At 38.4% G+C, this 54201-nt stretch carries 68 protein-coding genes, 1 pseudogene and 1 riboswitch (2 of these 70 cut by a window edge); of the genes and pseudogenes, 44 read left to right on the top strand and 25 right to left on the bottom strand.

Going from position 1 to position 54201, the window contains the following annotated elements; genetic code table 11:
• On the top strand, positions 1-5 hold the final stretch of the coding sequence (gene pgaC, locus AC1VNJ_RS22420; RefSeq protein WP_033579968.1) for a poly-beta-1,6-N-acetyl-D-glucosamine synthase. The gene continues 1252 nt to the left of window position 1, outside the view; 5 of the gene's 1257 nt are visible here — the last part of the coding sequence; the start codon falls outside the window, past its left edge; it ends in the stop codon at positions 3-5.
• Positions 1-424, top strand: partial view of a poly-beta-1,6-N-acetyl-D-glucosamine biosynthesis protein PgaD gene (gene pgaD / locus AC1VNJ_RS22415; RefSeq protein WP_049165997.1) — the 3' portion only. The gene continues 38 nt to the left of window position 1, outside the view; the window shows 424 of its 462 coding nt (coding positions 39-462); its start codon lies off the left edge, out of view; its stop codon occupies positions 422-424. The genes pgaC and pgaD overlap by 43 nt, the downstream gene beginning before the upstream one ends.
• Positions 421-1287, top strand: a complete 867-nt coding sequence (icaB, locus tag AC1VNJ_RS22410; protein WP_328173292.1) for an intercellular adhesin biosynthesis polysaccharide N-deacetylase — start codon at positions 421-423, stop codon at positions 1285-1287. The genes pgaD and icaB overlap by 4 nt, the downstream gene beginning before the upstream one ends.
• Before the next feature lie 380 nt (positions 1288-1667).
• On the top strand, positions 1668-3383 hold the full coding sequence (locus tag AC1VNJ_RS22405; protein WP_482641317.1) for a putative bifunctional diguanylate cyclase/phosphodiesterase: 1716 nt from the start codon (positions 1668-1670) through the stop codon (positions 3381-3383).
• Between the two features lie 257 nt (positions 3384-3640).
• Here the strand turns inward: AC1VNJ_RS22405 and spoIIP are convergent, their stop codons facing one another.
• Entirely contained in the window at positions 3641-4825 is a 1185-nt protein-coding gene (gene spoIIP / locus AC1VNJ_RS22400; protein ID WP_482641316.1) for a stage II sporulation protein P, read from the bottom strand.
• Between the two features lie 189 nt (positions 4826-5014).
• Between spoIIP and AC1VNJ_RS22395 the strand changes: the two genes are divergently transcribed.
• Positions 5015-5161, top strand: coding sequence for a hypothetical protein (locus AC1VNJ_RS22395; protein WP_432231755.1), 147 nt, complete (start codon positions 5015-5017; stop codon positions 5159-5161).
• A gap of 10 nt (positions 5162-5171) precedes the next feature.
• Here the strand turns inward: AC1VNJ_RS22395 and AC1VNJ_RS22390 are convergent, their stop codons facing one another.
• Positions 5172-5351: a hypothetical protein gene (locus AC1VNJ_RS22390; protein WP_482641315.1), complete on the bottom strand. Its 180-nt coding sequence runs from the start codon at positions 5349-5351 to the stop codon at positions 5172-5174.
• Positions 5352-5474: 123 nt separating this feature from the next.
• A complete protein-coding gene (locus AC1VNJ_RS22385; protein ID WP_482641314.1) occupies positions 5475-5861 on the bottom strand; it encodes a VOC family protein in 387 nt (128 codons plus the stop codon).
• A gap of 172 nt (positions 5862-6033) precedes the next feature.
• On the opposite strand from AC1VNJ_RS22385, the gene AC1VNJ_RS22380 reads away from it, so the two are divergent.
• Positions 6034-6561 (top strand): YcxB family protein, encoded by a 528-nt coding sequence (locus AC1VNJ_RS22380; RefSeq protein WP_482641313.1) that lies wholly within the window; start codon positions 6034-6036, stop codon positions 6559-6561.
• A 61-nt stretch (positions 6562-6622) separates the two neighbouring features.
• Here the strand turns inward: AC1VNJ_RS22380 and AC1VNJ_RS22375 are convergent, their stop codons facing one another.
• The 3 genes from AC1VNJ_RS22375 to pruA all read right to left on the bottom strand — a co-directional run bounded on the left by AC1VNJ_RS22375 (position 6623) and on the right by pruA (position 10155).
• Positions 6623-7426 carry a YwqG family protein gene (locus tag AC1VNJ_RS22375; protein ID WP_049165992.1) on the bottom strand — a complete coding sequence of 268 codons (804 nt, stop codon included), beginning with the start codon at positions 7424-7426 and terminating at the stop codon, positions 6623-6625.
• Positions 7427-7599: 173 nt separating this feature from the next.
• Complete coding sequence (locus AC1VNJ_RS22370; RefSeq protein WP_033579975.1) at positions 7600-8514, bottom strand: proline dehydrogenase family protein; 915 nt, start codon at positions 8512-8514, stop codon at positions 7600-7602.
• Positions 8515-8586: 72 nt separating this feature from the next.
• Positions 8587-10155: an L-glutamate gamma-semialdehyde dehydrogenase gene (gene pruA / locus AC1VNJ_RS22365; RefSeq protein ID WP_154989882.1), complete on the bottom strand. Its 1569-nt coding sequence runs from the start codon at positions 10153-10155 to the stop codon at positions 8587-8589.
• A gap of 528 nt (positions 10156-10683) precedes the next feature.
• On the opposite strand from pruA, the gene AC1VNJ_RS22360 reads away from it, so the two are divergent.
• From AC1VNJ_RS22360 to AC1VNJ_RS22350, 3 genes are all read left to right on the top strand, one after another.
• On the top strand, positions 10684-12078 hold the full coding sequence (locus tag AC1VNJ_RS22360; RefSeq protein WP_482641312.1) for an amino acid permease: 1395 nt from the start codon (positions 10684-10686) through the stop codon (positions 12076-12078).
• A gap of 41 nt (positions 12079-12119) precedes the next feature.
• Positions 12120-13508, top strand: coding sequence for an amino acid permease (locus tag AC1VNJ_RS22355; protein ID WP_482641311.1), 1389 nt, complete (start codon positions 12120-12122; stop codon positions 13506-13508).
• Between the two features lie 189 nt (positions 13509-13697).
• On the top strand, positions 13698-13811 hold the full coding sequence (locus AC1VNJ_RS22350) for a YjcZ family sporulation protein (RefSeq protein ID WP_080754474.1): 114 nt from the start codon (positions 13698-13700) through the stop codon (positions 13809-13811).
• 41 nt (positions 13812-13852) lie between these two features.
• On the opposite strand, the gene AC1VNJ_RS22345 is transcribed toward AC1VNJ_RS22350, so the two are convergent.
• Positions 13853-14527, bottom strand: a complete 675-nt coding sequence (locus AC1VNJ_RS22345; protein ID WP_482641310.1) for a hypothetical protein — start codon at positions 14525-14527, stop codon at positions 13853-13855.
• A gap of 482 nt (positions 14528-15009) precedes the next feature.
• Here AC1VNJ_RS22345 and AC1VNJ_RS22340 point away from each other — a divergent pair, with 482 nt between their 5' ends.
• From AC1VNJ_RS22340 to AC1VNJ_RS22325, 4 genes are all read left to right on the top strand, one after another.
• The gene (locus AC1VNJ_RS22340; RefSeq protein ID WP_013058502.1) at positions 15010-15210 is read left to right on the top strand and encodes a cold-shock protein; all 201 of its coding nucleotides are present in this window, start codon (positions 15010-15012) and stop codon (positions 15208-15210) included.
• A gap of 77 nt (positions 15211-15287) precedes the next feature.
• The gene (locus AC1VNJ_RS22335; RefSeq protein WP_162837669.1) at positions 15288-15443 is read left to right on the top strand and encodes a DUF3934 family protein; all 156 of its coding nucleotides are present in this window, start codon (positions 15288-15290) and stop codon (positions 15441-15443) included.
• A 386-nt stretch (positions 15444-15829) separates the two neighbouring features.
• Positions 15830-16480 (top strand): RNA polymerase sporulation sigma factor SigH, encoded by a 651-nt coding sequence (sigH, locus tag AC1VNJ_RS22330; protein ID WP_013058500.1) that lies wholly within the window; start codon positions 15830-15832, stop codon positions 16478-16480.
• Positions 16481-16629: 149 nt separating this feature from the next.
• Positions 16630-17007 carry a hypothetical protein gene (locus tag AC1VNJ_RS22325; RefSeq protein ID WP_482641309.1) on the top strand — a complete coding sequence of 126 codons (378 nt, stop codon included), beginning with the start codon at positions 16630-16632 and terminating at the stop codon, positions 17005-17007.
• A gap of 14 nt (positions 17008-17021) precedes the next feature.
• Here the strand turns inward: AC1VNJ_RS22325 and AC1VNJ_RS22320 are convergent, their stop codons facing one another.
• Entirely contained in the window at positions 17022-17450 is a 429-nt protein-coding gene (locus AC1VNJ_RS22320) for a hypothetical protein (protein ID WP_033579981.1), read from the bottom strand.
• A gap of 253 nt (positions 17451-17703) precedes the next feature.
• Between AC1VNJ_RS22320 and AC1VNJ_RS22315 the strand changes: the two genes are divergently transcribed.
• The 3 genes from AC1VNJ_RS22315 to AC1VNJ_RS22305 all read left to right on the top strand — a co-directional run bounded on the left by AC1VNJ_RS22315 (position 17704) and on the right by AC1VNJ_RS22305 (position 20754).
• A complete protein-coding gene (locus tag AC1VNJ_RS22315) occupies positions 17704-18156 on the top strand; it encodes a MarR family winged helix-turn-helix transcriptional regulator (protein ID WP_013058498.1) in 453 nt (150 codons plus the stop codon).
• Complete coding sequence (locus AC1VNJ_RS22310; protein WP_033579982.1) at positions 18125-19324, top strand: MFS transporter; 1200 nt, start codon at positions 18125-18127, stop codon at positions 19322-19324. Before AC1VNJ_RS22315 ends, AC1VNJ_RS22310 begins: the two co-directional genes overlap by 32 nt.
• Before the next feature lie 179 nt (positions 19325-19503).
• Positions 19504-20754 carry a C40 family peptidase gene (locus AC1VNJ_RS22305; protein ID WP_047750037.1) on the top strand — a complete coding sequence of 417 codons (1251 nt, stop codon included), beginning with the start codon at positions 19504-19506 and terminating at the stop codon, positions 20752-20754.
• Positions 20755-20793: 39 nt separating this feature from the next.
• Here AC1VNJ_RS22305 and AC1VNJ_RS22300 read toward each other — a convergent pair whose 3' ends face one another.
• Positions 20794-21333 carry a DUF2199 domain-containing protein gene (locus AC1VNJ_RS22300; RefSeq protein ID WP_482641308.1) on the bottom strand — a complete coding sequence of 180 codons (540 nt, stop codon included), beginning with the start codon at positions 21331-21333 and terminating at the stop codon, positions 20794-20796.
• A 152-nt stretch (positions 21334-21485) separates the two neighbouring features.
• Here AC1VNJ_RS22300 and AC1VNJ_RS22295 point away from each other — a divergent pair, with 152 nt between their 5' ends.
• From AC1VNJ_RS22295 to AC1VNJ_RS22280, 4 genes are all read left to right on the top strand, one after another.
• A complete protein-coding gene (locus AC1VNJ_RS22295) occupies positions 21486-22151 on the top strand; it encodes a sigma-70 family RNA polymerase sigma factor (RefSeq protein WP_033579985.1) in 666 nt (221 codons plus the stop codon).
• A gap of 29 nt (positions 22152-22180) precedes the next feature.
• Positions 22181-22762: an ATP-dependent Clp endopeptidase proteolytic subunit ClpP gene (gene clpP / locus AC1VNJ_RS22290; protein ID WP_028414941.1), complete on the top strand. Its 582-nt coding sequence runs from the start codon at positions 22181-22183 to the stop codon at positions 22760-22762.
• Positions 22763-22907: 145 nt separating this feature from the next.
• The gene (locus AC1VNJ_RS22285) at positions 22908-23552 is read left to right on the top strand and encodes a Bax inhibitor-1/YccA family protein (protein ID WP_028409806.1); all 645 of its coding nucleotides are present in this window, start codon (positions 22908-22910) and stop codon (positions 23550-23552) included.
• A gap of 139 nt (positions 23553-23691) precedes the next feature.
• The gene (locus tag AC1VNJ_RS22280) at positions 23692-23826 is read left to right on the top strand and encodes a hypothetical protein (RefSeq protein WP_255287211.1); all 135 of its coding nucleotides are present in this window, start codon (positions 23692-23694) and stop codon (positions 23824-23826) included.
• Between the two features lie 84 nt (positions 23827-23910).
• Here the strand turns inward: AC1VNJ_RS22280 and AC1VNJ_RS22275 are convergent, their stop codons facing one another.
• Positions 23911-24153 carry a hypothetical protein gene (locus AC1VNJ_RS22275; protein ID WP_049165986.1) on the bottom strand — a complete coding sequence of 81 codons (243 nt, stop codon included), beginning with the start codon at positions 24151-24153 and terminating at the stop codon, positions 23911-23913.
• A 200-nt stretch (positions 24154-24353) separates the two neighbouring features.
• Here AC1VNJ_RS22275 and AC1VNJ_RS22270 point away from each other — a divergent pair, with 200 nt between their 5' ends.
• A complete protein-coding gene (locus tag AC1VNJ_RS22270) occupies positions 24354-24806 on the top strand; it encodes a hypothetical protein (RefSeq protein ID WP_028414939.1) in 453 nt (150 codons plus the stop codon).
• Positions 24807-24948: 142 nt separating this feature from the next.
• Entirely contained in the window at positions 24949-25632 is a 684-nt protein-coding gene (locus AC1VNJ_RS22265; protein ID WP_311264906.1) for a hypothetical protein, read from the top strand.
• Between the two features lie 104 nt (positions 25633-25736).
• Here AC1VNJ_RS22265 and AC1VNJ_RS22260 read toward each other — a convergent pair whose 3' ends face one another.
• The 3 genes from AC1VNJ_RS22260 to AC1VNJ_RS22250 all read right to left on the bottom strand — a co-directional run bounded on the left by AC1VNJ_RS22260 (position 25737) and on the right by AC1VNJ_RS22250 (position 28439).
• A complete protein-coding gene (locus AC1VNJ_RS22260; protein ID WP_165636182.1) occupies positions 25737-25898 on the bottom strand; it encodes a hypothetical protein in 162 nt (53 codons plus the stop codon).
• Positions 25899-25964: 66 nt separating this feature from the next.
• Complete coding sequence (locus tag AC1VNJ_RS22255) at positions 25965-27281, bottom strand: CitMHS family transporter (RefSeq protein WP_028414937.1); 1317 nt, start codon at positions 27279-27281, stop codon at positions 25965-25967.
• A 297-nt stretch (positions 27282-27578) separates the two neighbouring features.
• Entirely contained in the window at positions 27579-28439 is an 861-nt protein-coding gene (locus AC1VNJ_RS22250) for a LysR family transcriptional regulator (RefSeq protein ID WP_033579989.1), read from the bottom strand.
• 184 nt (positions 28440-28623) lie between these two features.
• Here AC1VNJ_RS22250 and AC1VNJ_RS22245 point away from each other — a divergent pair, with 184 nt between their 5' ends.
• The 3 genes from AC1VNJ_RS22245 to AC1VNJ_RS22235 all read left to right on the top strand — a co-directional run bounded on the left by AC1VNJ_RS22245 (position 28624) and on the right by AC1VNJ_RS22235 (position 31349).
• Positions 28624-29751, top strand: coding sequence for a 2-methylaconitate cis-trans isomerase PrpF family protein (locus tag AC1VNJ_RS22245; protein WP_311265020.1), 1128 nt, complete (start codon positions 28624-28626; stop codon positions 29749-29751).
• Between the two features lie 93 nt (positions 29752-29844).
• Positions 29845-30510, top strand: coding sequence for a cyclase family protein (locus AC1VNJ_RS22240; protein ID WP_049165981.1), 666 nt, complete (start codon positions 29845-29847; stop codon positions 30508-30510).
• Positions 30507-31349, top strand: a complete 843-nt coding sequence (locus AC1VNJ_RS22235) for a GNAT family N-acetyltransferase (protein WP_430052396.1) — start codon at positions 30507-30509, stop codon at positions 31347-31349. Before AC1VNJ_RS22240 ends, AC1VNJ_RS22235 begins: the two co-directional genes overlap by 4 nt.
• Before the next feature lie 27 nt (positions 31350-31376).
• On the opposite strand, the gene AC1VNJ_RS22230 is transcribed toward AC1VNJ_RS22235, so the two are convergent.
• Positions 31377-31961 carry a YjgB family protein gene (locus AC1VNJ_RS22230; protein ID WP_482641307.1) on the bottom strand — a complete coding sequence of 195 codons (585 nt, stop codon included), beginning with the start codon at positions 31959-31961 and terminating at the stop codon, positions 31377-31379.
• A 402-nt stretch (positions 31962-32363) separates the two neighbouring features.
• Between AC1VNJ_RS22230 and AC1VNJ_RS22225 the strand changes: the two genes are divergently transcribed.
• Entirely contained in the window at positions 32364-32732 is a 369-nt protein-coding gene (locus AC1VNJ_RS22225; protein ID WP_328141732.1) for a hypothetical protein, read from the top strand.
• A 90-nt stretch (positions 32733-32822) separates the two neighbouring features.
• On the opposite strand, the gene AC1VNJ_RS22220 is transcribed toward AC1VNJ_RS22225, so the two are convergent.
• Positions 32823-32972 (bottom strand): hypothetical protein, encoded by a 150-nt coding sequence (locus tag AC1VNJ_RS22220; RefSeq protein WP_430052394.1) that lies wholly within the window; start codon positions 32970-32972, stop codon positions 32823-32825.
• A gap of 352 nt (positions 32973-33324) precedes the next feature.
• Positions 33325-33431, top strand: a riboswitch (SAM riboswitch).
• A gap of 75 nt (positions 33432-33506) precedes the next feature.
• Here AC1VNJ_RS22220 and AC1VNJ_RS22215 point away from each other — a divergent pair.
• From AC1VNJ_RS22215 to AC1VNJ_RS22195, 5 genes are all read left to right on the top strand, one after another.
• Positions 33507-34517: a BMP family protein gene (locus AC1VNJ_RS22215; protein ID WP_033579996.1), complete on the top strand. Its 1011-nt coding sequence runs from the start codon at positions 33507-33509 to the stop codon at positions 34515-34517.
• Positions 34518-34599: 82 nt separating this feature from the next.
• Positions 34600-36132 carry an ABC transporter ATP-binding protein gene (locus AC1VNJ_RS22210; protein WP_482641342.1) on the top strand — a complete coding sequence of 511 codons (1533 nt, stop codon included), beginning with the start codon at positions 34600-34602 and terminating at the stop codon, positions 36130-36132.
• A complete protein-coding gene (locus AC1VNJ_RS22205; RefSeq protein ID WP_482641306.1) occupies positions 36107-37174 on the top strand; it encodes an ABC transporter permease in 1068 nt (355 codons plus the stop codon). The genes AC1VNJ_RS22210 and AC1VNJ_RS22205 overlap by 26 nt, the downstream gene beginning before the upstream one ends.
• Entirely contained in the window at positions 37161-38078 is a 918-nt protein-coding gene (locus AC1VNJ_RS22200; RefSeq protein ID WP_047750055.1) for an ABC transporter permease, read from the top strand. The genes AC1VNJ_RS22205 and AC1VNJ_RS22200 overlap by 14 nt, the downstream gene beginning before the upstream one ends.
• 24 nt (positions 38079-38102) lie before the next feature.
• A complete protein-coding gene (locus AC1VNJ_RS22195) occupies positions 38103-38765 on the top strand; it encodes a sulfite oxidase-like oxidoreductase (RefSeq protein WP_028414925.1) in 663 nt (220 codons plus the stop codon).
• Between the two features lie 33 nt (positions 38766-38798).
• Here the strand turns inward: AC1VNJ_RS22195 and AC1VNJ_RS22190 are convergent, their stop codons facing one another.
• On the bottom strand, positions 38799-39311 hold the full coding sequence (locus tag AC1VNJ_RS22190) for a MogA/MoaB family molybdenum cofactor biosynthesis protein (RefSeq protein WP_049165975.1): 513 nt from the start codon (positions 39309-39311) through the stop codon (positions 38799-38801).
• A 12-nt stretch (positions 39312-39323) separates the two neighbouring features.
• The gene (gene moaC, locus AC1VNJ_RS22185) at positions 39324-39812 is read right to left on the bottom strand and encodes a cyclic pyranopterin monophosphate synthase MoaC (RefSeq protein WP_049165974.1); all 489 of its coding nucleotides are present in this window, start codon (positions 39810-39812) and stop codon (positions 39324-39326) included.
• 114 nt (positions 39813-39926) lie between these two features.
• Here moaC and AC1VNJ_RS22180 point away from each other — a divergent pair, with 114 nt between their 5' ends.
• Positions 39927-41192 (top strand): molybdopterin molybdotransferase MoeA, encoded by a 1266-nt coding sequence (locus tag AC1VNJ_RS22180; protein WP_430052387.1) that lies wholly within the window; start codon positions 39927-39929, stop codon positions 41190-41192.
• A 14-nt stretch (positions 41193-41206) separates the two neighbouring features.
• Here AC1VNJ_RS22180 and AC1VNJ_RS22175 read toward each other — a convergent pair whose 3' ends face one another.
• The gene (locus tag AC1VNJ_RS22175; RefSeq protein ID WP_014458777.1) at positions 41207-41338 is read right to left on the bottom strand and encodes a YvrJ family protein; all 132 of its coding nucleotides are present in this window, start codon (positions 41336-41338) and stop codon (positions 41207-41209) included.
• A gap of 430 nt (positions 41339-41768) precedes the next feature.
• Positions 41769-42200, bottom strand: coding sequence for a terpene synthase (locus tag AC1VNJ_RS22170; protein ID WP_482641305.1), 432 nt, complete (start codon positions 42198-42200; stop codon positions 41769-41771).
• 149 nt (positions 42201-42349) lie between these two features.
• On the opposite strand from AC1VNJ_RS22170, the gene AC1VNJ_RS22165 reads away from it, so the two are divergent.
• Complete coding sequence (locus tag AC1VNJ_RS22165) at positions 42350-43132, top strand: GNAT family N-acetyltransferase (RefSeq protein ID WP_033580004.1); 783 nt, start codon at positions 42350-42352, stop codon at positions 43130-43132.
• Positions 43133-43387: 255 nt separating this feature from the next.
• Complete coding sequence (locus tag AC1VNJ_RS22160) at positions 43388-43573, top strand: hypothetical protein (RefSeq protein WP_033580005.1); 186 nt, start codon at positions 43388-43390, stop codon at positions 43571-43573.
• Between the two features lie 124 nt (positions 43574-43697).
• Here the strand turns inward: AC1VNJ_RS22160 and AC1VNJ_RS22155 are convergent.
• A pseudogene (locus AC1VNJ_RS22155) lies at positions 43698-43892 on the bottom strand (winged helix-turn-helix transcriptional regulator); the annotation flags it as partial.
• Positions 43893-44218: 326 nt separating this feature from the next.
• Between AC1VNJ_RS22155 and AC1VNJ_RS22150 the strand changes: the two are divergent.
• A complete protein-coding gene (locus tag AC1VNJ_RS22150) occupies positions 44219-44788 on the top strand; it encodes an MEDS domain-containing protein (RefSeq protein WP_028414918.1) in 570 nt (189 codons plus the stop codon).
• 249 nt (positions 44789-45037) lie between these two features.
• Complete coding sequence (locus tag AC1VNJ_RS22145; protein WP_482641304.1) at positions 45038-45910, top strand: AraC family transcriptional regulator; 873 nt, start codon at positions 45038-45040, stop codon at positions 45908-45910.
• A 227-nt stretch (positions 45911-46137) separates the two neighbouring features.
• Here AC1VNJ_RS22145 and AC1VNJ_RS22140 read toward each other — a convergent pair whose 3' ends face one another.
• Entirely contained in the window at positions 46138-46479 is a 342-nt protein-coding gene (locus tag AC1VNJ_RS22140) for an SPW repeat domain-containing protein (RefSeq protein WP_482641303.1), read from the bottom strand.
• 192 nt (positions 46480-46671) lie between these two features.
• Here AC1VNJ_RS22140 and AC1VNJ_RS22135 point away from each other — a divergent pair, with 192 nt between their 5' ends.
• Positions 46672-46944, top strand: a complete 273-nt coding sequence (locus tag AC1VNJ_RS22135) for a DUF3973 domain-containing protein (protein ID WP_049165968.1) — start codon at positions 46672-46674, stop codon at positions 46942-46944.
• Between the two features lie 43 nt (positions 46945-46987).
• Here the strand turns inward: AC1VNJ_RS22135 and AC1VNJ_RS22130 are convergent, their stop codons facing one another.
• Positions 46988-47629 (bottom strand): DUF1232 domain-containing protein, encoded by a 642-nt coding sequence (locus AC1VNJ_RS22130; protein ID WP_028414916.1) that lies wholly within the window; start codon positions 47627-47629, stop codon positions 46988-46990.
• A 119-nt stretch (positions 47630-47748) separates the two neighbouring features.
• Here AC1VNJ_RS22130 and AC1VNJ_RS22125 point away from each other — a divergent pair, with 119 nt between their 5' ends.
• The 3 genes from AC1VNJ_RS22125 (at position 47749) to AC1VNJ_RS22115 (ending at position 50048) form a co-directional block, all read left to right on the top strand.
• Positions 47749-48330, top strand: a complete 582-nt coding sequence (locus AC1VNJ_RS22125; protein ID WP_482641302.1) for a manganese efflux pump — start codon at positions 47749-47751, stop codon at positions 48328-48330.
• Between the two features lie 324 nt (positions 48331-48654).
• Positions 48655-49149, top strand: coding sequence for a DUF3267 domain-containing protein (locus AC1VNJ_RS22120; RefSeq protein ID WP_311265019.1), 495 nt, complete (start codon positions 48655-48657; stop codon positions 49147-49149).
• Positions 49150-49643: 494 nt separating this feature from the next.
• Entirely contained in the window at positions 49644-50048 is a 405-nt protein-coding gene (locus AC1VNJ_RS22115; RefSeq protein WP_047750070.1) for a DUF2178 domain-containing protein, read from the top strand.
• 74 nt (positions 50049-50122) lie between these two features.
• Here AC1VNJ_RS22115 and AC1VNJ_RS22110 read toward each other — a convergent pair whose 3' ends face one another.
• Positions 50123-50560: a hypothetical protein gene (locus tag AC1VNJ_RS22110; RefSeq protein WP_311264900.1), complete on the bottom strand. Its 438-nt coding sequence runs from the start codon at positions 50558-50560 to the stop codon at positions 50123-50125.
• 109 nt (positions 50561-50669) lie between these two features.
• On the opposite strand from AC1VNJ_RS22110, the gene AC1VNJ_RS22105 reads away from it, so the two are divergent.
• The 4 genes from AC1VNJ_RS22105 to AC1VNJ_RS22090 all read left to right on the top strand — a co-directional run bounded on the left by AC1VNJ_RS22105 (position 50670) and on the right by AC1VNJ_RS22090 (position 52587).
• Entirely contained in the window at positions 50670-50855 is a 186-nt protein-coding gene (locus AC1VNJ_RS22105; RefSeq protein ID WP_028414911.1) for a hypothetical protein, read from the top strand.
• An 81-nt stretch (positions 50856-50936) separates the two neighbouring features.
• Positions 50937-51218 carry a hypothetical protein gene (locus AC1VNJ_RS22100; protein ID WP_025749994.1) on the top strand — a complete coding sequence of 94 codons (282 nt, stop codon included), beginning with the start codon at positions 50937-50939 and terminating at the stop codon, positions 51216-51218.
• 196 nt (positions 51219-51414) lie between these two features.
• Positions 51415-51942 carry a hypothetical protein gene (locus AC1VNJ_RS22095; RefSeq protein ID WP_430052367.1) on the top strand — a complete coding sequence of 176 codons (528 nt, stop codon included), beginning with the start codon at positions 51415-51417 and terminating at the stop codon, positions 51940-51942.
• 126 nt (positions 51943-52068) lie between these two features.
• Complete coding sequence (locus AC1VNJ_RS22090) at positions 52069-52587, top strand: YfiT family bacillithiol transferase (RefSeq protein WP_034267517.1); 519 nt, start codon at positions 52069-52071, stop codon at positions 52585-52587.
• Between the two features lie 194 nt (positions 52588-52781).
• Here AC1VNJ_RS22090 and AC1VNJ_RS22085 read toward each other — a convergent pair whose 3' ends face one another.
• Both AC1VNJ_RS22085 and AC1VNJ_RS22080 read right to left on the bottom strand, forming a co-directional pair.
• Complete coding sequence (locus AC1VNJ_RS22085) at positions 52782-53252, bottom strand: hypothetical protein (protein WP_049165965.1); 471 nt, start codon at positions 53250-53252, stop codon at positions 52782-52784.
• Positions 53253-53256: 4 nt separating this feature from the next.
• Positions 53257-54045, bottom strand: coding sequence for a hypothetical protein (locus AC1VNJ_RS22080; protein WP_049165964.1), 789 nt, complete (start codon positions 54043-54045; stop codon positions 53257-53259).
• Between the last annotated feature and the right edge of the window lie 156 nt (positions 54046-54201).

The raw sequence follows: 54201 nt of genomic DNA, 5'->3' as shown, positions 1-54201 counted from the left end.
CTTGATTCAAGCCAAACAGCCTCTTGCTCGCTTAGTAATAAGCATCATTGTTTCATCTGTTTTTTGGGTGTATTGTGCCGTTGTTCTTTGGTTTTTCCTTTCAGCTGTTATTGGCGTAAATGACCGTTACAGCGGGGTATTAAAAATTGCGTTCAAAACGACGAACGGCGAGATTCGAACGTTTTTAGTAATTGGACTTATCATTTTTTTCTTCTTTTTTGTAGCTCTGTTTTTATGGAGATTCTACAACAAAAAGAGATTTGGAAGCTTGAACCGACGAAAAGAGCCGGCGTATACGAGTATTAAAGATTTAGAGCGTCTTGAGCTCTTATCCAAGGATCAAATTCAAGAGCTTCAGCGTGCACAGTACATCGAGTTTGATGTTAATCCGTTGAAACATACTGAGGAGAGGAAGCACGCATGAAGAAATATGTATTCTTTCTTTTAATTGCGGCAGCGGTAGTTGGCTTTATTTTCTTTAAAGTAGTGAACTGGGAAGACAAGGCGAAAGCAACAATGACCGTGGAGCCAGCGCTTGAGACGAACGGATGCTTAGGCTTAAATTATCATCGCGTGCGTAAGCATAATTGGTTTAATCGAGTTGTCAGCTCAGTTACAAAGTCTGACGAACTGACAGAGTACAGCGTCTACAGCAATGATTTTGAACAACAGTTAAAAAAGCTGAAGGAACTTGACGCTACGTTTGTTACGCCAAAAGATATTGAAACGTATCAGCAAAAAGGCACGTTTCCAAAACGCTGCGTATGGATTTCATTTGACGATATTGACCGTACCGTGTATCAAAACGCTTTTCCAATTTTGAAAAAGGAAAACATTCCGTTTACGCTATATGTAATCGCAGGACAAGTGGGAGCAGAGGACTTTCAAAATTTAAATATGGCTTCATGGAGTCAGCTAAAAGAAATGAAAGACAGCGGCCTTGCGACAATCGGTTCGCATACATATGATATGCACCGTTTAGAAGAAGACAAGCCTTTATTTCTGACGCCTGCTAAATACAGCGCGTTTGCTCGTGATTTACGAAAAAGCAAAGAAACGATTAAGAACCATTTAGGAATAGACCCCGTTTACTTTGCCTATCCATACGGCAATACAAATGATGACGTAGCTAAGATTGTGAAAGATGCTGGTTTTCACCAAGCAGCTATTTTAGCCCCTCATGTTATTACAAAAGACAACGATCCGTATTATCTTAACCGGATTGTTGTGTACAACAAAACCTTTCAATATCTTATTCTTCCGTGGCTGACGCGTACGAGCTCATGAGAAGAAAGTGAAAAAAGCCTCTGTCTAAAGCAGAGGCTTTTTTCTGTTTACCATCAAAAGGTATGTCAATTACGTGAAGAAAGTACACTTTCATTTCTATAAAAATCATTTTAATGTTACCATAGAAAAGTTGTGATAACAGATATGGATAAACGAAACTATCTATCAATCCTTTTACAAACTGCGTGTAAGAAGTTTGTAAAGGTGTAAAGAGGAAAAGCGGCAATTGTACGCTTACTATTTTACGAATGTAAGGCAATCGGACAAACTAATTCGCTGTCCATTGCTAATTAAATTGTATTCATTATTCACGATTCCTCTCTATCATTTCGTCATGGGTTTTGTTTTATCGTTAAAATTTTGATAAAGGTGTATAGGATATGGAAAACAGGCATTTTGAATATAAATTTAAAGAAGCGCTGAAAAAACTAAATGATATTGAACTTGCGTTAAATGAATCATCGATTGTAGCGATTACAGATAGTCGCGGATTCATCAATCACGTGAACGATAAATTCTGTGAAATTTCTAAGTATGAAAGACATGAGCTTCTCGGTCAAGATCATCGTATTATTAATTCGAAACATCACTCAAAACGGTTTTTTAAAGAGTTATGGAGTACAATCATCTCAGGTAAGGTCTGGCACGGAGAAATAAAAAACAAGGCAAAAGACGGTTCGTATTACTGGGTGGATACAACCATTGTTCCATTTTTAGATGAACGAGGAAAACCGTATCAGTACGTATCAATTCGCAATGATATTACAAAGCGAAAAGCATATGAAGAAAAAATTAAGCAAATGGCTTATTATGATCCGTTAACTAATTTACCTAACCGCTACTGGTTAAACAAACAGCTAAAAAAACTGTTTTTAGATGAAGAATCTCCAGAACTGCTGGCTATTTTATTTTTAGATTTAGACCGCTTCAAATCAATAAATGATACGCTTGGCCATCATCACGGCGATGTGCTGCTGAGGCGCGTAGCAGAAAGATTAAAAAAATGTATTCCGTCCTCTGATTTTATCTCGCGGCACGGGGGCGATGAGTTTATTTTAGTGCTTCATACACTAAAAACTGTTGAGGAAATTGAAGAAATGACCGAGCAGATTGTAAAAGAAATGTCGCTTCCTTTTTATATAGACGGAGATAAAGTGCTAACCTCTACAAGCGTTGGCATCAGCCTATTTTCAAAGGAATGTCACCAGCATATTATTCCAAAAGACGCAGATGAACTAATTGACAGGTTAATTAAGCAAGCAGATATTGCGATGTATGTAGCAAAACGAAATGGGCGAAACACATATGAAATGAGTTCTTCTTCATCAAATGAAAAAATCATTAAAACGATCAGCATGGAGAATGAGTTAAAGTATGCGTTAGAAAGAAATGAGTTTCAGCTCGTTTATCAGCCGTTAATCGATTTGAAAACGTCTGATGTCATAGGGGCAGAAGCGCTTATCCGCTGGAATAGCGCAAAATTTGGTACTGTCTATCCAAATGAATTTTTGCCCATTTTAGAAGAAGTTGGTTTGATTGTACCGGTTGGCAAATGGGTATTAGAAGAAGCATGTCAGCAAATGAAAGCATGGACGGAGATAAATTTAAAAGCGAGTAAAATAGGGGTGAACGTGTCACCTATTCAGCTGAAGTCCTCACGATTTGTAACGGACATGGAACAAATTTTGAAGAAAACGGGCCTTGAGCCGCACTTTCTAGAACTTGAAATCACCGAAAGCGTTATTCAAAACAGTCAAGAATCGAAAAAAGTGCTAAACCGCCTGCGGAGTCTAGGGATAAAAGTGGCGATGGATGATTTCGGAACGTGCTACTCTTCTCTCAGCTATCTTAAACACTTGCCAATCAATACGTTAAAAATTGATAAATCATTTATTGACGACTTAGATGAAGTTGGAAAAGTGCTGGTGGAAACGATTATTCAAATGGGGAAAAAACTTAATTTTGCCCTAACCGCAGAAGGAATCGAAAACGAAGAACAGCTGCAGTTTGTGACGGAACAAGGCTGTCATATCGGTCAAGGCTATCTATTTGATAAGCCGCTTTCTCCTGAGGAAATGAGCCGTTTGTTGAAATGAAGGAAAATCCTATGTACGGAAAGAAGCTCTTTAATAGAGCTTTTTTTTATGGTTTTTAATTGTATGTAAGGAGTGAGAAAGTCGTGAAAGAGTACGTTGGAATCTGCACGATATGTCAAAAGAACGTGTACTGTTTAGAAGGATTTTTGAACGGTGTGGTTGTTGAAGGGAAGCTTGTCTGCTTTGCGTGTGAAGAAAAGGAGAAGCGTGACTCTCATAAAAACAAAAACTAGCTACCTGGGGTAGCTAGTTTTTGTTTACTGCGCATTCACTTTTTCAGCTTGCCAATAATACTCGCTGAACACATCAGAAAAAGCTTTGACGGTATTTGTGAGTTCTTCCATATTGTTATCGACCCCGCCTACTTCAATTAAAATGGAGCGGTCGGATAAGTCCTGATTATATAACCCGTTATTGCCGCTTGTTTTCTTTTTGCTTAATACTCCGCGGCTAAGGCCTGGATATTTTTCCTCTAACTTTTCATGAATCGCTTTGGCCATTTTCACGTTTTCATCAAATTTCGGGTTCGCTTCACCTAATACAATCATCATTTTAGCGTATGATTTGCCGTTGATAGCAGCCGTTGTTTTTTCTTGGCGCAGTGAATCTCGATGAATATCAATTAAATAATCGACGTCTTTGTTTTGCTGAAGAGCCGTTTCCACCACGCTGCGAGACATCGCATAGGCTCGTCCTGTACCCCAGCCTTTTTCATTCAGCTTTTGTGTCATATTAGTTGTATCTACTTCCGAACCGATTCCGTCTGCTTTTAATTCCATTCCTAACATTTGACCAACGAGCGTGATGTTGGTTTTGTTATCAACTGCTTTATTTTCGTTCGCTTCACCTGGCATACCAAGTAAAGGGAAATAAGATTCCCAGCTGTGCGTGTGGTAGATGTACACAACTTTTCTGTCTCCCGTGCTTTGCTTAGCCTGTGTTTGAGACTGTTTTTTGCTTTCTTCGTACGTTTTGCTTTCAGCAGGATCCAAATCACGCTCTCCAGAAATGCTTTCGAGAGGAGGAGCCGATTCATGAGGAATCGTGGTATAATCCGTTCCTTCACCGGCTAACAGAATATGAGAATCAAAAATAGAAAAGCCGGGCAGTTCTGATCCAAATAGACTTCTTGTATCCGCCACGCGAATATTCGTTGCAAGCTGCAGGGCGACAGAAGAAAGAGGAGGCGGGGAGAAGTCTTCTTCAAAGGCATGAGAGAAATGATGGTTTTCCGTATGCATGAAGTAGAACAAGCTTTGAGCTTTATAATTTGATAGCGCTTGATAGACAACGTTCGAGCGCAGCGTATGCTGAAGAGTTGAATACGTGACGGTAAAAATAGCGGCAGATGTTAACAGAACAAATAGTATAGCGATAATTAATGATTTATAAGAAAGAATCCAAAAAAGCTTTTTAGGCTTTTCAGTGAACTTTTTTTTCATAGAGTAAACCTCCTCTAATAAAATTTTGAAATCAGCGAATAAGAACTCTAAGAGGAGAATGTTATGTATCTACTATTTACTCTATTAAAAAGAAAAAGAAATATGATAGAAACCATGATATTTAACACAATATAAAAAAGGTTATAGTAGGACATACTATAAAAAACGGTGCGTATTGGAGCTGGTTAGATGAACGATTCATGGGTTTATCATCATTTTATTAATACACTGTTATTTCCTTTAGCAATGTTTGGCGTGGCATTTTGTTTGCTGGGGCTGTTGCTGTACATGCTGTGGAAAGAAAAGCAAAAAGAAGGGCGAAAACAACGAGATTGAGGCATTTAATCTAAAGACGAACAAATGAGGTAAAGGAGCTAGTATGGAGCGCTTTTGACACCGCGGTTGATTTCCGTGCAAGACTTCGCTTTCCGCGGACGGCCGGTGAGCCTCCTCGTCGCTTATGCTCCTGCGGGGGCTCACCTGTTCCGCTTTCCCCGCAGGAGTCTTCGTCTTGCCCTCCAGACAACCGCTAGAAGTATCTACATGCATGAAACCTACGTTCATCACACCAATAAAAAAATCCGAACGAATAATTGTTCGGATCTTCCTTCAACTAAAATACGTTTGTCACAGTCTTTTTGTCCGAATTTCAGCTGGGAAAAGGAAGGTTTTTTCTTTCTAAGAACTCCATACGGTTCCCAAATGGATCATCCACGTAAATTCTTTCAGTACCGGGAATGTTTTTGTCTTCTATAAAAGAAGTACCAAAGCTACTCAGATGATCTTTGAACGCAGGGAGGTTTTTAACATAAAAGCCTGGATGCGCTTTTTTGGCAGGTGAAAAGGTAGGTTCAACACCAATATGCAGCTGATAAGAACCAAATTCAAACCACACGCCGCCGCGTTTTTTAAGACTTTCCGGCTTTTCAATTTCTGTTAAGCCAAGAACGGTTCCAAAAAAGTGTCGTGCTTTGCTTTCTGAATGCGGTGGTGCAGCTAGCTGAATATGATCAATATGCGTTAGTGTAAAAGTCATAAACATTCCCCCTTAACTAGTAGAGTACTAGTTAAGTTTACGTGATGTATCACTGTAAATAAATGATAAAAAGTTGATGTGTTTCATAAGAAAAGCTTATTATTTTATATACATATAACACCAAATGAGGTATATTTTATTTTGTTGTTATTTAGAAGAATTGGAGATTAATATGGAATATCACTATACGTTAACAAAAGATGATTATGTGGCTTTTAATATGCATCATGCTCAACATTCGGAAAGAGTACAAAAAGTGCTGAAAGTTCAGCGATGGATGTCGCTTATTTTTCTTCTTATTCCTTTGCTTGTTTCGTGGGTTGAAGGAGAGTTTTTACTTGGCATGTTCGTAGCATTTGCGCTGCTTGCGGTTCTTTGGTTTTTATTTTATCCGAAGTATTTTTACAGAAGTATTAAAAAGAACATTATAAAGGTAATAAATGAAGGAGATAACAGCAGTCTGACAGGTGAGCATACTATGATGGTTACGGAAGATGGCTTGGTAGAGAAAAGCTTAAAAGGAGAAGTGAAGACTCCTTGGTCAAGCATCACTCAAATTAGAGAAACCGATGAACATATCTTTATTCTTGTTAGTGCAATGAGAGGATACGTTATTCCTACAAGCGCATTTGCAGATGTAAAAGCGCTACAGCAGTTTAAAGAAACGCTGAATGCTGCAAGGGATGGAAAAACAGACTGAGTAGTAAATAATAATAATGTAAAAAAACGCCCTCCTAGATACTTTTCTAAGAGGGTGTTTTTTAACAGCAGTCCCAGTTGTACAAAACATCTTTAAAGTTACGGTTGCGAAGGTCTTCTTCTTTAATGAAGAAATTGGCCACTCCCGCATCACCAAACATAATATCCGCTTCGTCGTCCATGGCGAATTGAAGAAGCAGAACGTTATATGCGCGCAGCGCTTCATCGTAGTCTCGAGGATCGCTTTGAGTGAAAAAAGCGTATCCGCCCATTTTATGATACTCGCCCGTAAGCTCATCCCAGTAGATCTCTTCCATTTCTTCATCATCAAATAAGTCTGATTCCATATCGTTATATCGATAGTCAGTAGGAGACACGGGTTCGCTTTTTATTTCAAACTGTAGGCCTACTTCTTGAGGAATAGGGAACATATCTCGGTCAACGTCTTCTAGATACGTAAAGTCGGTTATTAACTTGTTTTCGTCAGTTGTTATGTCTTCATAAAAAACGACGCGAAAGTCTTTTTGAGACGTGGGTTGGTCAAAATCCAGACCATACACATCACCGGTGTTTTTGTTATCAGCTCCGCAAATGAAAAATTGAAGCATGCCTTGAGAAGGCATATTTTCATAGGGAGGCACGTCAGAAAAATTGATTTGTGCCATCATTAACATAGGCTTGCCCTCGGAGTCGAGAGGATGATTTGCTTCTAGAGGCAGGTAAGGGTTGCCGCCGAACTTGCTGTCATATAATTTGGGACTATTCCTGACCGTATGGATGTGGATATAAGGTTTACATGTTTTTTCGATTTCTTTTCGGTAAGGTTCTAGCTTGAGAGGCAGTGCTAATTTTGATAGAGGATTCATATGTACTCTCCTTTTTGTTTGTAATAAAAAGAACGTTTGTTCGTATTTGTATTTTATCGTAATACATACGAAAAGGGAAGAGAAATCGTATAAAAAACCCCTTTGCAGAAGCATCTGCAAAGGGCACAAAGAAATGATAGCGTTTTCATTACGAACCTTACTAAACGAACTGCTTATTTAGAAAAGAATCCTTTTAAAGCAAATGCGACGTTTTGCGGTCTTTCCGCTAAGCGGCGCATAAAGTAGCCAAACCAGTCGTTGCCAAAGGGAACGTATACGCGCATTGTATAGCCTTCTTTTGCAAGGCTAAGCTGCATATCTGTTCGGAATCCGTACAGCATTTGAAATTCAAACTGCGTGCGCGGGATGTTATTTTTGTGAGCGAACTCTTTTACTTTTGCAATAATATTGTGGTCGTGAGATGCAATAGCCGTGTATGTTCCACTGAGCAAATGCTCTTCGATAATTCGCATATAGTTCTCATCAATTTGGGCTTTGTCTTGAAACGCCACGGTTGGTGATTCTTGATATGCGCCTTTTACCAATCGAAGAGGAATGCCTTTTAGCTCTTTTACATCTTGTTCAGCGCGGAATAGGTAAGCTTGAATAACCGTTCCAACATTATCAAACGTCTCGCGAAGCTCTCGTAAAATATCTAGCGTCATTTGACAGTGAGCATAGTCTTCCATGTCGATTCGAACAAAGTTATCGTATTTTTTCGCCGTTTCAAGAATGCGGCGCATGTTCTCAACGCAAAAGCTGCGGTCAATATCCAAACCAAGCTGCGTCATTTTGACAGATAAGTTGCACGTTACACCGGCTTGGCCCATAGCTTCTAGTGTTCTGATGTTATATTGAGTTGCTTCGATAGCTTCTTCTCTGCTTGAAACAAATTCCCCTAAATGATCAAGCGTACAAACAAGCCCTTTTTCATTCAATTCCCGTACTTTTTTGATCGCATGTTCAATTGTGTCGCCAGCTACCACTTGAGCTGCACCAAAGCGAAGACCCCATTTTTTCGCCGCTTTGTTTAGCGCTTTATTTTGGGAAGCGTGAAGAAACACATTTTTAGATACCTCTGCTAACATAAATATCTCCCCCTATAGAAAAAATCCCTTGTTGTTTTAAGATAGAGCAGCCTAGGGCTGCTCTACTGAGTATTAAAGCGTTGTGCTTGTTGTTTTTGCTTGCAGGTGCAGAATCAAGTAATCAGGACCGCCAGCTTTTGAATCTGTTCCTGACATATTAAATCCGCCAAACGGCTGGTACCCAACGATGGCACCTGTACAACCGCGGTTGAAATAAAGGTTTCCAACGTGGAACTCTTCTTTCGCACGCTCAATGTGTTCAGACGTATTTGAAAGAAGGGCACCTGTTAAACCGTAGTCAGTGTTGTTCGCAATTTCCATCATATGATCGAAGTCGCGCGCTTTGCAGAATGCTACGACTGGGCCGAAGATTTCTTCTTGCATTAAACGTGCTTTTTCATCTACATCTGCAATAATCGTAGGCTGGATGAAGTAGCCTTTTGAATCATCTGCTTCTCCGCCCGTCATTAAACGGCCTTCTTCTTTACCGATTTCAATGTACTTTGTAATTTTGTTGAAAGAAGCTTGATCAATAACAGGTCCCATATACGTGTTTACATCTTCAGGGCTGCCCATTGTTAATGTTTTTGTCAGCGCAACTGCTTTTTCAAGAACGATATCGTATACGTCTTGATGAACAACTGCACGAGAGCCCGCTGAACACTTTTGTCCAGAGAAGCCAAACGCTGAATACACAATAGAAGAAGCAGCTAAATCTAAATCAGCATCTTTATCTACAACAACCGTGTCTTTTCCGCCCATTTCAGCAATAACGCGTTTTAGCCAGATTTGACCAGGCTGTACTTTTGCTGCGCGTTCATAGATGCGGCAGCCTACTTCACGAGAACCTGTAAATGAAACGAATCGTGTTTTTGGATGATCTACTAAATAGTCGCCAATTTCGCTTCCGCTTCCCGGCACGTAGTTCAGTACGCCGTCTGGAAGGCCAGCTTCTTTCATTACTTCTACAAATTTTGCTGCGATAACCGGTGTGTTGTTAGCAGGTTTTAATAGAACCGTATTTCCTGCTACGATTGCTGCTGCTGCTGTTCCAGCCATGATCGCTAGCGGGAAGTTAAACGGTGAAATAATAACGCCGACACCAAGCGGAATGTAGTTAAATTTATTTTCTTCACCTTCGCGGCTCTCAACAGGCGCGCCGTCTTTTAGCTGCACCATTTGGCGAGCGTAATATTCAAGGAAGTCAATTGCTTCTGCTGTATCAGCATCTGCTTCGTTCCACGGCTTTCCTGCTTCTTTTACAAGGTAAGCTGAAAATTCATGTTTGCGGCGGCGAATGATGTCCGCTGCGCGGAAAAGAATGTCAGCGCGAGCTTCCGGCGCTTCTTTTTTCCATGTATTAAATGTAGAAAGTGCTGCTTGCATTGCTTTTTCAGCCAGGTCTTGATCTGCTTTTGACACGCGTCCGATAACTTCTGCTTTATTTGCTGGGTTAATGGACTGAATTTGATCTTCTGTTGTAATGAATTCTCCGCCAATTACAAGAGGATAGTCCTTTCCAAGCTCTGATTGTACAAGTTCTAATGCAGATTCAAACGCATCTTTGTTTTCAGCAACCGTAAAGTCCGTGAAAGGCTCGTGTTTGTATTGTTTGATTTCGTTAATATTCATTGTGTTCATTTTCATTACCCCTTTTTTAGAAAATTTACAACATAATTAATATTCCAACACCCTATACCTGTATTATAATCACCTTATTCTCGTTTTGTACATAGTTTTTTAACAAAAATGTTCAAAAATTTTTAAAATAAACACTTTTGTTTAAAAAGCCAATAAAACGATGTTTTTTATAGTGATTTTGAACAAAAAGAAAAGAAAGGGATATGAGTAAGTAGATGAAAAGATATTTTGAAGTGAAGAATTACGATAAAAGAAAGAGTTTATCGATAGTAAGGTAAAATACTTTTTCGATCAAAAAACAATAGACAAAGTTGTTCAAAATAAATTATCATATAATTCGAAAAGTAATTTTGTCGAATGAAGCTGACTTTTGCGTTAAGTGAAAGTTTCATTTGCATGCACAGATAGAAGGAGGGTAGGAAAACGGCAGTTATTTGTCCACGATATTGTAAGGGCTTACATATTTAACGCGCGATGCGAAGAACGTGTAATTCTTTAAATGACGGTTTCTATGAGGAGGATTTTAATATGAGTCATCAACCGCCTGAGTTAAAAAAAGAATTAAAAATTCGACACATAACCATGATTTCTTTAGGAGGAATCATTGGTGCCGGTTTGTTCATTGGAAGCGGATCGCTTATTAACGCAGCAGGTCCTGGTTCCATCTTTTCGTACGCGTTTGCCGGTTTGCTGGTGATCTTAGTTATGCGAATGCTGGGGGAAATGTCTACGGCTAATCCTTCAAGCGGTTCGTTCGCGACCTATGCCAGAGAAGCGCTTGGACCGTGGGCTGGCTACACAATCGGCTGGCTGTACTGGTTTTTCTGGGTAATTGTTATTGCTGTTGAAGCGATTGCTGGTTCAACGATTATTCAATACTGGTTTCCATCTCTACCGTCTTGGGGTGTGAGTCTGCTCCTGACATTTTTATTAACGTTAACGAACTTATACTCTGTTAAATCATTTGGTGAATTTGAATACTGGTTTTCGCTTATTAAAGTAGTTAGTTTAGTGCTGTTTTTACTTTTAGGAGGAGCGATCATCCTCGGTTTAATACCGGGAGTAGAGTCTCCGGGAGCGTCGAACCTTCTTCATAGAGGCGGATTTCTTCCAAATGGAATCAGCTCCGTCTTTTTAGGAGTGGCGATTGTCATGTTTTCCTTTATGGGAACAGAAATTGTCGCAACAGCGGCTGGAGAATCGGCTCAGCCTGAGCGAGCGATCACCATCGCAACAAATACCGTTATTTATCGTATTTTAATTTTTTATCTTGGGTCTATTTTAATCTTAGTAACGATCCTTCCTTGGGATTCTTCAAGCTTGATGAAAAGTCCGTTTGTTTCGATATTAGAGCTGGTAAACGTTCCGGCAGCTGCTCAAATCATGAACTTTATCGTACTGACTGCCGTTCTTTCTTGCTTAAATTCAGGTCTATATACGAGTTCTCGTATGCTGTACTCAATGGCGCAAAAAGGAGACGCGCCGCGTATGTTTTTGAAAGTGAATAAAAAAGGCATTCCGTTTAATGCCATTGTAGGATGTACCGTGATTTCTTACATCAGCGTTGGGTTTAACTATCTTTCACCTGATAAAATCTTTTTATTTTTAGTAAATGCATCGGGAGGCGTAGCGCTTCTTGTGTACCTTGTTATTGCTTTTTCACAGCTTCGCATGAGAAAGAAATACGAAAAAGAAAAGCCAGAAGCTTTAAAAATCAGAATGTGGCTGTTTCCTTATTTAACGTATGGAACAATTGCGGGGATCACAAGCATCTTTATTGCGATGGCATTTATTGATTCGCTTCGCACTCAGTTTTATCTCACGCTGCTGATTGCTGTATTTGTGGTATGTTCGTACTTCTTTATGAAAAAGAAAAAAGATGATCATTCCCTATCAGGACAGGGGAATAAAAGAATCTCTTAAATAGAAGAGAAAATCATCACGAGGGGCTAGGGGGAAGTAAATTGGCAAACAAAGAGTTAAAAAGAGGGCTTGAATCTCGTCATATTCAAATGATTGCTCTTGGAGGAACGATCGGGGTAGGGTTATTTATGGGTTCAGCAAGCACCATTAAATGGACGGGGCCATCCGTCCTGCTTGCGTATGCTATTTGCGGCGTTTTTATTTTCTTTATTATGCGTGCAATGGGTGAAATGCTTTATTTAGAGCCAAGTACGGGTTCATTTGCGACATTTGGTCATAAATATATTCACCCGTTAGCTGGCTACATTACGGCTTGGAGCAACTGGTTTCAGTGGGTGATTGTCGGCATGGCAGAAATTATTGCCGTCGGAGCTTATATGCAGTACTGGTTCCCGCATTTGCCGGCGTGGGTTCCGGGAATTATCGCCATGATCATTCTCGGTGCGGCAAATTTAATCTCAGTAAAATCTTTTGGAGAGTTTGAATTTTGGTTTGCAATGATTAAAATCGTGACGATTGTTCTCATGATTATTGCCGGTCTTGGCCTTGTTTTCTTCGGTCTTGGAAACGGGGGAGAAGCGCTTGGACTATCGAATTTGTGGGCAAACGGCGGTTTCTTTACAGGCGGATGGTCCGGCTTTTTCTTTGCGCTGTCGCTTGTGATTGCTGCCTATCAAGGAGTAGAGCTTATTGGAATTACAGCAGGAGAAGCCAAAGATCCTAAAAAAACGTTAACAAGCGCGATTCAAAGCTTGATTTGGCGTATATTAATCTTTTATATCGGTGCCATCTTTATCATTGTAACGGTATATCCGTGGAACGATCTGGACTCACTCGGCAGTCCGTTTGTTTCTACATTTGCGAAAGTAGGGATTACGGCAGCTGCGGGAATCATTAACTTTGTGGTCATTACAGCGGCAATGTCTGGATGTAACAGCGGAATTTTCAGCGCAGGACGCATGCTTTATACGTTAGGCGTAAACGGACAGGCTCCAGCGTTTTTTACAAAGGTTTCTCGAAACGGTGTACCTATTTATAGTACCGTTGCGGTAATGATTGGGTTAGCTGCGGGCGTTGTCTTAAATTATATTGCTCCGCCAAATGTTTTTGTGTACGTGTACAGCGCGAGCGTGCTTCCAGGTATGATTCCATGGTTTGTCATTCTTATTAGTCAAATTCGTTTTCGAAAAGCAAAAGGAGCGGCGATGGATCAGCATCCATTTAAAATGCCTTTTGCTCCTGTGACGAACTACGTAACCATCGCGTTTTTACTTATGGTGCTTGTAGGCATGTGGTTTAATGATGAAACGCGCATATCGCTGATTGTCGGGCTTATCTTTTTAGCTATTGTCGTGCTGAGCTACTATGTACTAGGTATCGGAAAGCGCACGGAAGTACGGTCTTCTGAAAGACGTAAGCTAGTGAAATAAATGATTTTGTAAGAGGGGCTGAAAAGCATTTTCTTTTTTTACTAATGAGGTGCATGGCAAGAAGGAAAAAGAAAAAAGAAAAAACCAGAGTCAAATCGGCGTGTTCAGGCATAAGATAATCCAACTCAAGCGAAATGCAAGCGGCGTTTTTCTTGAGGAAAGAGTAACTAAAGAAAAGGAAGTGTTCGTATGTCTGGAAACGCTGGATGTGGATATGGATCTGGTTTTGCTTTATTAGTCGTATTATTTATTTTATTAGTAATCATCGGCTGCAGCTGCTACGGCGGAGGCCTTGGCTGGTAATTCACTCATTTAAAAAGCCCTATAAGGGCTTTTTTCAATGCTTATAAATAACGTTTTTTCCCGTTTTGATAAATGTTTACGTGAAAGCCGTTTACTTCATCCATAAAGATTTTAGAAGGAAAGTCGGCTGTTTTGACAGATGAAGTGATTTCGACAGTTTGATACGCCTTTGGTTCCAACGTAACAGTATGAAGCCTAGGGTTATTCATCATAAGTAAAAAAGGGGTATCTTCTTTAAAATAGAAGCGTTCATCCAGTGCTACTTCAAACGTAACGGGGTTTGAGCTGTGATTTTCAAATGAAAGGTCACAGGTACCCGTTAATACGGTTTCTTTTTTATTTTTCTTAAATGTACAAATGCTGTTTTCCACATCGTAAGAAATGGCATACATACCTGGTAATACGGTCTTTTGCATCGCTTCAACTATATGACCAGGACCCGATATGACAATAAACGCAGCTAAAATCGTTAATTTTAAACGGTGACGATTTAAACTTTTGTAAAGTGCAAAAAGACCAAGTAAAAGTATAATTCCCCACGCATTGCTGGCATATTGAATTCCTGTCATTGTTTCTTCATTTCCATAAATGGGAAGGCCTAAAAAAGAAAAGACAGAATTAATAAGCGGCGCTGAGTTAGGGAAAGGGATGTTTAAAATAAAAACAGCTAGTAAAAAGATGAGTCCTTTTATCAAAAGTGATCGTTCACGAATCATGTTGTTCCTCCTTAGCTATAAATCACGTATCATTATATACTATTATTATCTTTTTTTGTAATTAATGGTTATTTTATTGCGTGGGAGAAGAGAGAGTGGAAAATAAATTGATAAAAAATGTGCATGTCCATTTATAAGCGTCGTAGTTTCTTAGAAAGCAGGATATGAAATATTTATTTTTGTGCAAATGATACATATTGCCGAATGAAAAAACTTTATGGCGCATCACAATCCAGAAATGTCGGTAGCCTCAAAGCTTACACAGAGGGTTTTAACCGATACATAATTAGGATAGAGCCTGTCTTAGAACAGAGACTTGCTATTTCTAAATTGATATGTTACACTAAGTTTAATTATTTTTGTTCGGTATGAAATTGAAAGAAGAGAAATATTCTTCAATAGAAATTTTTATCTGGAAATAGTACGATTGAGCAAGGGTAGTAATATATGTGTGGAGTAATTCCACCACTGGAGGAAATAGTATGACTGAAGGTACAGTAAAATGGTTTAATGCAGAAAAAGGTTTCGGTTTCATCGAAATTGAAGGCGGAGAAGATGTATTCGTACATTTCAGCGCAATTCAAGGCGACGGATTCAAATCTTTAGACGAAGGTCAAAAAGTGACTTTCGACATCGAGCAAGGTCAACGCGGTGCACAAGCTGCTAACGTTGTAAAAGCATAATTTTATGCAATCCAAAAAAGACTCCGACTTTGGACGGGGTCTTTTTTTATTGTAGCAAACACGCAGGTAACGGAGGAATACGTATGAGTAAAGCAAAAGGTAAAGGCGGCACGGGGCGAGGCACCGGCAAAAAAGGATGGAACCGCTGGCAGGCGAGTGCAAAAAAGAAGAAAAATGCAAAGCCTTATAAAAGTAAGGGAACAAAAAATGCTGATAAGCCGGAAGGCAACTAATCCTATATGCGCAGTATCATCTGCAACTTCGACTTACTCTGCTTGAGTAAGTTTATTTCATATTGGAAGTATTTTTTTATTGCTTTTTTTACAGTTTGCTGTCACTATATGAAATAATAAAGTGATTTGTGTGAATTTTCTATAAAAATTGATTTTTTTTGCAAACACTTTCATATTTCGACAACCTTTTTGATTTTTATCGGTTATACTTCTTTATAATAGATTATAGAAAGATGCAGGGGAGCATAAAGTGAGAGAGGAAAGCGACAGTTTACTCTGTACGCTTTTTACGTTTCTGGACCGTATTGCAGTAGCGTCGTAACAAGTAGATCATGCATCAGTTTAGAACACATCAAAACTCAACTAAGTGTAACGGGGGGATATGAGTGAGCGTAGGCATCGTAATTGAAAAAGTTCAAAATTATGCTATGTTAGAAGATCATGTTTTGGTTGAAATGGTTCACAGCGGAGACGAAAAATCATTAGAGTATTTAATCAACAAGTATCAAAATCTTGTAAGGGGAAAAGCAAGAAAATACTTTTTGATTGGTGCTGAAAAAGAAGACATCGTCCAAGAAGGAATGATTGGACTGTACAAAGCAATTCGCGACTTTAACGAAGACAAGCTAACATCTTTTAAAGGGTTTGCGGAGTTATGTATCACAAGACAAATTATTACGGCGATCAAAACGGCTACTCGTCAAAAGCACGGTCCGTTAAATTCGTACATTTCATTGGACAAGCCTCTGTATGATGAAGAATCAAACTATACGCTGATGGATATGATTCCTGGAGATCAAATTGCTAATCCGGAAGCGGTGCTGATTCATCAAGAAAAAGTGGAAGACCGCGAGTTAAAAATTGCGGAAACACTTAGTGAATTGGAAAGAAAAGCATTGACGCTGTATATGGACGGCCATTCATACGCTGAAATTTCGAAAGAATTAAACACGCACGTTAAGTCAATTGACAACGCGCTGCAGCGTATCAAAAGAAAGTTAGGTCGAGACGTAGAAAGCAGACAAGCTATTTCATAATAGGTAAAGAGGACCTTATTGGATAATAAGGTTCTTTTTTTATTGAATAGGTGTCTATTCTGCACTGAAATATTTAACAAATTTAGGTTTTTACCATAATTTCCTTTATGTGTTAAACTAAGAGCACGTTAATTTCGAAGGGGGATTTTATGTTTTTCTTTCTAGACAAGCATCATGACAAGCTAACGTGGATGATTGTAGGAATCGGACTTATTCTTTTTTTCGTAAGGCGAGATATGCTTATATTTGTATTGACCCTCTACATATGCTTACAGGGAATTCAACATCGCAGGCTTATTAAAAAGAAAATAAAAGCTACCTCTTGGGGTAAGCGTATTTTATACGTACTGTGTTTTTTACTATTAATTGTTGTATTGGCTTATTCTACGACTCATATGCTTGCTTGGGCACATACGCATCATGTGTTCATTGTTTTTCAATTCATTATGATTTACCTGCTGATTCTTTTAGGTAGGTTTTTACTGTCTCACGTCATTCCAAAAGTGATGAATAAGCTACATGAATAGAAAAGGGCCGGACCTCAAAGGGGTTTCGGCTCTTTTTCACGATCTTTTAAAATGTCTTGAATAATTTCAATATGAACAGAAGCCCACGATTGTTCACGGAAATGAAGAAACACGCTTGGAATGAGAATAAAAACATACAGCACGACAAAAATAATCCAAAGCCAGCTGCCGTCTTTAAATAAAAATTGCTGCAGCCGCTGCGAAAATAAAAAAAAGAGCCAAGGCAAGGCAGAAACAAGGATAGGGATGACGCCGGAGCCGTTTTTTTCTTTGGTCATTCGGTAATACACTTTTCGCAAAGTAGCGCTTTCTAGCGTAAGGTAAAGCTGCCGGATTTCTTCCATTTCCGCTAATTCATCAATATCTGCTGCGTTTTGATTTTGATGAGCCGCTTTTTTCAGTTTAAGGTAGACTTTATGAGCATCGCCGCGCAGTGAAAACATATACCAGCCTCCCGCATATTGTTTCGTCTTCTTTAACAGAGTTTGCAGGTGCATGTAAATCTATACAAAAAGTTTCGTGATACGAAAGAATAAGAAAACAGAAGTGTAAGCGTAAATCATTAGTAGAAAATAAGAGAAAACAGCTGATTTTTACTCTTTTTGGCCGCCTTTACACATCAACTAGCAGCACATATACTAATAAAAGAGCAATTAGTTACCTAGGTAAATAAAATGAAAAGGTGAGGTGAGAAAAGTGAATAACTTGGTGTTTCATGAGCTTCATCAAAAGTCGAGATTGTCTATTAAAGAAGTAAATGAAGTATTAAAAGCGTACGGGCTATACAGCTCACAGTATTCGATTTTATTTTGTTTAAAGCGATTCGGCTCGATGACGCAAACGGAGATTTGGCAGTATTTAAATGTCGAAGCGCCAACGGTTACCCGCACGTTAACAAGGCTTGAAAAAAGCGGATGGATCGTTCGAAAAGCAGGCAGTGATAAACGAGAGCGCATCGTTTATTTGTCTCCTCAAGCGAAGAAAAAGCTTCCAGAAATTCAGCAAGAAATTGAACGTTTAGAAGAAAATTTGCTGATTGCTTTATCCGACAGCGAACAGGATCAGCTTATTTCGTTATTAAAGAAAATTTGTAAATCTACAGAAAAGGGTGAAATGAATGACGAACCAGCAGGAGCCAATCTGGACTAAAAGCTTTATCAGCATTGCGATTACCAACTTTTTTATTTTTGTCGTGTTTTATGCATTGCTGACGCTGCTGCCGATTTATGTATTAGACGCCTTGGACGGCACGAGTACGCAGGCAGGGCTTGTTGTTACCATCTTTTTATTATCTGCGATTATTGTTAGACCGTTTTCAGGGAAAGTCATTGAAAACATTGGAAAGAAAAAAACGCTTGTATTTAGTACCCTCATTTTTGCGCTTTCTTCCTTCTTATATATGTTTATCCACCATTTTAACGTGCTTTTATTACTGCGCTTCTTTCAAGGAATTTCATTCAGCTTAGCGACAACCGTCACCGGAGCGATTGCAGCGGATTTAGTTCCCGCTAAACGACGAGGAGAAGGGCTTGGCTACTTCGGAATGTCAATGAACTTAGCTGTAGTTGCAGGGCCGTTTTTAGCATTAACGCTTCATCAGTACATGGCATACAACATTATTTTCCTTGTATTTGGCGTGATTATGCTCGTTGGTTGGCTGTGTGGAATGATGGTCAAAAATCTTCAAGAAAACGCTGCTTCGCCAGTGAAGAAATCATTTTCACTGAGCGACTTGTTTGAAAAGAAATCCATGCCGATTTCATCTGTAGGTATTCTCGTTTCTTTTTCGTATGCAAGTATTATTTCGTTTATTTCTGTGTACGCACAGTCGCTTGGATTAATTAAAACAGCAAGCTTTTTCTTTGTTGTGTTCGCAGCTGCGATGCTGATTTCACGACCGTTTACCGGAAGACTATTCGATAAATCTGGTCCAAACATCGTGATTATTCCATCATGCGTTGTCTTTGCGATTGGTCTATTTAGCTTAAGCTTTACGCATTCTTCTTGGATGTTGCTGTTTTCAGGTGCATTAGTAGGACTAGGCTACGGAACGCTGCTTCCTAGCTTCCAAACGCTGGCGATTCAAGCAGCGCCTGCTCACCGAAGCGCATATGCAACTGCCACGTTCTTTACGTTTTATGATAGCGGAATTGCAGTTGGTTCGTTTGTATTAGGAATTGCAGCAGGTGCTTTAGGCTATTCAAAATTGTACTTTGCGCTTGGTATTTTTGTTCTTTTGATTACACTTTACTACAAGTGGATTGCAAATTTACGTCAAAAACAAAAAGCAGCAAATATCCAGGTGGGCATGAAATAAAAAAGCTCGGCGTAATATGCGCCGAGTTTTTTTATGGATTTTTTACAGGACTTTGGAAGGGAAGCATATTTAAGTCAAAAGGTACTAGCCAATTCCTATCCATCTGCACCATACTTTAACAGGGGAACCATTTACATATAAAACTTCTTGGATGAAATAAAAAACAAAGGAGAACAAACATGAAAGTAATGAAACCTCTTATGGTCACAGCGTTAGGGCTTAGTCTTGCCACTTTTTATGAAGGCGCTTTTCCTGCAGAAAAAGTTGTGCAAGTACAGGCTGCTACAGATGAAAACGTGATTGCTGATAAAGCAAAAACGTATGAAGGAGCCGATTATACATCTGGAGGAGAGACGCTAAGCGAAGGGTTTGACAGCTCTGGCTTCGTTCAATATGTGTTTAAGCAAGCGCTGGATACAACGCTGCCTCGTTCCGTGAAAGAACAGTCAGCGCTTGGGACAGACGTTGATAAAAACGAGCTGCAAGCGGGTGATGTATTGTTTTTTGACACTAATGAAAACGGTGAAGTGAACGTAGCCGCTATTTATATCGGAGACGATGAGATGATTTATGCATCTTCTTCAGACGGAAAAGTCGTGGTGAAAAACATTTCAAGCAGTGCCTATTGGTCATCACATTTCGCTAAAGCAAAGCGCATTACAGGAGCACCGGAAATTGCAAAAGATAATGAAGTCATTGCAGAAGCATTAAAACATCTCGGCACGCCATATGTATTTGGAGGCGAGTCGCCAACAGACGGTTTTGACTGTTCCGCATTTGTTGCCTATGTATTTCAACATGCATCGGACGTCTACCTTCCGCGATCAACCGATCAGCAGTGGCAAGTTGGAGAAGAAGTTGCACGGGCAGATTTAAAGCCAGGAGACGTTATCTTTTTTAAAGACACGTATCGTGAAGGGATTTCACACGTAGGCATTTACGCAGGCGGCAATCAGTTTATTCACGCCAAGCGCAGCGAAAATGTGACGGTTGATTACCTAACAAGCAGCTACTGGACGTCTAAGTACGCCGGAGCAAGGCGCTACGATGACTTATCGCTGTCAAAAGACAATCCATTTGTGACGGAATCTCTTAAATATGTAGGAGAAGTACCTTACGCACAAGGTGGGACAAGTCCTTCTACAGGCTTTGATACAGCTGGTTTTGTTCAATACATTTATAAAGAAGCAGCTGGAAAAGACATTCCGCGCTATGCAAGTCAGCAGTGGGAAGCAGGAGAAACCATTTCACAATCTGACTTGAAGCCGGGAGATCTCGTCTTTTTTGAAGGAAGTTCACTTATTCCATCCATCTATATTGGAAATGACTATGTCGTTCACGTATCCACATCTGAGGGCGTGAAAATTACAAACTATAAAGTAGACAGCTACTGGGCGCCTAAATACTACGGAGCAAAGCGCATGCCATAAAGGTAAAAAACTAAGACAGTCTGGGGCTGTCTTGGTTTTTTAATAGGTAGCCAATTGTTTTTGTATATCTTTGATTCGCTCTAGCGTTATCCCTTCCTGCTGCTCGATGGCTAAAGGATGATCGGTTGGTTCTAATTCAATGAGAGGTCTCGTTCCAACAGGTCTTGTATGCACATTTGTTTTTAAATTTAACGTTTCAGGATAGCCTGGAATTGAAACTGAAAACCAGCCGAAATAAGGCGGTTCATGTTCTCTTTCGTCACTTTCCCATAAATTTATCATTCGATGAAAATTTTCTTCGCTTAAAGAAACCCAAATGTTCCAAATGAAAGGGTCTTCTTCATTAAGAACGGGAATTTCAACACAGCCTCTGACGAAAAAATGTTCTTGATTCATGATACAAATCTCTGAATATAGTTCAAAGTCGTTTTGTTTTTCATCTTCTGACGCCTCATAATAGTAAAAAGGAGCTTCACTTGTATAGCTCATAGGCGAAGCGGGCAGAGGGTGTTCACAGGTTAAGTCTTTATAGTGAAGTTTGTTCGTTTTCTTTTTGCCGTATAATCGTCTTCTTCGCATATCATTTTAGACTCCTTAGATAAAAGTATCTTCATTATAATACAAAAAAATGGCTGCTTAAGCGTATAATGTATAAAAAAGTTTGATTCCCCGTATCTTTTGAACTTCCTTTAATCGTTTAGTAAATAGAGAGTGCAAAAGGAGTGAAAACCATGTCACATTCAAAAAAAATTGAAAAACAAACAGAAAGCTTTGATGAGGCTTGCTGGAACGAGCATTACCCAAAACTGCAGCAGTACTGCCGCTTTTTAGCACAAAATGTGTGGGACGGAGACGATATTGCCCAAGAAACGTTTTTAAAAGCTCAGCGATATAAAGGCGAAGAGCACAATTTGTCTTCTGCGCTGTTAAATAAAATTGCGTACCACCACTGGATTGACCTGCTGCGAAAACGAAAGCGTGAAGGAATAGTCGAAGAAAAAGCTTTGGAACAACAAGCCGATAAGCATGCGTTTGATAGTAAGGGACACTCGGTCGAACTGCTGCTTAGTCAATTTACGCCGAAGCAAGCGGTTATCTTTTTCTTAAAAGAAGGCTTTCGCTATCAGCTGAAAGAGATCGCTTCGATTTTACAAACGTCAGAAACAGCGGTAAAAAGCAATTTACATCGTGCTAAGCAGCGGTTAGAAAAAGACAGTGAGCCGTTTTCTACAGATTCTTTTTGGAATGAACAAGAACGCAAAAAGCTGTCAGAGCTGTTTTACAAAACGTTAGAATCGCAGGATCCAGCTCTTTTGATTCAAGCTTTACCTTCCTTAAAAAGCATCATCCAAAAACCGACGTATACTCCGACATGCACTCTCTGCATGGCTGCATAGCCATATTACGTGTGATAGGGAGGATATATATGAGTACCATTCCATATGTAATTGAACAAAGTAACCGCGGTGAACGTTCGTATGATATTTATTCAAGGCTGTTAAAAGACCGAATTATTTTAATTGGTGATGAAATCAATGATCATATTGCTAACAGCGTGGTCGCGCAGCTCTTATTTCTTGCGGCAGATGATCCTAAAAAAGATATTTCACTGTATATTAACAGCCCCGGAGGTTCGACTTCAGCAGGGTTTGCGATTTATGATACGATGCAGTACATCGAGCCGGACGTTCAAACAATTTGCACGGGCATGGCCGCTTCTTTTGGCGCACTGCTTCTCCTAGCAGGAGCAAAAGGAAAGCGCTATGCGCTTCCAAATAGTGAAGTGATGATTCATCAGCCGCTAGGAGGAGCTAGAGGGCAGGCGACTGAAATTGAAATTAGCGCCCGGCGGATTTTAAAATTGAAGCAGCATATTAATGAAATCATATCAACACGAACGGGACAGCCGGTTGAAAAAGTGGCAAACGATACGGAACGAGATTATTTCATGAGTGCTGAAGAAGCAAGGGAGTACGGAATTATCGATGGTATTCTGTTGCCGAAATAAAGAGGTGACAAGAAAGCATAGACGGTAGCGTCTATGCTTTCTTGTCTATAGAAATAAGAAAAAAGACCTTAGTATTATCTTTATTTTTCTTGAAAAGGTAGGTATTATATAAAATATAACAGATTTTAGAAAGAAGGTTTTACACATGCAAGAAGTGATTGGAGTAGAGCAGCGGTCTCTGTTTCAAAAAGTATTAGTCACATTTATTTTTTCGTTATTTATTTCAACAGTTGGCTTATATGTAGGTCAATATGTGCCGCCGGCTTATTTCCTTCCATTAGCGATTGCTGAACTTGTGATGCTGGTTGCCGCATTTATGTTACGAAAGAAAAAAAGCGTAGGATATGGCTTTACATATGCTTTTTCATTTATATCAGGCATCACGCTGTTTCCGATTGTCAGCTACTATGCATCAGTAGCGGGAGCGCAAGTCGTTCTTTATGCGTTTGGAAGCACGTTCGTTATTTTTACGGTGATGGGTGTAATTGGCGCAAAAACGAAAAAAGATCTAGGGTTTTTAGGCAGCTTTTTATTAGTGGCGCTGTTAGCATTAGTGTGCATCAGCATTTTCTCGCTGTTTAGTCCATTAACAACGCCTGGACTTATGGCATTCTCAGTGATTGGTACCATCGTTTTCTCACTTTACGTACTATATGATTTTAACAAAATGAAGCATGGTGAAATTACAGAAGAGCTTGTTCCACTGCTGGCACTATCTCTTTATTTAGACTTTATTAATCTATTCATCAACTTGCTTCGCTTTTTTGGTATTTTAGGCAGCGATGATTAATAAGAAATAGGCTGGGACAAAAGTGTTCTAACTGAAGGGCGATCCGAACGGTGAAGATTCTTGATGGAGAATCAACTTCGTTCGGATTTTTTATTGGTAGGATGAGCGTAGGTGTCATCCATTTAGATGCTTCTAGCTGTTGATTGGAGGGCAAGGCGAAGACTCCTGCGGGAGAAGTGGAATAGGTGAGACCCCGCAGGAGCGGAAGCGACGAGGAGGCTCAGCGACCGCCCGCGGAAAGCGAAGCCTTGCACGGAAATCAACAGCGGTATAATAAGCAGTCCACCTCATGTATCCAATCTGTTGATCTTTAGATGGGATTGATGTAGTTATATCACAATCTCTTTTTTTGTTTTAGTTATTCTCCGCCATCCCCATCTCCATCCTCGCTAACGTCATCCTCTGTTTTTTCATAGTTTGGTCCGGTAGCGTAAGGTTCTTTCCAAAACTTTTCAAGCCACGTGGAGCCTGTAGCGACCGCGCCGTTTTTAGCATGAATAAATTCACTGATTGTATATATTTCAACGACTTGCTTTCGATATTTACGAAATAAAAATACGCTGGCAACAACGCCAATACTGATGATTACATACGTATTCATGGAATCCTCCTTATAAAAGGGTTAGTGTTACGTATGACGCATAGTAAAAGAATATGCATAAGACGTTGTAACCAAACAGATTGATGTAAATCATAATTGTGACGATTTTTCATGGTTTCTCTTATGGATATTTTTGGTATTATATATTTGTGATGAAAAATAAGATGAGGAGAAGAGCGAGTCTTAAGAGGAGGGGAAGTATGAATAAAGTAGTTCTTACATCGTTATTCTTTTTCTTACTGGTTGGTTGCAACCAAGAAAAGGTCAATGTATCTACACCTAATGATGAACAAGTTCCAGTGTCAGGAAGCATTGTGGTTAATGACAAAGAGTATGAAATGCGAGTAGGAGAATATGAATGGAACGGTGACGATGGTGCGCACATAACCAAAACGGATTCTTACTCACCAAAAGAGGTTGCTAAAGAATTTGATGACCTCACGCTAGAGAAAGATACCAAAGTTACAATTCTACTAAAAAACAATCCAAAACTTACAATTTATCAACTAAACAAAAATAATCAAAAAGAAAAAATTAAAATAACGGATAATCATATTGAAGTGTCTTCAAAGAGCGGTTACTATCTTTACGAAGTATCGGGTAAATGGCCTCATGGAAAGGCAACTTATTTATTTGATGTGAATGTGAAATAGCGAACTGATCGGATATTTGGGAGTTATAGTGAACTGCTATACATGCATGAATTTAAAAGAAGTTCGTTTAGTGGTGCGAGCCTTTGAAAAAATGGTAGTATAGAGCAGGTACATAGAGAACGCAAATTTTTTGGAAGGATGCATGCTAGTGGTGAATTTTAACGAGTTTTTTACCATTTCTTCGTATGAAGTAATGGAGCATTCGAGTCGAAAAGAAAACGGAAAGAATATAGATGAATATGAAGTGATGTTGTATAACGAAAACGTTAGTCAAACAGAAAATGTGATGATTAAATTTAAAAAGGTGAGCGATGAAATAGCAGTGGAAAAAGTACAAACTCTCTCTTACTTTAATCAACAGCGTCCTAAACACCCCTGTAAGATTTGCGGCAGTGAAGTGATGGTAAAAGAGAACAGCACTGAAGAACTGGATGTTTACGCGCATAATTGTTCATTTAACGATGAAGAAATAGAGGATTGTTTAAGAGAACTAGTACAAAATGAACTTTTGCAGGATGGGTTTACTCAAGAAGAATTTGAACGGAACTATGGAGTTAACTACCGTGATGACAGTAATAAAGAATATGGCTTTTACGACGCGCAGCAACGAAATACTTTTTATACCATCTTTAATGATAGTGTTTATCACACCTCATACGCAGGACCACAAGAGCTCCGCTGCAAGTTTTGCGGGATGGACGAAGAGCTGCTTGTTGTAGACGGAGCCTTTTATCAAAAATGTACAGCATTAACTCCACATACTAATCGAATTATTCATATGATTGAAGCAAGGAAACAAAACGAGCCAGACGTAACAAAACGTTGATGAGAGAAAAGGGCCGGAGCTTGAGAAGAACATAAAAAAGAAGCTTCCTTTTGAGCGAAAGGAAGCTTATCAAATTTGTACCTATAGGGTTGAGTGGTGCATAATTAAATAGCTATCGGAATGACCGATGAATCATTAAAGTAAGCAACTTCTGAAAGAATACTGCAGCCTTTCAGCTTTTTGAGCTGAGAAAGCGCTTCTTCTTTACTATCAAACTCGTACATTTTTATTTCATCTTTTCTGACATAACACGTAATCACATACATTTTAGAAGTACCTCCACCTATCATGTAGAATTTATTAATAAAAAGCTATAGCAGCTTTTATTCCTATTAAAATAGCGTAAGTGCGCCTGTGACAATAGCAAGGACAATGAGAACAAGAGACGTTAAAACGGCCCATTTAAATGCAAAGCGCTGATGTTCACCAAGATCAACACCTACCATACCTACAAGTAAGAAAGTAGAGGCAACGAGTGGACTTAATAGATGAACAGGTTGTCCGAGTACTGAAGCTCGCGCAATTTCCATTGGATCAATTCCGTAGGAAGCAGCTGTTTCAGCGAATATTGGTAAAACACCAAAGTAATAGGCGTCGTTACTCATCACAAATGTAAACGGCATGCTTGTCAAAGCAACGATTGTTGGTAAAAACGAACCGAGTGAATCAGGAACTAAATGAATTAACAGGCTTGCCATTTCGTCAACCATTTTAGTGCCGGATAGTATTCCTGTAAAAATACCCGCTGCAAAGACAAGGGCTGCAACGGTTAACGCGTTGCCTGCATGAGCCATTAAACGTTCTTTTTGATCCTCAAGTTTTGGATAGTTAATCATAAGAGCAAGCGCAAAACCAATCATAAATAAAACAGAAACGGACCAAATACCAGAAACTAATACGACCATAAGTGCAATGGTTAAGGCTAAGTTAATCCAGATTTTTTTAGGCTGCGTAATATCTTCTTGAGAAGTTAAAGACGCGTCTTCAGCAAAAGCAAGCGAGCTTTTTAATTCAAACTGCTCGATGTCAATAGCACCAAGTCGTCTGCGCTCTTTTTTTCCAAGAATATAGCCTGTAAAAATCACCCACAAAGCTCCGCCAATTAACGTTGGAAGAAGTGGAATAAAGAACTCTGATGCATCGAGGTTAAGAGCAACAATCGCGCGAGTAGCCGGGCCTCCCCAAGGTGTCATGCTGCTCATAATACTAAGAGAAAGCATCGCAACCGTCGTTAACACTAACGGGCTCATATTCAGACGTTTATACAGTGGAAGAAGAGCAGAAACCGTAATCATATAAGTAGTTGTACCGTCTCCGTCTAGTGCAACTAAAAGCGATAGAAGAGCGGTTCCAATCACGATTTTGAGCGGATCGCCTTTTACGATTTTTAACAGCTGCTTAATTAATGGATCAAACAGGCCGGCATCAATCATAACGCCGAAGTATAAAATGGCAAACAGCAGCATCGCAGCTGACGGAGCTACTTGTTTTAACCCTTCTAGCATCATGTCTCCGACGCCTTTGCCAAACCCTCCAATCACGGCAAAAAGAAGTGGAATGACCATTAAAGCTACGATAGGAGACATCCTTTTTGACATAATGAGATACGTAAAGACAATAATCATTGTAAAACCTAGTAGTGCTAGCATTCAAACAACCTCCTTTATTTTCCCTCTTTTCTTTGAAAGCGTTTACTTTTAGAGTAAAAAAACGTGACTAACATCTCTCATCCCCATGTATGAGTTGTAGTTTGATTATTAAGAATTTTTAAATCCGCTCTTTACCCCCGCTGATGTTTCTTGTTTTCATGTTAGTACATTTTGAAAAATAAAGGAAATATAGGTTTTTTTAGAAAGTTCATAAAAAAATTTTATAATGATAGTCTAGAAAAAAGCTTGGTCTAAAAGAAAGTTTCTTCCAAGACCCAAACTTTTTTGCTTTTTGCTTTATTTTTCACTTAGCTTTAAAAAATCAATAAATGCTTTCACGACCGCTAGATTCAAATAAGAAGGATCATACATGAGCCAAGTGTTTCGAAGCAAAGGTGATTCATCTCGGTATGAAAGTCCGTATGTATATAAATTGTCGCTGGAGTGAAGGCAAATTTCTGGTAAAATCGCAAAGCCTAAATCATTTTTAACCATTTCTTTGGCCGTTTCTTGCCGGTCAACTTCCATCGCTACAAACGGAGGCTCTGAAAACTTGTCATGCCACCAGTCTTGAATGAGATCTTTTAGCGACGTATCGGTTTTATAGTTAATATAAGGCAGGTTCGGCAAGTCATCGATCGCAATTTCTTTTTTCGAAATTAAGCAAAGCCGCTCTTTTGTCAGCAGTGATTTTTCTCCGTTCCACGGGTAATTGCCTCGCAAAATACCAACGTGCACACGCGAAGAGTCTAATAGATTCATAACTTGCGTACTCCAGCCTGTATTGACACTGAACTGTACGTTTGGATAGTGAAGAGAAAACTGTTTTAAAATTTTTGGGAGTTTATGCTGCGCAAAGTTACTCGATACCCCTAAGCGAAGCGTGCCTGTAACGGTTTCGCTCATATTACGCATGCTGTCTTTTGTTTCTTGCAGCTGTTTCCACATGTTTTCTGCATAGCGAACAAGATGCTCACCTTCAGATGTAAACTCAATTCCTTTTTTCGTTTTGAAAAAAAGCGTCACGCCAAATTCTTCTTCAAGATTTTTAAGTCGGTAGCTTAAAGAAGGCTGCGATACGTAGAGCCTTTCAGCCGTTCGCGTAATGTTCTTTTCTTCGTGAAGCGTTTTAATTAATATCCAATCTTTTTGATCCATCCCAATTCCCCCTTGTATTTAGATTATAAAAAAATTTTTAAAAAGACAATAAATTTTATGTATTTTACTTATGACCACCTCTATTATACGATAAATGGCAAATGAACCGGTTCTAAATAGTAAAAAAATAAAATGGTTTGATGAACGCCTCGGCGTTTGTTAGTAGGGGAGAAAGGTGATTAAGATGACGCGTATTCCTGTAACGGTTATGAGAGGTGGAACGAGTAAAGGGGTTTTTATCAATCATGAAGAAATGCCTGTGAACAAATCGGATTGGGAACCGTTTTTGCTAGATATAATGGGAAGTCCGGATCAACGTCAAATTGACGGGTTAGGCGGAGCCAATTCGCTGACAAGTAAAATTGCGATTATTAAAAAATCAGATTTAGAGAAAGCTGACGTAGATTACACGTTTGCGCAGGTCAGCATCAGCGAATCTCTCGTTGATTTTAAAGGAAACTGCGGCAATATCTCCTCAGCAGTGGGGCCTTACGCAATTGAACAAGGACTTGTACAAGCTGTGGAACCGGTGACCAAAGTGCGGATTTATAATACGAATACTAAAAAAGTAATCGTAGCGGAAGTAGAAGTAGAAAACGGGAAAGTGAAAACAGAAGGAGAATGTATGATTCCTGGAGTGCCAGGTACGGGTTCACCTATTTATCTTTCGTTTGAAAACGGAGAAGGAGCCGTTACCGGAAAACTGCTTCCGACCGGGAACGCTATTGATCTTCTGCAAACATCTATCGGAACAGTAAAAGCATCAATTGTTGATGTAGGAAATCCGCTTGTATTTGTTAAAGCAGCGGATATTGGCCTAAAAGGAACAGAACTTCCACATGAATACACGGACAAACAGCTGAAGCTATTTGAAGAAATTCGCTCCATTGCAGCGGAAAAAGCGGGGCTCGCACCTCAAGACAAAGCAACTAAACTATCACCAGCGGTTCCAAAAATGACGATTATTGCTCCTCCAATGGACCACCGCGACGGGACTGGCAGAGAAAAAGCTGCTTCTCAAATGGACGTATTAATTCGCATGATGTCGATGCAAAAACCGCATCAAACGCTTGCGATTACAGGAGCAATTTGTACAACAGCGGCTATCTATACAAAAGGAACGCTGGTATCGGAAATGGTTCAATTAAAAGGCGATACGGTTCGACTTGCTCATCCAATGGGAATTATGGAAACCAGTGTAGATCTAAAAGAAGGACAGGTTAATGGAATCAAAGTAGTGCGTACGGCCCGTCTTATTTTTGAAGGATTTGTTTATACAAAGCACGCGTACGATGTATGTTTATCAAGTTAATAACGTTCTCTAAAAAAACTTTTTCTAGGAAACTAGGAAGAGTTTTTTTGTGTTAGAATATTTTTACTAAATATTGAAAAAGTGGGTGGTAGTATGAAAAAAAGAACGTATATTGATTTAAGCCACATCATTGAAGACGGAGTTATCACACATAAAGGCTTGCCGGCACCGATCATTTGCGACTATTTAAGCCGAGAAGAGTCTAAAAAGCTTTATGAACCAGGGACTGAATTTCAAATCGGTAAAATTGAAATGGTCACGAATACAGGTACGTATATTGACGTGCCGTTTCACAGATATAAAAACGGAGCAGATTTGGCTCAAACAGCTATTGATAAAACAGCCGGACTGGAAGGAATAGTAGTTTCAGTCGACCCGATTTTAACGGCTATTGATGAATCTCATTTTCACCATATAGACGTAAAAGGCAAAGCGGTATTAATTCACACGGGATGGGATCGCTACTGGGATACAGACGATTATTTAGAAAACCACCCATACTTAACAGAACGCGCGGCAGCTTATTTAGTGTCTCAACAGCCCGCTCTTGTCGGAATTGATTCGATGAATATTGACGACACAAAAGGAAAAGCAAGACCAGCTCATACGCTGCTGTTAGGAGCGGACATTGTGATTGCTGAACACTTATGTCACTTAGATCAACTAACGGAGTCCTTTTTATTTTACGCCGTGCCTCCTAAAATAAAAGGAGCCGGAACGTTTCCGGTAAGAGCATTTGCGGAGTTAGAAAGAAAATGATCCAGTTACATAGATACAGGGAAGTGCAGAAATTTAAAAACCAAGTCGAGCCGCTTTTAGAGAAAAATGAAGTTCTTCACAACTTAGCGCTTGGCATTTTACAAAGCTTGCAGGAAAACAGCAAACCAAATTTTATGGGTGTTATTTTAAAAGACAGCCGTGCTGCGCTTGTGTTACTGCAAACCCATCCTCAGCAAATCATCCTGTCTCAAATACAGAAGCTAACGAATGATGAGCTGAACGAAGTAGCGGAGCTGTTACAAGAAACCGCCGTACCGGGCTTAGTTGGAGAAAGGCAAACGGTTTTATATCTTTCTCAAAAACTAGCAGCGCTAAAAAATCAAGAAGCTTCGTTGAAAATGGATCAGCGCATTTATCGGTTAGACAAAGTGAAAAAAGCTGCGGACGCGGAAGGAGTGCTGGTAAAAGCAAGATCAGAGCATATTCCGCTCGTGAAGGAATGGATTTGGGAGTTTATGGGCGTCATTGGAGAGCCTGTATCAAAAGAGCAAGCTGTCAAAACAGGCGAAACTTTTATTAAAGCAGAACGGCTATTTTTATGGGAAGTGAACGGGAAGTATGTGTCCATTGCTAATGCTACGCGTCCGACAACCCACAACGTTACGATTAACTTTGTGTACACGCCGCGGGAAGAACGTAAAAAAGGCTATGCATCAAGCTGTGTGTCCACGCTTTCTCAGCTTATGCTAGACAGCGGTTTTCAAACAACAAGTCTATACACGGACACGACAAACCCTACGTCTAACAAGATTTACATGGAGATTGGGTATGAACACGTAGCTGATTCCGCATTAGTTTTATTTCATGAAAAAAAGTAGCAGGCTGCCTGCTACTTTTTCTATTTCTTAAGGTTTTGCAACTAAGTTTACGTGATTCAACGTTTTGCTATCATCAAAAATAAATTCAAGATCATAGGCGCCGGCGTGATACGTGTATCTCGTTTGAGTCGTACCATCACCTTTTACTTTGCTTGTAAAGTTTGGCTGACCTAATTCTTTCTTTAAGTTAGCTTGCGTGATGGACCCTAAATTTGTTTGACGCTCTACATTTGTACCAAAATAGCGAATTTCGTTAATGACATTATTTTGGTCATAGCCAAATGCATATCCAGGATGGCCCATTTCCGCATGATAGTAGTCAAAGTTATTTGATGAACCTTCAGGCGGAGGACCGAACTGATCCCGAACATCTTTACGCAGGGTTTTGCCAATTTTAAAGTCTGCTGTTAATCGCGGCACTTCACCTTGCACCGCGGCGTTATAAATTTCGTTAATGTTTTTTACAGCTGTTTGACTTTGGCTGCTTGTTTCTTGAGATGTAGCTGCGTGTGCTGGGGTATCAAGCTGAGCGACAGGAGCAAATCCAAACGCAGCAATTCCTGTAATCGTCGCAGCAGCAGCCGCTTTTGATAGTCGTTGTTTCATTTTCATGATTTTTTCCTCCTATATATAACGATTTAGCAATCTCAGTCTACCTAAAAGAGAAGGTAGGCCAGAATGGTCAAGGAGTCTTAGTTGAGTTGATAACTGATATATATAATGTAACACGCCTTTCAGAATATAAACGTCAGGTAAGGTGAAAAGCAAAAAACGATTCATTTCTCATAGGTAAAAAGATTTGTTTTTATTCCTTTATTATGTAAAAAAACGTAATATAGGGAGGGTTCTAAGTCTTTATAAAAAACTAGATAATAACTGTAAGTATGATACAATAAATCAAGTATTTGTTAAAAATATATATTGCAGCTGTGTATCTAGGGCTTGGCGTCAAAACAAGTTTAGGGCAATCTGTTGTGTTAAATAGAAGAAAAAGAATGTAAAGGAGAGAAAGAAGTGTCAAAACGATTTGTACTAACCGTAGCCGCTGGAGGATGTATCATAATCTTCGGCGCGCTGCTACTACTAAACTGGGAAAAGGTGTTTGGAGACTACCGTCCCATTCAAACAGCAACAGCCGTATTCAAGTTAGAAGTGGGAAGTCAAGATGTAGCAAAGACTACGGATTCAGATAATGTTCTTTACTATATGGTGAAAAAAGGACATTTAGATGAATATATTCAACTGATGGATGAAAAAGGCTATGTGTTAAAAGAGAAAGATATTGATCATAACCGACTTGTTTTTAACAATGGACAAGAGGATGAGCAAATTTACTACAAGCGCTTTGCTAGGAAGTATACGATGATTGATGGAGAAGGGTAAAAGCCTTCACTTGGAATTACTACATACTAAAATCATTAAAAGAAAACACCACCTTGCGAATAAAAGGTGGCGTTTTTTTGTTAGATTATCTCATCTTAGTTTTACTCTTGCTATCCCTGTTACGATCATACTCGTAATAAAAATAACTATGATTCCAATGTTGGTCGGGGTATCAAAAAATGTTTTTGAAACGGCTAAAGCGATAATAAGCCCAATAGCTATGCCAGATAGTTCTTTCATTAATTTCACCGTTAACACCTCTTAACAATATTACTAAGGAAAAATCTAACATTATTGGTAAAGTAGTTTCAATTAATAACACATTAACCGAAGAGGTATAATAGAACTTATTTGCTACCACTAAACCCTCTTGACCGTCAACAGATTCAGTATAAGTGCTTTGTGAAGAAGTATAGAATGATTCAAGAAGTGAGGTAAAGGCTTTAACTTTTATTTTATATTTTAGTAGACTAAAACCGTATAATCCTATCTGTTTTTGAAGTTTTTTTGCGTGAAAAAGAAAAATAATATTGACAATTGTTGAAAAACTATTAATATTGACTATATTACATAAAATAAATAGCTATTGTTTTCCTTATCAAGAGAGGTGGAGGGACTGGCCCTGTGAAACCCGGCAACCACTGTCTATGACAGAATGGTGCCAAATCCTTAAGAACAGTATGTTCTTGAAGATGAGGAAGAGACGTTTGGTTAACGAGCTCTTCCTTTATATAAAGGAAGAGCTTTTTTTATATTATAGGGGGAGTAAGTTAAATGAAGAGATTTCTTATTTTAGCAGTTGCGCTTGTATTACTCGTAACGGGCTGTCAGTCAAAAAGTACAAAAAGCAGTGGAAGTGAAGAGAAAGGAAAGAAGCGAATTGCTCTTGTTTTGCCTGAAAAGATTGGAGTTAACCCGTTTTTTCAGCAAATGGATGATGGAGCAAAGCGCGCTGGGAAGAAGTATAACATTGATGTAAAGACAATTGAATCTACGGACCAAGCAGCCATTGAAAGTAATTTGCGTGCTGCGGTAGCCGAAAATTATGACTTGATTATTACATCTTCTTTTGAATCCGAAGATGCGTTGAAAAAAGTAGCTCAAGAAAATCCGCAGCGTCAATTTGCGATTATTGATACAGTGGTCGATTTACCAAATGTAAGAAGCGTTGTATTTCGTGAGCAAGAAGCTTCATATTTATTAGGAGCAGCGGCAGGATTGATTACGAAAACGAATAAAGTAGGAATGGTTGCAGCTGATGATATTCCATTATTAAAAAAATGGACGGTAAGTTTTAAAGAAGGATTACAATCAACAAATCCAAAAGCAGAGTTTCTAGTAAACTATGTTGGAAGCTTCTCTGATCCAGCTAAAGCAAAAGAACTTGCTATTTTACAAGCTTCAAAAGGCGCTGATTTTATCGCCGGAGCATCAGCAGTAGGCGACTTGGGTGTATTTGAAGCAGCAAAAGAAAAAGGTTTTTATACGGCAGGACAAGATATTGACCGTACGGAAGTAGATCCTGAGCATATCGTTTTATCGCAGTTAAAAGGATCTGATGCAGCTGCTTATGAAACGGTAGAAGCACTCGCAAATGACAAATTTAAATCGGGCGTAGTGACATACGGCTTAAAAGAAAAAGGTGTTGGGTTAACGTATGTGACTCAAGACAGCAAGACGCCTCTTAGTGACTTTGTAGGACAAGATGTGATTAATCAATTAAAAGAAATTAAAGATTCGATTATTGATGGAAAAACAGTGGTAAAAGATCCGTTAGCAAAGTGAGTTGAGAAGAGAAGTCGAGTAAGGCTGGCTTCTCTTTCTTATTTTTGAAAAAAACCTAAAGGGGAAAGGAGCAATGAATGGAATGAGTGAGCTGCTGCAGTTAACGAATTTAACGAAGAAATACGGTTCATTTTTAGCAAACGATAACGTGTCTTTTACGCTAAAAAAAGGCGAGGTTCACGCGCTGGTCGGAGAGAACGGTGCTGGTAAAACAACGTTGATGAGGATGCTTTACGGAATGGAAAAGCCGAGTTCAGGAAGTATTCAGCTACATGGGAAAACCGTCTCGTTTTCATCTCCTGCGGATGCGATTAAAAACGGAATAGGCATGGTGCATCAGCATTTTATGGTTTTTCCTCATTTTTCAGTGGCTGAAAATATTGTCTTGGGGCATGAGCCAAAGAAAGGTCTCTTTTTTAATAGAAGGCAGGCGAAAGAGGATGTTCAGCAATTAACCCAAACCTATCAGATTTCAGTAGATGTTCATAAAAAAGTAAAGCATTGCTCAATTGGAGAACAGCAAAAGATTGAAATTTTAAAAGTGCTGTATCAAGGAGCAGAAATCATTGTTTTAGACGAGCCTACCGCTGTACTTACTCCTCATGAAGTGAAGGAACTATTAAAAACAATCCGTTTTTTGGCTTCACAAGGAAAAAGCATCATTATTATTACACATAAGCTGCAAGAAGTGATGGAAGTAGCGGACCGCATCACGGTTCTGCGAAATGGTAAAGTAGCCGGCGTCACAAATAAAGAATCTACTAATGCTCACCATTTAGCCAAGCTGATGGTAGGACGAGAATTAAAAGAGCGTCCTGCAAGAGTGCCATCACAAAGCACTTCTCATTTAAGCGTACAAAATCTCTTTTTAAAAGGAAAAGGACAAAAAAACGTGTTGCAAAATGTGTCTCTTCACGTTTCTGCAGGCGAAATTGTCGGTATTGCAGGGGTTTCAGGAAATGGGCAGTCAGAGCTGCTTCAAGCAATTGCTGGATTAGTAGAAACAGACACCGGAAGTATCAAACTTGGAGATGAAGATCTTACAGGGCGATCTGTGCGTGAAAGAAGAGAGGCAGGAATTGCTCATATTCCAGAAGACCGCTATATGTGGGGAGCCTCTAAAGACGATACGATCGAGGAAAATGCGCTGATGGGCTATCAGTATAAAGCTTCTTACTCGAAGATGGGCTGGCTGAAAAGAAAGATATTCAAGTCGAGCGTGGAGGGATGGATAAATGAATTTTCCATTAAAGCCACTTCATCTAAGCAAAAAGCTGGAGAACTTTCAGGGGGGAATCTGCAAAAATTGATTGTTGCCAGAGAGCTTGGCCAAAACACTTCTTTTCTACTTGCTGCTGAACCAACGCGAGGAGTGGATATCGGAGCAATGGAACGTATTCATGATGCATTGATTCAAAAACGGAATAATGGATCTGCTATTTTACTTGTGTCTTCAGAACTGTCGGAGATTATCTCACTATCAGATCGAATTTTAGTTATGTACGAAGGCAGTATTGTTGGAGAGCTTACAAGGGAAGAAGCAACGGAAGAGACATTAAGCATATTAATGGCAGGAGGAACGGTAGAAGGTGATACAGTTGCAGAAACTTCTTAAATCATTAATCCAGCCAGTTATTGCAGTCATTTTTGGCTTAGCAATAGGAGGCATTATTATTTCTTTAACTGGTGGTTCGGTTCTTCAAACATATACAGAGCTCTGGAATGGAGCGTTTGGTAATTTTTATTTCTTCACCACTACGCTGGCTCGCGCTACACCTATTCTTTTAATTGCGTTAGGTGTCGGGTTTGCTTTTAGAGCAGGTGTGTTTAATTTAGGTGGAGAAGGGCAGATGGTTGTTGGAGCGATTAGCGCAGCGATTGTTGCTTATTACCTGCCGGCTCCAGGGATGGTCAAGCTTATAGCGGCTATTGCAGCTGCTGTTGCGGCAGGAGGGTTGCTTTCTGTTTTAGCAGGCTGGATGGAAGCCGCGTTTAAAATTCAGCTTGTCATTTCGACGCTTTTATTAAATTATATCGCTGTTTTATTTGCAAGTTATTTAGCAGGTCACCCTTTTCAAGATAAAACAGGCTCAGCTGCTCTCGCTCAGACGCCTATGATTGAGCAATCAGCATGGCTTGGAAAAGTGTTTCAAGGAATGCCTCTTCATATCGGATTTATCATTGCTTTAATCGGTGCGCTACTGCTGTGGACAGTGCTTCGCTACTCTGTGTTTGGGTACGAAGTGAACGCATCTGGAAAAAATCCGTTGTTCGGAGCGTATGGAGGCATTCATCAAGTAAAAGTCATGCTGTTCAGTATGTTTATTAGCGGGAGCTTGGCTGGATTAGCAGGAGGGTTTGAAGTGCTTGGTTCACAGTACCGATTTGTAGACGGTGCGCTTACCGTTCCTGGATATGCATGGACTGGAGTGATGGCTGCTCTGTTAGCAAAATCGAATCCAATCGGCATTATTTTTACGTCTCTTTTACTTGCCGCTTTGCAAACAGGAGCGATGGGGTTAGAGCGTAATACAGAAATTCCGTTAGAAATTGCGAGTATTATGCAAGCTGTACTCATTCTATTTATCTCAGCAAAATTCACAAAGCAGTGGTGGAAAGCAAAAAAGAAAGGAGCTGATATTCGTGGAGCTGCTTGATTGGTCACTGTTAAATGCAACGCTGCGAATGGTTGCGCCTATATTATTAGCGGCGCTAGGCGGAATGCTTTGCGCGCGCGTGGGCATATTTAATGTAGGGCTAGAAGGTCTGATATTGATTGGGGCTTTTAGCGGAATTGCCGGTAACTATTATACTCACAATGTCTTTTTTGCGATCGTGATTGCGGCTGGAGCAAGCTTACTTTTTGCGTTGCTGTTTGGGATGATGGTCGTGATATTTAAAGCGAATGAAATTGTTGTTGGGGTATCTATTAATTTTTTAGCACTGGGCTTAACGACATTTTTACTCCGGACTATTTTTCATACAAAAGGTGCCTATTACGATAAAAACATGCATGGAATAGGCACATGGGATATTCCTTTAATTAAAGACATACCTATAATCGGCGACATTGTTTCCGGGCAGTCACCGCTTGTCTATTTTGCATTTTTAGCAGCTATTGCTTTTTATATCTTTTTTTATCGAACGATTTTTGGTTTTCGTCTTCTAGCAGTAGGCTACAATCAAGTAGCAGCAAGTACGCTTGGGTTAAAAGCAATAAGATATCAGCTGTTTGCGATTGCAGCATGCGGAATTCTGTGTGGGATTGCAGGAGCACAGCTTTCATTAGGGCAAGTCACGATGTTCTCAGAAGGCATGACTTCAGGGCGTGGATTTATTGCACTTGTTGCGATGATGCTCGGTCAGTCTCATCCGATCGGTATTTTAGCGTCAAGTATCCTTTTCGGCTTAATGGATGCGGTGAGCACACGACTGCAAGGTTTTTCAATACCGACCGAGTTCACGATGATGGTGCCGTATGTACTTACATTAGCAGCGATGTTTTTCCTGCGAGATAAAGGAGTCGAAACGAATCAAACAAGTCAGCAAAGTGCACGCTGATAAAAAAATAAAGAGGTGGTACCTATGAACAAAGCAGACCGTATTAAACGAATGAAAACACCGGAAATTGATCCAAAGTATGAAGGACGAGTGCCTCCGGGTCAGGTAGTAACAGAGCGCTTTCCCATTTTACATGAAGGCGACGTGCCGGAGTATAACTTAGAGGAGTGGACGCTTCGCGTGTTTGGGTTGGTAGACAAAGAAGTGACGCTTTCGTATCAAGATATATTGAACATGCCTCAAACAACGGTGAAATGTGATATTCACTGCGTAACGAGATGGACAAGACTTGATAATGAATTTACGGGCGTGCTGTTTACAGACTTTTTAAAAGCAGTTGGCGTGGAGTTGAAAAGTAAATATATCATGCTGCACGGAGATAATGACTATACGTCAAACATTGAAGTAAAAGATTTACTGAGAGACGATATTCTTCTCGCTCATTCCTTTAACGGAGAGCCGCTTACACCTAAGCATGGATATCCGCTGCGATTAGTTGTGCCGCATTTGTACTTTTGGAAAAGTGTCAAATGGCTTCGGGGCTTTGAAGCTATTGATGAAAACCATCCGGGCTTTTGGGAGCAAAACGGCTTTCATCTTAGAGGAGATCCGTTTAAAGAAGAGCGTTTTTCTGGAGAAGATTTAGGCATTCCAGAAGATGAGTGGGTACATAAAGACTATGATTAATGAAAATGCCTATGCGTGTGCATAGGCATTTTGTTAGCGCTGGCGGTTTAATTCCCACACAACGTGGCGAAGTTCAGGCAAAATCAGTTTGGTCATAGCTAGGCGAACAGCACCGCTTGATCCTGGTGTAGAAAAAACGGCTTTTTCGTTAATCGTCCCGGCAATTGCCCGGCTCATAATCGCTGCGCTGCCAATGTCTTCGGTGTAGCTCAGCATGCGAAACAGCTCGCCAAACCCGACGATTTCTTTATGAATCAGCGCTTGAACGGCTTCAATTGTGACGTCTCGTTTTGTAATGCCGGTGCCGCCGTTTGTGAGAACAACGTCAATGTCCTCAGCACTGCATCCGGTAAGTATCGCTTGTTGAATCGACGTTTGATCGTCTTTTACAATTTCATAGGAAGCGACCTGCATCTCGTGTTCTTTCAGAAGTTGAATCATTAGCGCGCCGCTTTTATCGGTTTCTTTTGTACGTGTATCCGATACCGTAATGACTTTGCAGCGAACGGGCTGAGTTGCTTTGGATTTATGTTCATGTACGCTCATTATGTACCTCCTTTACGCTTGTGTACGCTTGTAGTCACCGTTTTTGCCGCCTGATTTTTCAAGCAGATATGTTTCGCCGATAATCATGCCTTTATCAATGGCTTTGCACATATCATAAACGGTTAGAGCGCAGGCAGAAGCGGCAGTTAAAGCTTCCATTTCAACGCCCGTTGAGCCTTCCGTTTTAACCGTTGCTTCTATTAATAAACGGTACTTGTCATTGCTTATATCCCAGTCAAATGAAAGGTTTACGCCTTTTAATAAAAGAGGGTGACACATCGGAATAATGTCAGACGTGCGTTTTGCTGCCATAATCCCTGCTACTTGTGCGACAGCAAGCACGTCGCCTTTTCCGATTTTATGTTCTACAATGGCTTCGTGAATTTCTTTGTTAACAAGTATGCTTGAACGAGCTGTTGCAACGCGTCGAGTGATAGATTTTTCGCTAATATCGACCATATTGGCACGGCCTTGGTCATTAAAATGTGTAAAAGAAGACATCGGTGTTTTCATCCTTTTTCAGTAAATTTTGTTGTATGATAGAAACAGTGAGATATGCTATGATTTTACACCATAGCGTAAAAAGTGAACAGACATAAAGGAAGTGAAGAATGTATGTTAGAAAGCAGAACACCTATTTCAATTCCTGAAGCAATTGAAAGAGTTATGACATATAAAAGAAAAGGCAGCATCGAACGCGTATCGATCACCGAAAGCTACGGGCGCTATTTAGGAGAAGATATTATTGCCGACCAAAACGTGCCTCATTTTAATAAATCGCTTTATGACGGCTTTGCGGTTCGAGCACAAGACTGCGTAGAAGTATCAAATGAACATTCTGTAGAGTTCGAAGTTGTAGGTGAAATCGGCGCTGGCTCTGTTTTTGAAGAAGAAGTAAAGCCGTTTCAAGCAGTGCGCATTATGACAGGAGCGCAAGTGCCTCATTCATGTGATGCGGTTGTGATGCTTGAAGTAACGAAGTCGTATGAAAAAGAAGGCAAAACGTATATGGCGTTAAGCAGGCCTGCTTCAAAGTGGGAACACATTGCGTTAAAAGGAGAAGAAACAAAAAAAGGAGACGTGCTCGTTTCAAAAGGAACGCGCATTAATCCGGGCGTCACGGCTTTTTTAGCTACGTTTGGCTATGCGGATGTAGCCGTGGTGAAGCAGCCGGTGGTTGGCGTGTTAACAACGGGAAGTGAACTGCTTGATGTAAACGAGCCGCTAGAGCCAGGAAAAATCCGCAACAGCAACTCTTATATGGCACTTGCGCAAATCGTAAGAAGCGGGGGAATTCCGAAATATTTAGGGAAGCTTGAAGATGATTTTGACCGCTGCTATGAAGCGGTAGAAAAAGCACTTGAAGAAGTGGATATTTTACTGACAACCGGAGGGGTATCCGTTGGTGACTATGATTATTTGCCGGCTATTTATGAAAAGCTTGGTGCCAATGTGCTGTTTAACAAAATTGCGATGCGACCGGGAAGCGTCACAACAGTCGCAGAACGAAACGGACAGCTGCTGTTTGGATTATCAGGAAACCCATCTGCTTGCTATGTCGGGTTTGAACTGTTTGTACGTCCGATTGTTCGCAGCTTTTTACATTCACCGGCGCCTCATTTACATAAAACAAAAGCGGTGTTAAACGGCCGTTTTAAAGAGCCTAATGCATTCACAAGAATGGTACGGGGAGAAATGACAGACGAAGGCGGAAGGCTCTTAGTAACGCCTGTTGGCATGGACAAGTCAGGCGCTATTTCGTCATTAGCTGCAGCAAACGCACTGATTGTTCTTCCAGGCGGAGAGCATGGATATGATAAAGGAATAGAAGTGGACGTGCTGGATCTTGAAGACGAAGGTACGAGTTCGCTTTGGGTATAAAAACAGAAGTCTGCTTATTGCTTGTCCTTCTTTTCAATAAGAATTTGAAGCAGTTCTGTAATTCGATCTAATTTGCTTTCAATGCGCACGAGTAAGTAAAAAGATAGCGCAACTGGAAAGCCTAATTCTTTAATATAACTAACCAAGTTTTCTATAATTGCATACCTCCTTCAATTAGAAGATACACTATAATATGTGATTTCTAAGTATTTGTTCACAGGGCATACGTCCATTTTTAAGACAAAAGTCCTTGAAAAATAAGAAAAAGCAGCCTCGGCATTGGCAAGCGAGGCTGCTTTTTTTGTAAGGGTTCATTTATACGTATTCGAGTATAAATGACTATTAAACTTTAACATGTTTTTGAATATAAATACTACTTTGGATGTGTTCTGACATATGAATAAAAGGTGCGCTTTTAATTCATCAATTACGTTGGTCCACCTAATCAAAAGCCAACTAAATGAAGGATGTACAAAAAGCGGCATATTCTACAAAAGTGACTCTTTCAGAACCCTTACTTCCCTAGGGCTTCTCTTTTTTGCTGTATGCCTAAGAGGGTGGTTTGTGTACACGGTCTTAATCCTGAGATAAATAAATCCAGTTGATTTCATCAAATTCTTCAATACTATAAGTTGAACCTATATTCTTTAACATTTTATTGAAGAATTTTAGGTTAACTTCATGATCATACAAATCTTCTTGAATGTATTCTTTTATAATAAAGTTTGTTAAATTTGTATTGTTAACAAAGTCTGAAAAGAACGACGTTATAAGGTCTGAATCTTTTTCGTTTAATTTTTCATCATTAATGATCGAAATCCTAAAAACGTTTAAAATCGCGTCAATATCTTCTGCATCCATATAACATAATGGATCTAGTTTTTTATCTTCTTCTGTAAATAGATTTCGAGTGTCTTCAATAACTACATAAGATATAATTCTTCCATTCCTTGATACATGGAAGATTTCTAAATCACGCAATTTTAAATTTCTATGAAGCGATATCATAAGTTCCTCCTGCTAACATGTTGATGTACGATATTTTTATAAATTAGATATTGTTAAATCTGTAGTATTCAGTTTACAGTAAAATAGTCTTGTGTGGTATTAATTAACAAATATATAAACATATACTTTGTTAAGGAGGAGTAGATAAAATGTATTATTTAGAACCAAAAGATTATGATAAGATACATAACATTTTAAAAGCGTCATTTAAGACTCCTACATTTGCTTTTTCTGTCGTTAATCACGTTATTGAAGGATCTGTGTATGTAAATGATCGTATGAGGCCAACGTCAGGATTTCTTAGAATACCTGCAGGTGACTATTATGTATTTGGTAAAGGAAATGATGGGGTGTTTAATAAATCTCTCTATCGTTACTTTGTTGAGAATGTTTATGGTAAGGAAAAACGTTTTACTGTTTTTACTCCATCGACCGACTGGGAGGCTTTTTTTGACGAGACTTTCGAACCGTACGTAAAGAAAATGATGCGTTCTAAGTATAGATTTGTTCCTTCAAAAGTTCCTTCTAAGTATAATCTTCCTGATCTTTATGAGTTAAAAGATTTTAACTCCGACGCTTTAAGAAAAAGTAAGAATTTTAATGAATCATATATAGTGGATTACTGGGGATCAGAAAGTCATTTTCTGAAAAACGGATTAGGCGTTTGTGTTATCCATAAAGAAAATATTGTCGCTGAATGTGTGTCGATCTTTCATAGTGGAACAATAGCTGAAATCGATATTGTGACTAATCCTAGCTATAGAGGACAGGGACTGGGAAAGATAGTAGGTCAAGAGTTTATAAAAAAGTGTTTAGAAAAGAACGTTATGCCTGCTTGGGATTGCGATAATAATAATGAAGCGTCAAAAGTATTAGCTAGTAAACTTGGATTTTCTAATGAAGAGAGTTACGCTCTATATGTATTAAAATGAAAAGCCCTAGAAATATGTTTTTTTTCTTTGTACCAACAACATATTTTAAGTTAACTAAGTCTAATTATGATAGGTATGTTTAAATACTGTTCTAAAGGTATGTTACAATGTAATTATAAGGAAGAAGAGGTGGATATAGGGATGTTGACGGCAGTAGTTGTAACTGTTTCAATTTTATCTTTAGCTTGGATTGTAGGGAAAAAAGAGCAGCCGAGGAAACAATGATTACAAGAAAAAGCATCTGAGGTGGTAAATATGCAAAGACAGCAAGGCATTACTGTCCTTTTATTAATGTTAGGAATGGCAGCTATTTCTTTAGGGATGGCTTTGAAAAATGTATTTGAGTACTCTCCTACGGTAGGATGGCTTCTAGGAACCGCAATATTAACAGGTAATTCTATTTATACAGGTGTACAAATTAAAAAGAAAAGTCATACATAATTAATTTCAAAAGTGCTTGGATAAACATTATCCAAGCACTTTTTTAGCTTATTACATTACAGTAACTACTCGTGTATAGGCTATATCTAAAGTACACGAATCTATTAATAAATATAATTTATATTTAAATTTCTTCTTTTTCCATTGCTCTCGCATTAATAATTCTGTGCTTATGCGTTTCTCCCCAGTCTTTCATAAGTAAAATGATTGGTTCGAGAGATCTTCCGAATTCGGTTAGGGAGTACTCTACTTTTGGGGGGATTTCTTTATAGATTTCACGGTGAACAATCCCGTCTTTTTCTAACTCTCTTAATTGAAGGTTTTGAGAGGACATAAGTGAATATAGAAGAAACGTTAGAGCTTCTCTTTTAAGTTTAATTCCATAATTATTTCTTGTTAGGTTTTAATCGTATTTGAAAAGGGTATAGTATCCTTTAGTCAAGCTGCTAGAATAATTGTCGCAAACGTTTGCAATCAATATAGATACACTGTTCTAAAAACAGCTGTCCACCCCAAAACAAAGGGAAGAACATCCAATTTTGACATGCAGGAACGCAAAGCGTAGAATCTTTCTAACAGATAAACAAATTACTATTTTAAGAGGCTTAAAATTTAGGTTGATTTTATATAAGGGAGCGTACATATTTGAAAAATCAGTTTGCTCAATTAATACAGAATAATGAAAGCGTTCATATTTACTACAATATTGACGATATGAAAAGTTACTTGGACAATCTTGTGTCTTATATTGTTTCGGGTATTGAACAGAAGAGACATACTTTAGTTATAGAAAGTGAAAGATTAATTCCATTAATTTTTGAAAAATTAGAGGGAATTCTAACTAAAGATCAATTAACCTATATACATACTATTAATAATTTTGATTATTACTGTTCAAGTGGAAGTTTTCAGCCTGCCATAATCTTTGAACACCTTTCTAGACACTTAGATCCTTTCTATAAAAACAATACATCTTTTCAAATATGGGCTCATGTAGAATGGGGACAGCAAGAAGGAATTATACCTATTCTAGAAGAGTTTGAAAATGAAGCCGATAAATTAGTAAATAAAGGCGGATTGTATTTAGTATGCGCTTATGATGAAGAGAGAGTACCAGAAGTTCTTAAGCTCGCTTTAATGAAATGCCATCCATACGTAATTTTAGAAAACAAAATTGCGCCATCCCATTTATATGTAATGACAGATGCAGTGTAATTGCTATTTTGGTTGGGATTTGCTCATAAAAACACAGGTGAATAGAGAACAAATAAAGAGCCTTATACTTTAAGGCTCTTTATTTGTTGTTTTCTAAAGTTATTATGCTAGCTGAAATTGCATTTTGAATAGCTTGTTTACGTTTGTAGGAACTTATGAACAGAAGAAAAAAGCCTGCATAACTGTGCATGAAATGTCGGATAGGTCTATTCAAATCCTGCTATTCTGATAATAAGGGAGGTCATATAAATGGATTTGCTTAGAAATATGAATAGAGCTTTAGACTATATTGAGGAGAATTTAACCAATGATATCGATTTTAGAGAAGTAGCAAGACTGGCTCTTTGCTCTGAGTATCACTTTAAAAGAATGTTTTCTTTTCTTGCAGGTATTACTTTATCAGAATATATTCGTCGAAGACGACTTACACTTGCAGCATTTGAACTTAAAGATAGTAACATCAAAGTCATTGATGTTGCGATCAAGTACAATTACAGCTCACCAGATTCGTTTACAAGAGCTTTTCAAAATTTGCATGGTATAACTCCTTCCGAAGCTAAAAAGAGCGGCAGTTCACTTAAAGCATTTCCAAAAATGACCTTTCAGTTATCAATTAAAGGGGGAAATGAGATGAATTATAGCATTGAAAAAAAAGAGGCCTTTCATATAGTCGGTATTAAAGAAAGAGTTCCAATAATCTTTCATGGAGTCAATCCAAAGATTGCTGCTATGTGGGAAAGCTTGAACGATGAAACAATACGTGAATTAAAAGAACTTTCTAATGTTACACCACTGGGTTTGCTTAGTGCATCTGTGAACTTTTCTGAAGGGAGAATGGAGGAAAAAGGGCAGCTGGACCATTATATCGGTGTAGCCACAACTAAGGATTGTCCCGATCATTTAGTACAACTTGAAGTGCCAGCTGGAACATGGGCTGTATTCGAAGCAGTCGGACCATTTCCTGACACATTACAAGATGTATGGGGACGAATTTATTCAGAATGGTTTCCATCCTCAACTTATGAACAAGTGGAAGGACCGGAAATCTTATGGAATGAACATAAAAATGTAACGTCGCCAACCTTTAAAAGTGAAATATGGATACCCGTGTTAAAAAAGTAATGATGACTCCGTAATGGAGAGAAAAGGTAGATCGCAAATGTGATCTACCTTTTCTCTTTTATAGCTTTCTATAAAATACATTACGTTGACTAAATCTGTACAACCCTTACATAAAAAGCTCCCTATTTCCGTAGGGAGCTTTTCTGCTAGGAGAATTATTTCTCACATAGTCGATACGTTGCGGTATCTTGAGTAGTTTAAGCAAAAAGTGGAATATTATTCGCTTTTTAACTTACAGCTTTTAATTTTAATCTTGCTTTAGAGTTTAAGCTCCATAAACTAAGTAATACGGTCATTAACCCAAGTATGACGCTAGACCAAAGCACCCCGTCTGTTAATGAATAAATAAAGGGAAAAAGAATAAACCATAATCCGGTAATGAGTGAAATCCAATTTTGCCATGAATTCCATCCGGGTTTAGTAACTTCCCAAAAAGACATAATCACTTGAAGGGTTCCAAATACAATACTTGCTGACGTAGCCCCTGCATTATATGAAAACCCAAGCATCCACGGGGCCATAACAAACCAAATACCAATTACGGCGTTAATAATACCTCTTGTTTTCACAATTATCCCTCCTCGATGTATGACACTCTGTATGATGTCATACTTAAACTATATGTTTGGAAGTAACGTGTGTTGAGTATTCATCAACGCCTGTTGAGATTTTTTCAACTTTTCATGTAGGAACAAGCACTTCTGTTGATGAGTTCTCATAAGATGTTTCAAAATCAAGTATAAGAAAGAGAGTGAAAACAAATGTACTATTGTGTTAATTGCTGCAGATTGCAAAATGAACATCTTATTAAGAGTAAGTTATTTGAAAATGGAGTCTATATAGATCCATTTGTAGGAGAGAAAATCCCTTTAGGTATGTGTGCACATAGATGCAACCATGAGTCATGCGAGCCATGTAAAAAAGAAAAAATTATTAAAAAGATTGTGCCAAAGGAATTATCTAAATTAAAGAAGGCAATAGAGTATTTACCTGCTCATCGTCATGGTTCAGAAAAAGTTCCATTTTCACAATAAATAGCGGAATGCCGCGTTCAGTTCCCTTAATAAAACTCAGTTTTTATTCCGTAAGTTGATTCATCACTAGTTGTACAGCTATTGCATCGTCTAAATAACCGATTGGAAAGACGTAGTCTGGAATAATATCGGTAGGCAAAATAAAATACAATAGCGCACTTCCCAATATAGAGCGCTTGGCGGCTGAGGTTTCTTCGCTACAATATTCAAGATACATTTGCTTTAATTGGTCGATGAAAGTACCAACGCTTCCTACTTGCTCTATTTTGGATTGAAAGTTATTTATGATCATGCTGTGTCCTTCGTCTGTCTGTGCATATTGCTTATATTTTGTTAGTTCTTGTTTTACACGTTCAATCGTAAAGTTGGTATCTGCTATATTAAAAGATTTAAGTATTTCTTGAATTTTATCGATGGAGTAATGAATGCCTGTTTCTAGTTCATTTTCTGTATGGTTTGAAGCAGCTTCAGCAGGATCAATCAATGCTTCAAGAGGCGTATTTAAATAGTGTGCAAATTGCTTTAAATGATGTAGATTTGCTTGCTGCTTTCCATTTATAATCCGTGAAATAGTTGCCGTATCAATCCCCGTAAGTGAGCTTAGTTTCCGCATAGATAAAGCATTTTCCTTTAATAAAGACCGTAATAACAGACCAAGGCTTTGTTCATTTTGGATGTTAGACATTGCGATTCACCTCTTTATATTTTTCAACGCGCAGTAATCATTTTATTGAAGGTTTATCAACAATATATGCAACAAGTAAGCAAATTTCCTCAATATTATCATCAAAAGGAGAATACAAAATGGAATGGTTATTCATTTTAGGTTTTGCCCTATCATCAAGTATAGATAACTTTGGTGTAGGAATATCTTATGGAGTACGAAAAATCAGGATCAAATGGCTTTCGAATTTACTAATAGCAGCTATTTGTTTCCTCTTTAGCATGGTGGGAATTATGTTTGGCAGGTGGATTTCAACAATCTTACCGGGAGTGTTCCATGTTATTGTAGCCGTCGTATTATTAACGCTAATTGGAATTCGAATTATTTTATTAGTTGGTTCCCAAAAAAATAATGGAATTGATGAACTAGATAGTAGTGGTCAAGAAAACGTACGATATATTGGCTGGGTTGAAAGCAGTGTGCTAGGTGTTGCACTTTCAGCCAATGCACTTACAAACGGTCTAGGAGCGGGTTTACTTGGTTTATCACCTTTAGCTATTTCGCTTACATCAGCATTTGGTAGTTTTATAACGGTATGGATAGGAGTAATGGTGGGGCAAAAAGCAGCAGATGTTCAAATTGGGAAGTTTACATTAGGTCAATTTGGAACGTTAATCAGCGGGATTACGATTTTAATTGTAGCTTTTACTCAAATATTCTAAAAGAAGAGACGCCATTTAAAGCAAGTGGCGTCTCTTCCATATGTTTTAAGTTAGTACATTATGTTGATCAAGTTCGTATATCGTGTTCATCCACTAACCTATGATAAAATGGAAATATAATCAATATATTCTTTATATTAGGGGGGAGGGACATATTGATCAACTCACAAATGCTGCAGTGTATTTACTTACTCAATATTTAAATAATAAAGCGTAATATATATTAGGAGATTTTACGTTAAAACAAACGCATAATTAGTGGAAGTTTGGATAAGGGAGGGAACGCTTATCATCAGTTGGTTTCGCCACTTGCCACAAATAAGCATAGACTTTTCTGAATGGACGCCTTTTATCCAGAATACGTGGTATCGAAAACACTATATGAAGTTTGTATATTTACTTCAAATTATTATTCTATTGATACCTTATTTCTTTGGAGCAGACTTTACTCACATCAATCTCTTTTATCTTATTATAATGGGTATGATTGTCTTTGCTATTCATGAATGTCTGCACGTTTTAGTCGTATATAAAAAAGGTGATGTGAGCTTGACATTTAGCGGAATATTTTTCTGGCTCAATACAAATGCAACTCTATCTAAAACGAGATATTGGATCTTTATGAGCTTGCCTTTTCTTGTATTATCGATAGTTCCTGCTATTACGTCGTTCTATGTATCAGGAAATATTAGATCCATCCTATTATTTGTATGTTGGATAAATACATTCATTTCTGGCTCAGATATCTATAACTCATTTTTAATTGCGATTAAACCGAAGAACTCGTTTTTTTGCAGAGGTTATTATCACGTAAAATAGTAGTGTAGTAGATTGGTTTATTTGTATTCACATCTAGAAAAGGAGCACCTGTAGTAATTAGGTGCTTTTTTTGTGCTGATAAAACGAGCCGGTATTCCAAGATAAAAGTAAGGATTGTAGTGTTTACTGTAATAGGTAAACTAGACGATGTTTTCTAAAGGTACTGTCTTTGGAGTTACTAATACCATAAAGTAATTCAATAATTTTGTAAAAGGTGTTTGACATTATGAAATTTTTACCATAAACTATATATGTAAAAGATGTTTTACATGTTGGTGTAGAGGGATATAAATGCACCACCGAATGAAAGAACCTTAGGAAACCAAAGAAATTATCCTCGGAGGGGTTAGTGAATGCGTGCTAAGTTTCTAAGCAAATGATTAATACTGTTGAAATTATTAAGTATGATTCAAGTTAGTTCTAGCGTTTCTAGTAGTACAGAATTTTAATGTAAGTGATGACGAATTATTTTTGTATAGAAGCAGGAGGGATTTATGGTGAATAAGGAGAGAAGAAACAATGTAGTTGGAGGTATTATATTAGGTATTATTACTTTAGGGCTGCTTACTTTATACATAACGGATTTTATAAATGACAAGAAATTAAATCTAAATAGTATTCTAGGAATTGTCCTTTTATTAATTGCCTGGTTGCAATTTAGTACATGGGGATCTGATAAAAAAGTACAAAAAGATGAAATGGGAAAGAAAATTGCTGCTATCAGTGCAAAGACAAGCTATCATATCCTAACAATAGCTCTTTTTGTTCTTTGGGTACTAGATCGAATTATTTTCGTCAGAAGAAATGATTTTGGCAACATATCTTTATTTGCAGCGATATGTCTTTCTTTAATTATTTTTCCGATTGTCCAATTCTTTTCGGCAAGGCGATATAGATAAAAATCAAAAAGTTTAGAACCACTGTGGTTCTAAACTTTTTGATTTTTATAAGAAGCTAGAAGGATGTACACTATTTATTTACTAAAAAAATTCTTTTTTACTCTAAATTTCAACAAGGTAGAGCAGATTCCAAACGGCACTGAACAACTAAGAGAAAAAAAGAGGAATGGTTTAAATAAACTCAAGTTTATAAAAAACTTACGATCATCTATTGAGATAAGTAGTGAAATAAGTACGGAGCTAATGAATGCAGTTATAACACCGAACACAACATACCATACTAGCTCAACTATATATTTATGCCTCGTTTGATTCTTTACAATAGCATCGATTATGAAAGAAGAAGGAATTCCTAATACAATTACAAATGGTGCAATATACATAAATCCAAACATTATTTGGTCTAGAAAATGGTTTAAGCTCATTTGCTCGTAACCATCAGAAAAAGATAGTCCAGAAAGAACTAAGCTACCGCACAAGGTAGAAATCAAAAACGATATAACTTTTTTCATGATCCTATAATCTCCCCGCTCATCAATAAGCCTATTTTAACATTTAAAAGTAAAATAAGTATAATTATGTTAAAATATAACTATATTTATTTTTTTGGTGGTGAAATAGATGGATAATCGAAGCTTGGGATTATTTTTGGTCGGTATAGGAACAGTCTTTCTGATTTTAGCTTTAACATTACATATAGCTGGATTATTATATGGTGTTATTTTAGGAAGCAGCATATTATTAAATGTTTCAGGGGCAGGTATACTTATGAAGTTTATAGCTGATGAAAAACTGGCTAATTTGTAGAGATCTTATAAAGTAAGATCTCTTTGTTATGAATCTTACGCTAGAATGTATTTATTAGAAATGTTTGGGGGGTATCCTGTTTTGGAAATGAACTTTTTTTGGTTAGCGTTAGGATTAGCTGCCCTTGGTTATTTTATAGGCGATGGTTTAAAAAATTTTAGTAAACCTCAAAGGAAATCAAAATATCCTTATTTGATTAAAGAAAAAGATCTGCACTATCACTTTCATTTGAGTAAGGGTGAAATTGAAGAACTGTTAACTAAATATCCTGGAGCTCCAAAAATAGAGCTGAAAGGGACTACATATTATCCGTATCATCAATTCGTTGACTGGCTGTCGTCTAATGAAATTTATAAGGTGTAAAGGAGGAGAAGCATTTAGTCTTTAAAGGCTAGATGCTTCTTTTTTTGAGGATTGGATTTTAATGCCATCGTCACTAGAAATAAACGTATGTCATCGTTAGCTAGGTTATCTTTGCCTGGAATCGTTGTGGTATATTACATAAACCTTCAATTTTAGGTAATAATATTTACGAAAATACAGTTTGAGGAGACAATTCATGCGTAAGTATAAAAGAAAATTGATCATTTCTTTAAGCGTGCTAATCTTTCCATGGTTAACTGCGCCTTTTATAGGAACAAAATCATTTGTCCGCTTTTTGCCTGTAGCTACTTTCGCTAACTTATTCATCATTGTGTTTACCGTCATTGCTAATCAGAAAAAATGGTTTAGAAACAACAATCCTTTATTTCCTAAAGCACCTATAGATTTTACTTATATTTTAGGTCCGCACTTAATAGGAACGCTTTGGATATTTAAGCTAACGTACGGCTCTTTTCTAAAATACATACTTGCCAATACGGTGTTAGACTGGTTTAATATTTTCCCTTTTGGCGGCGCTTTGAAAAAAGTGGGCATATTTAAAATGAAAAAGATGTCGCCAAGCATGTACTGGGGAATGACTACGGTTTTAGCCGTTGTGTTATATGGATATCAGTACATCGTGGAAAAAGTAATTGGGCAAACCAATGATTCTCAGTCAAGATTACAAGTGCTTAAAGCAAATAAAGGAAAAAGGGTCTTCTAATCGCTGAAGATCCTTTTTCTTTTATTTTTAACACTTCATCTGGTTGTTTTATTCTGAATATTTAAATTTATTTTCGAGTAAAGTGCTATACTAGATAGTAATAAAAATAGAAAGAGAGGAAGAAATATGTTTAATCAATATCCGATTGGGAAATTTACTGTGAAAGAAAATATTCAGAAAGAAGATATTCAAGGTTGGATTCATGACATTGGAGATGCCCCAAAGCAATTAGCTGATGCTGTAGAAGGACTGACAAAAGAACAATTAGCCACGCCTTATCGAGAAGGCGGCTGGACATTAAGTCAAGTTGTCCATCATTTAGCTGACTCTCATATGAATGCTTATACCCGTTTTAAATTAGGGTTAACAGAGCAAGAGCCTACTATTAAAGCATATGATGAAGTGGCTTGGTCGAATCTTCCTGATAATGAGTTACCCATAGAAGTTTCTCTCCAACTTTTTTCAGCTTTACATAAGCGTCTTCATAAATTGTTAAACTCACTTAATGAAAAAGATTTGAAGAAAACGATCAACCATCCTGAAAACGGGGAAGTGACGATTGAGCAATTGATAGCTACTTATGCGTGGCATGGAAAGCATCATGTTGCTCATATTACGACATTAAGAAATCAAAAAGGATGGTAAAAAGGCATTTAACATATGTTAGAACTAAAAAAGCTCTTTTTAAAAGCTTTTTTGGTTCTAATAACATGACATTATGTTAATTAAAAAATATACAGCTTAAAAACAGACAAACTCCCTCAATGCGTTAAGGAAGTTATTTCCAAAATTGCATAGTGATTCATTCATCCTGTATCTTGCTGGGTGATGACTTATTTTTATAAGCCATCCGATTTGACTTTCGAAACACCTAAGGCAAGGTTTTCCCACAAAGTTTGTTCAACCACTCCGGCGTCCACCGTATGACAATCAACAATGAGTATGACTTCCGAATGTTTGCCGCGTAAAAGCCGTTGATTTTTCCTGACTACTTTAAACATAAATAGTTTAATTCCTAGTCCTAAGATAAATCCGATAAAAGCACTAATTAGCCCCCAGTAGATGGGTCCCCAACTTAGTTTAAAGCCAATGCTTGCACCAATGACTGAAAAGGCTGTGGCTAGAGTCATTCCTAAATCAATAAGAGAAACTCCATCGGCTCGATGAAGGCTATCAAAAATCCGGCGATCTTCCGTTCGATTATTGAGAGGAACAATAAATATATCTTCTTTCTTTATCCCTTTTCTTTCTAGCTCTGAAACAGCTAATTCTATGTAACTGGAGTATTCAAATGTAGAAAAGACCTGCATATTTTCACTCCACCTTTTTTCCTTTCGCAATACAAAAGCTTGGATGTTGATACGTTTTCTCGAAGAAATTTTTTTGCTCTCTTTCCACAAGTTTATTGTTCTCAACAGTATTCATGTAGGAATCAAAAGTAGCAAAACCATATAGGGAAGGGAAAAATAACAACCATTCTTTATTTAAAACGGAAGTAGCCTGTTTTATTTCTCCTAAAAATAGAAGAGAAATCCCTTCAAGCAGGTGAGAATAATAAAAGAAAACAACCGCCCAGACAATAACAAAGAAAGCACCAATGATCCGATGAATATAGAGTTGTCCTAGACCTGGCATCAGTAAGGACCAGACAACCGACAAGATGGGATTCCGTTTATCTAAATAGTTTATTTCCATCGCTCCTATACTAAAGGAGTTGAACCGATGATTTTCTCTTTCAGCTAACACGTATATTTTATTTAAATCAACGGTTGTTCGGTAACTATCCCATATAGCAAAAATATAAACGGGAATATAAATAAGAAGCCATCTTGTATTAAGCACGTCTTTGGCCATATCAATGTTTCCTTGAAAAGAATAAATCATTGCTAAATTTACATGAGATTTAAGGTTTATGACGACCTCCCATATAAATAACACAAAGCCGCGAAGGTATTTAGACAGTAGCAAGTGTCCAAACCCAGGAAAAGCTGCTGACCACCAAGCAACAATATAGGGGTTTCTTAAATGAATTTGAGTCGTTCCAAATATACTAACATGAGCAATATAGCGTCTTGCAGTATTGTCATTTTTATAATTATTCATATACGATCTCCTATGATTGGAAGAAAATACACTTTTATACCTATCATTCATATTTAATATGGTCTTGTTTACTTATTTTATGCAATATCCATTGATATACACTTAATCTTTGTCAAAATGGAGAACTCGTTGATAAGAAAAAGCTCTTTATTTTTC

It is taken from the genome of Priestia sp. 3CA3, assembly GCF_056836725.1.
This window is presented reverse-complemented; position numbering and strand designations above follow the sequence as displayed.

Bases quoted from the DNA above. Each gene is read 5' to 3' on its own strand.
- icaB (WP_328173292.1), top strand. From the start codon at position 421: ATGAAGAAATATGTATTCTTTCTTTTAATTGCGGCAGCGGTAGTTGGC.
- AC1VNJ_RS22405 (WP_482641317.1), top strand. From the start codon at position 1,668: ATGGAAAACAGGCATTTTGAATATAAATTTAAAGAAGCGCTGAAAAAA.
- spoIIP (WP_482641316.1), bottom strand. From the start codon at position 4,825: ATGAAAAAAAAGTTCACTGAAAAGCCTAAAAAGCTTTTTTGGATTCTT.
- AC1VNJ_RS22395 (WP_432231755.1), top strand. From the start codon at position 5,015: ATGAACGATTCATGGGTTTATCATCATTTTATTAATACACTGTTATTT.
- AC1VNJ_RS22385 (WP_482641314.1), bottom strand. From the start codon at position 5,861: ATGACTTTTACACTAACGCATATTGATCATATTCAGCTAGCTGCACCA.
- AC1VNJ_RS22380 (WP_482641313.1), top strand. From the start codon at position 6,034: ATGGAATATCACTATACGTTAACAAAAGATGATTATGTGGCTTTTAAT.
- AC1VNJ_RS22375 (WP_049165992.1), bottom strand. From the start codon at position 7,426: ATGAATCCTCTATCAAAATTAGCACTGCCTCTCAAGCTAGAACCTTAC.
- AC1VNJ_RS22370 (WP_033579975.1), bottom strand. From the start codon at position 8,514: ATGTTAGCAGAGGTATCTAAAAATGTGTTTCTTCACGCTTCCCAAAAT.
- pruA (WP_154989882.1), bottom strand. From the start codon at position 10,155: ATGAACACAATGAATATTAACGAAATCAAACAATACAAACACGAGCCT.
- AC1VNJ_RS22360 (WP_482641312.1), top strand. From the start codon at position 10,684: ATGAGTCATCAACCGCCTGAGTTAAAAAAAGAATTAAAAATTCGACAC.
- AC1VNJ_RS22350 (WP_080754474.1), top strand. From the start codon at position 13,698: ATGTCTGGAAACGCTGGATGTGGATATGGATCTGGTTTTGCTTTATTA.
- AC1VNJ_RS22345 (WP_482641310.1), bottom strand. From the start codon at position 14,527: ATGATTCGTGAACGATCACTTTTGATAAAAGGACTCATCTTTTTACTA.
- AC1VNJ_RS22340 (WP_013058502.1), top strand. From the start codon at position 15,010: ATGACTGAAGGTACAGTAAAATGGTTTAATGCAGAAAAAGGTTTCGGT.
- AC1VNJ_RS22325 (WP_482641309.1), top strand. From the start codon at position 16,630: ATGTTTTTCTTTCTAGACAAGCATCATGACAAGCTAACGTGGATGATT.
- AC1VNJ_RS22320 (WP_033579981.1), bottom strand. From the start codon at position 17,450: ATGTTTTCACTGCGCGGCGATGCTCATAAAGTCTACCTTAAACTGAAA.
- AC1VNJ_RS22310 (WP_033579982.1), top strand. From the start codon at position 18,125: ATGACGAACCAGCAGGAGCCAATCTGGACTAAAAGCTTTATCAGCATT.
- AC1VNJ_RS22305 (WP_047750037.1), top strand. From the start codon at position 19,504: ATGAAAGTAATGAAACCTCTTATGGTCACAGCGTTAGGGCTTAGTCTT.
- AC1VNJ_RS22300 (WP_482641308.1), bottom strand. From the start codon at position 21,333: ATGCGAAGAAGACGATTATACGGCAAAAAGAAAACGAACAAACTTCAC.
- AC1VNJ_RS22295 (WP_033579985.1), top strand. From the start codon at position 21,486: ATGTCACATTCAAAAAAAATTGAAAAACAAACAGAAAGCTTTGATGAG.
- clpP (WP_028414941.1), top strand. From the start codon at position 22,181: ATGAGTACCATTCCATATGTAATTGAACAAAGTAACCGCGGTGAACGT.
- AC1VNJ_RS22285 (WP_028409806.1), top strand. From the start codon at position 22,908: ATGCAAGAAGTGATTGGAGTAGAGCAGCGGTCTCTGTTTCAAAAAGTA.
- AC1VNJ_RS22275 (WP_049165986.1), bottom strand. From the start codon at position 24,153: ATGAATACGTATGTAATCATCAGTATTGGCGTTGTTGCCAGCGTATTT.
- AC1VNJ_RS22270 (WP_028414939.1), top strand. From the start codon at position 24,354: ATGAATAAAGTAGTTCTTACATCGTTATTCTTTTTCTTACTGGTTGGT.
- AC1VNJ_RS22265 (WP_311264906.1), top strand. From the start codon at position 24,949: ATGCTAGTGGTGAATTTTAACGAGTTTTTTACCATTTCTTCGTATGAA.
- AC1VNJ_RS22260 (WP_165636182.1), bottom strand. From the start codon at position 25,898: ATGTATGTGATTACGTGTTATGTCAGAAAAGATGAAATAAAAATGTAC.
- AC1VNJ_RS22255 (WP_028414937.1), bottom strand. From the start codon at position 27,281: ATGCTAGCACTACTAGGTTTTACAATGATTATTGTCTTTACGTATCTC.
- AC1VNJ_RS22250 (WP_033579989.1), bottom strand. From the start codon at position 28,439: ATGGATCAAAAAGATTGGATATTAATTAAAACGCTTCACGAAGAAAAG.
- AC1VNJ_RS22245 (WP_311265020.1), top strand. From the start codon at position 28,624: ATGACGCGTATTCCTGTAACGGTTATGAGAGGTGGAACGAGTAAAGGG.
- AC1VNJ_RS22240 (WP_049165981.1), top strand. From the start codon at position 29,845: ATGAAAAAAAGAACGTATATTGATTTAAGCCACATCATTGAAGACGGA.
- AC1VNJ_RS22235 (WP_430052396.1), top strand. From the start codon at position 30,507: ATGATCCAGTTACATAGATACAGGGAAGTGCAGAAATTTAAAAACCAA.
- AC1VNJ_RS22230 (WP_482641307.1), bottom strand. From the start codon at position 31,961: ATGAAAATGAAACAACGACTATCAAAAGCGGCTGCTGCTGCGACGATT.
- AC1VNJ_RS22220 (WP_430052394.1), bottom strand. From the start codon at position 32,972: ATGAAAGAACTATCTGGCATAGCTATTGGGCTTATTATCGCTTTAGCC.
- AC1VNJ_RS22215 (WP_033579996.1), top strand. From the start codon at position 33,507: ATGAAGAGATTTCTTATTTTAGCAGTTGCGCTTGTATTACTCGTAACG.
- AC1VNJ_RS22210 (WP_482641342.1), top strand. From the start codon at position 34,600: ATGAGTGAGCTGCTGCAGTTAACGAATTTAACGAAGAAATACGGTTCA.
- AC1VNJ_RS22195 (WP_028414925.1), top strand. From the start codon at position 38,103: ATGAACAAAGCAGACCGTATTAAACGAATGAAAACACCGGAAATTGAT.
- AC1VNJ_RS22190 (WP_049165975.1), bottom strand. From the start codon at position 39,311: ATGAGCGTACATGAACATAAATCCAAAGCAACTCAGCCCGTTCGCTGC.
- moaC (WP_049165974.1), bottom strand. From the start codon at position 39,812: ATGTCTTCTTTTACACATTTTAATGACCAAGGCCGTGCCAATATGGTC.
- AC1VNJ_RS22180 (WP_430052387.1), top strand. From the start codon at position 39,927: ATGTTAGAAAGCAGAACACCTATTTCAATTCCTGAAGCAATTGAAAGA.
- AC1VNJ_RS22170 (WP_482641305.1), bottom strand. From the start codon at position 42,200: ATGATATCGCTTCATAGAAATTTAAAATTGCGTGATTTAGAAATCTTC.
- AC1VNJ_RS22165 (WP_033580004.1), top strand. From the start codon at position 42,350: ATGTATTATTTAGAACCAAAAGATTATGATAAGATACATAACATTTTA.
- AC1VNJ_RS22160 (WP_033580005.1), top strand. From the start codon at position 43,388: ATGCAAAGACAGCAAGGCATTACTGTCCTTTTATTAATGTTAGGAATG.
- AC1VNJ_RS22145 (WP_482641304.1), top strand. From the start codon at position 45,038: ATGGATTTGCTTAGAAATATGAATAGAGCTTTAGACTATATTGAGGAG.
- AC1VNJ_RS22135 (WP_049165968.1), top strand. From the start codon at position 46,672: ATGTACTATTGTGTTAATTGCTGCAGATTGCAAAATGAACATCTTATT.
- AC1VNJ_RS22130 (WP_028414916.1), bottom strand. From the start codon at position 47,629: ATGTCTAACATCCAAAATGAACAAAGCCTTGGTCTGTTATTACGGTCT.
- AC1VNJ_RS22125 (WP_482641302.1), top strand. From the start codon at position 47,749: ATGGAATGGTTATTCATTTTAGGTTTTGCCCTATCATCAAGTATAGAT.
- AC1VNJ_RS22115 (WP_047750070.1), top strand. From the start codon at position 49,644: ATGGTGAATAAGGAGAGAAGAAACAATGTAGTTGGAGGTATTATATTA.
- AC1VNJ_RS22110 (WP_311264900.1), bottom strand. From the start codon at position 50,560: ATGAAAAAAGTTATATCGTTTTTGATTTCTACCTTGTGCGGTAGCTTA.
- AC1VNJ_RS22105 (WP_028414911.1), top strand. From the start codon at position 50,670: ATGGATAATCGAAGCTTGGGATTATTTTTGGTCGGTATAGGAACAGTC.
- AC1VNJ_RS22095 (WP_430052367.1), top strand. From the start codon at position 51,415: ATGCGTAAGTATAAAAGAAAATTGATCATTTCTTTAAGCGTGCTAATC.
- AC1VNJ_RS22090 (WP_034267517.1), top strand. From the start codon at position 52,069: ATGTTTAATCAATATCCGATTGGGAAATTTACTGTGAAAGAAAATATT.
- AC1VNJ_RS22085 (WP_049165965.1), bottom strand. From the start codon at position 53,252: ATGCAGGTCTTTTCTACATTTGAATACTCCAGTTACATAGAATTAGCT.
- AC1VNJ_RS22080 (WP_049165964.1), bottom strand. From the start codon at position 54,045: ATGAATAATTATAAAAATGACAATACTGCAAGACGCTATATTGCTCAT.